The organism is Pseudomonas sp. 1152_12 (genome assembly GCF_052850675.1).
In genome coordinates this window covers 1-45551 of record NZ_VXCW01000023.1, presented here as the reverse complement: position 1 = coordinate 45551, position 45551 = coordinate 1, and the positions used below count along the sequence as shown (strand labels likewise).

General features: G+C 57.3%; 41 protein-coding genes, 2 tRNA genes and 3 pseudogenes. 26 read left to right on the top strand and 20 right to left on the bottom strand.

Annotation, left to right across the window (positions count from 1 at the left end; translation table 11 throughout):
- The 6 genes from FW764_RS26895 to leuC form a co-directional block, all read right to left on the bottom strand.
- A partial coding sequence (locus tag FW764_RS26895) for an MFS transporter (RefSeq protein WP_446436536.1) occupies nt 1-1252 on the bottom strand: 1252 nt, incomplete at its 3' end.
- Complete coding sequence (locus FW764_RS26890) at nt 1249-1974, bottom strand: 2OG-Fe dioxygenase family protein (protein WP_446436535.1); 726 nt, start codon at nt 1972-1974, stop codon at nt 1249-1251. The genes FW764_RS26890 and FW764_RS26895, both read right to left, overlap by 4 nt.
- Nucleotides 1975-1978: 4 nt before the next feature.
- Complete coding sequence (locus tag FW764_RS26885; RefSeq protein WP_446436534.1) at nt 1979-3340, bottom strand: ATP-grasp domain-containing protein; 1362 nt, start codon at nt 3338-3340, stop codon at nt 1979-1981.
- A 30-nt stretch (nt 3341-3370) separates the two neighbouring features.
- On the bottom strand, nt 3371-4525 hold the full coding sequence (locus FW764_RS26880) for a KamA family radical SAM protein (protein WP_446436533.1): 1155 nt from the start codon (nt 4523-4525) through the stop codon (nt 3371-3373).
- A 435-nt stretch (nt 4526-4960) separates the two neighbouring features.
- Nucleotides 4961-5575 (bottom strand): 3-isopropylmalate dehydratase small subunit, encoded by a 615-nt coding sequence (gene leuD / locus FW764_RS26875; protein ID WP_446436532.1) that lies wholly within the window; start codon nt 5573-5575, stop codon nt 4961-4963.
- Nucleotides 5572-6990 (bottom strand): 3-isopropylmalate dehydratase large subunit, encoded by a 1419-nt coding sequence (gene leuC, locus FW764_RS26870; protein ID WP_446436531.1) that lies wholly within the window; start codon nt 6988-6990, stop codon nt 5572-5574. The genes leuD and leuC overlap by 4 nt, the downstream gene beginning before the upstream one ends.
- A 272-nt stretch (nt 6991-7262) precedes the next feature.
- On the opposite strand from leuC, the gene FW764_RS26865 reads away from it, so the two are divergent.
- Genes FW764_RS26865 through FW764_RS26830 form a run of 8 tightly spaced genes read left to right on the top strand, consistent with a single transcriptional unit; the run spans nt 7263 to nt 13422 of the window.
- Nucleotides 7263-8465, top strand: coding sequence for a PepSY-associated TM helix domain-containing protein (locus tag FW764_RS26865; protein ID WP_446436530.1), 1203 nt, complete (start codon nt 7263-7265; stop codon nt 8463-8465).
- On the top strand, nt 8462-9001 hold the full coding sequence (locus FW764_RS26860) for a thiamine pyrophosphate-binding protein (RefSeq protein WP_446436529.1): 540 nt from the start codon (nt 8462-8464) through the stop codon (nt 8999-9001). The genes FW764_RS26865 and FW764_RS26860 overlap by 4 nt, the downstream gene beginning before the upstream one ends.
- Nucleotides 8998-9327, top strand: coding sequence for a hypothetical protein (locus FW764_RS26855; RefSeq protein ID WP_446436528.1), 330 nt, complete (start codon nt 8998-9000; stop codon nt 9325-9327). Before FW764_RS26860 ends, FW764_RS26855 begins: the two co-directional genes overlap by 4 nt.
- Nucleotides 9324-9884, top strand: a complete 561-nt coding sequence (locus FW764_RS26850) for a DUF6162 family protein (protein WP_446436527.1) — start codon at nt 9324-9326, stop codon at nt 9882-9884. Before FW764_RS26855 ends, FW764_RS26850 begins: the two co-directional genes overlap by 4 nt.
- Nucleotides 9885-9903: 19 nt before the next feature.
- Nucleotides 9904-10824, top strand: coding sequence for a metal ABC transporter substrate-binding protein (locus tag FW764_RS26845; protein ID WP_446436526.1), 921 nt, complete (start codon nt 9904-9906; stop codon nt 10822-10824).
- Complete coding sequence (locus FW764_RS26840) at nt 10821-11567, top strand: metal ABC transporter ATP-binding protein (RefSeq protein ID WP_446436525.1); 747 nt, start codon at nt 10821-10823, stop codon at nt 11565-11567. Before FW764_RS26845 ends, FW764_RS26840 begins: the two co-directional genes overlap by 4 nt.
- Nucleotides 11564-12463, top strand: coding sequence for a metal ABC transporter permease (locus FW764_RS26835; RefSeq protein ID WP_094952102.1), 900 nt, complete (start codon nt 11564-11566; stop codon nt 12461-12463). Before FW764_RS26840 ends, FW764_RS26835 begins: the two co-directional genes overlap by 4 nt.
- On the top strand, nt 12463-13422 hold the full coding sequence (locus FW764_RS26830; RefSeq protein ID WP_446436524.1) for a metal ABC transporter substrate-binding protein: 960 nt from the start codon (nt 12463-12465) through the stop codon (nt 13420-13422). The genes FW764_RS26835 and FW764_RS26830 overlap by 1 nt, the downstream gene beginning before the upstream one ends.
- Before the next feature lie 56 nt (nt 13423-13478).
- Here the strand turns inward: FW764_RS26830 and FW764_RS26825 are convergent, their stop codons facing one another.
- Nucleotides 13479-14192 (bottom strand): UTRA domain-containing protein, encoded by a 714-nt coding sequence (locus FW764_RS26825; protein WP_446436523.1) that lies wholly within the window; start codon nt 14190-14192, stop codon nt 13479-13481.
- Between the two features lie 342 nt (nt 14193-14534).
- Between FW764_RS26825 and FW764_RS26820 the strand changes: the two genes are divergently transcribed.
- The 6 genes from FW764_RS26820 (at nt 14535) to FW764_RS26795 (ending at nt 19848) form a co-directional block, all read left to right on the top strand.
- Nucleotides 14535-15602: an ABC transporter substrate-binding protein gene (locus tag FW764_RS26820; RefSeq protein ID WP_446436522.1), complete on the top strand. Its 1068-nt coding sequence runs from the start codon at nt 14535-14537 to the stop codon at nt 15600-15602.
- A gap of 141 nt (nt 15603-15743) precedes the next feature.
- On the top strand, nt 15744-16550 hold the full coding sequence (locus FW764_RS26815) for an alkaline phosphatase family protein (protein ID WP_446436521.1): 807 nt from the start codon (nt 15744-15746) through the stop codon (nt 16548-16550).
- Nucleotides 16547-17392 (top strand): ABC transporter permease, encoded by an 846-nt coding sequence (locus FW764_RS26810; RefSeq protein WP_446436520.1) that lies wholly within the window; start codon nt 16547-16549, stop codon nt 17390-17392. The genes FW764_RS26815 and FW764_RS26810 overlap by 4 nt, the downstream gene beginning before the upstream one ends.
- Nucleotides 17379-18179: an ABC transporter permease gene (locus tag FW764_RS26805; RefSeq protein ID WP_446436519.1), complete on the top strand. Its 801-nt coding sequence runs from the start codon at nt 17379-17381 to the stop codon at nt 18177-18179. Before FW764_RS26810 ends, FW764_RS26805 begins: the two co-directional genes overlap by 14 nt.
- A complete protein-coding gene (locus FW764_RS26800) occupies nt 18176-19165 on the top strand; it encodes an ABC transporter ATP-binding protein (RefSeq protein ID WP_446436518.1) in 990 nt (329 codons plus the stop codon). Before FW764_RS26805 ends, FW764_RS26800 begins: the two co-directional genes overlap by 4 nt.
- Before the next feature lie 29 nt (nt 19166-19194).
- Nucleotides 19195-19848, top strand: a complete 654-nt coding sequence (locus FW764_RS26795) for an HAD family hydrolase (protein ID WP_446436517.1) — start codon at nt 19195-19197, stop codon at nt 19846-19848.
- A 143-nt stretch (nt 19849-19991) separates the two neighbouring features.
- Here the strand turns inward: FW764_RS26795 and FW764_RS26790 are convergent, their stop codons facing one another.
- On the bottom strand, nt 19992-20954 hold the full coding sequence (locus tag FW764_RS26790) for a zinc-binding dehydrogenase (protein WP_446436516.1): 963 nt from the start codon (nt 20952-20954) through the stop codon (nt 19992-19994).
- 138 nt (nt 20955-21092) lie between these two features.
- Between FW764_RS26790 and FW764_RS26785 the strand changes: the two genes are divergently transcribed.
- The 4 genes from FW764_RS26785 to FW764_RS26770 all read left to right on the top strand — a co-directional run bounded on the left by FW764_RS26785 (nt 21093) and on the right by FW764_RS26770 (nt 29028).
- Nucleotides 21093-23174, top strand: coding sequence for a carboxy terminal-processing peptidase (locus FW764_RS26785; protein WP_446436515.1), 2082 nt, complete (start codon nt 21093-21095; stop codon nt 23172-23174).
- Between the two features lie 116 nt (nt 23175-23290).
- Nucleotides 23291-24790 carry a GGDEF domain-containing protein gene (locus tag FW764_RS26780; RefSeq protein ID WP_446436514.1) on the top strand — a complete coding sequence of 500 codons (1500 nt, stop codon included), beginning with the start codon at nt 23291-23293 and terminating at the stop codon, nt 24788-24790.
- A gap of 283 nt (nt 24791-25073) precedes the next feature.
- Nucleotides 25074-25889: a Hachiman antiphage defense system protein HamA gene (locus FW764_RS26775; protein WP_446436513.1), complete on the top strand. Its 816-nt coding sequence runs from the start codon at nt 25074-25076 to the stop codon at nt 25887-25889.
- The gene (locus tag FW764_RS26770; RefSeq protein ID WP_446436512.1) at nt 25879-29028 is read left to right on the top strand and encodes a DEAD/DEAH box helicase; all 3150 of its coding nucleotides are present in this window, start codon (nt 25879-25881) and stop codon (nt 29026-29028) included. The genes FW764_RS26775 and FW764_RS26770 overlap by 11 nt, the downstream gene beginning before the upstream one ends.
- Nucleotides 29029-29098: 70 nt before the next feature.
- Here the strand turns inward: FW764_RS26770 and FW764_RS26765 are convergent, their stop codons facing one another.
- Nucleotides 29099-29926 (bottom strand): hypothetical protein, encoded by an 828-nt coding sequence (locus FW764_RS26765; RefSeq protein ID WP_446436511.1) that lies wholly within the window; start codon nt 29924-29926, stop codon nt 29099-29101.
- A 94-nt stretch (nt 29927-30020) separates the two neighbouring features.
- Here FW764_RS26765 and FW764_RS26760 point away from each other — a divergent pair.
- Nucleotides 30021-30461: pseudogene (locus FW764_RS26760) on the top strand (diguanylate cyclase domain-containing protein); the annotation flags it as partial.
- Here FW764_RS26760 and FW764_RS26755 read toward each other — a convergent pair.
- The 4 genes from FW764_RS26755 to FW764_RS26740 form a co-directional block, all read right to left on the bottom strand.
- Entirely contained in the window at nt 30458-30829 is a 372-nt protein-coding gene (locus FW764_RS26755) for a hypothetical protein (protein ID WP_083359279.1), read from the bottom strand. The pseudogene FW764_RS26760 and the gene FW764_RS26755 sit on opposite strands and share 4 nt — an antisense overlap.
- Nucleotides 30826-31164: a helix-turn-helix domain-containing protein gene (locus FW764_RS26750; protein ID WP_446436510.1), complete on the bottom strand. Its 339-nt coding sequence runs from the start codon at nt 31162-31164 to the stop codon at nt 30826-30828. The genes FW764_RS26755 and FW764_RS26750 overlap by 4 nt, the downstream gene beginning before the upstream one ends.
- Nucleotides 31165-31256: 92 nt before the next feature.
- Nucleotides 31257-31715, bottom strand: coding sequence for a YkvA family protein (locus FW764_RS26745; protein ID WP_446436509.1), 459 nt, complete (start codon nt 31713-31715; stop codon nt 31257-31259).
- A gap of 448 nt (nt 31716-32163) precedes the next feature.
- A complete protein-coding gene (locus tag FW764_RS26740; RefSeq protein WP_446436508.1) occupies nt 32164-32904 on the bottom strand; it encodes an FKBP-type peptidyl-prolyl cis-trans isomerase in 741 nt (246 codons plus the stop codon).
- Nucleotides 32905-33151: 247 nt separating this feature from the next.
- Here FW764_RS26740 and FW764_RS26735 point away from each other — a divergent pair, with 247 nt between their 5' ends.
- The 3 genes from FW764_RS26735 (at nt 33152) to FW764_RS26725 (ending at nt 36421) form a co-directional block, all read left to right on the top strand.
- Complete coding sequence (locus FW764_RS26735) at nt 33152-34963, top strand: di-heme-cytochrome C peroxidase (RefSeq protein ID WP_446436507.1); 1812 nt, start codon at nt 33152-33154, stop codon at nt 34961-34963.
- A 29-nt stretch (nt 34964-34992) separates the two neighbouring features.
- The gene (locus tag FW764_RS26730; RefSeq protein WP_446436506.1) at nt 34993-36123 is read left to right on the top strand and encodes a catalase family protein; all 1131 of its coding nucleotides are present in this window, start codon (nt 34993-34995) and stop codon (nt 36121-36123) included.
- A 169-nt stretch (nt 36124-36292) separates the two neighbouring features.
- Nucleotides 36293-36421 (top strand): hypothetical protein, encoded by a 129-nt coding sequence (locus FW764_RS26725; RefSeq protein ID WP_446436505.1) that lies wholly within the window; start codon nt 36293-36295, stop codon nt 36419-36421.
- An 89-nt stretch (nt 36422-36510) separates the two neighbouring features.
- Here FW764_RS26725 and FW764_RS26720 read toward each other — a convergent pair.
- The 4 genes and pseudogenes from FW764_RS26720 to FW764_RS26705 form a co-directional block, all read right to left on the bottom strand.
- A pseudogene (locus FW764_RS26720) lies at nt 36511-36768 on the bottom strand (LysR substrate-binding domain-containing protein); the annotation flags it as partial.
- An 83-nt stretch (nt 36769-36851) separates the two neighbouring features.
- Nucleotides 36852-37067 (bottom strand): annotated as a pseudogene (locus FW764_RS26715) (IS4 family transposase); the annotation flags it as partial.
- 140 nt (nt 37068-37207) lie between these two features.
- Nucleotides 37208-37284, bottom strand: a tRNA-Asp gene (locus tag FW764_RS26710).
- A 19-nt stretch (nt 37285-37303) separates the two neighbouring features.
- A tRNA-Val gene (locus FW764_RS26705) sits at nt 37304-37379 on the bottom strand.
- 159 nt (nt 37380-37538) lie between these two features.
- On the opposite strand from FW764_RS26705, the gene rdgC reads away from it, so the two are divergent.
- From rdgC to sugE, 3 genes are all read left to right on the top strand, one after another.
- Entirely contained in the window at nt 37539-38459 is a 921-nt protein-coding gene (rdgC, locus tag FW764_RS26700) for a recombination-associated protein RdgC (RefSeq protein ID WP_446436504.1), read from the top strand.
- Nucleotides 38460-38612: 153 nt separating this feature from the next.
- On the top strand, nt 38613-39578 hold the full coding sequence (locus FW764_RS26695) for a bile acid:sodium symporter family protein (protein ID WP_446436503.1): 966 nt from the start codon (nt 38613-38615) through the stop codon (nt 39576-39578).
- Between the two features lie 105 nt (nt 39579-39683).
- Complete coding sequence (gene sugE, locus FW764_RS26690) at nt 39684-39998, top strand: quaternary ammonium compound efflux SMR transporter SugE (protein ID WP_207041528.1); 315 nt, start codon at nt 39684-39686, stop codon at nt 39996-39998.
- Between the two features lie 40 nt (nt 39999-40038).
- Here sugE and FW764_RS26685 read toward each other — a convergent pair whose 3' ends face one another.
- From FW764_RS26685 to FW764_RS26675, 3 genes are all read right to left on the bottom strand, one after another.
- A complete protein-coding gene (locus tag FW764_RS26685) occupies nt 40039-41913 on the bottom strand; it encodes an MFS transporter (RefSeq protein WP_446436502.1) in 1875 nt (624 codons plus the stop codon).
- Between the two features lie 67 nt (nt 41914-41980).
- On the bottom strand, nt 41981-43129 hold the full coding sequence (locus FW764_RS26680; protein WP_446436501.1) for a TDT family transporter: 1149 nt from the start codon (nt 43127-43129) through the stop codon (nt 41981-41983).
- A gap of 114 nt (nt 43130-43243) precedes the next feature.
- Complete coding sequence (locus FW764_RS26675) at nt 43244-44431, bottom strand: MFS transporter (RefSeq protein ID WP_446436500.1); 1188 nt, start codon at nt 44429-44431, stop codon at nt 43244-43246.
- Between the two features lie 91 nt (nt 44432-44522).
- Between FW764_RS26675 and FW764_RS26670 the strand changes: the two genes are divergently transcribed.
- Nucleotides 44523-45068 carry a TetR/AcrR family transcriptional regulator gene (locus FW764_RS26670; RefSeq protein WP_446436499.1) on the top strand — a complete coding sequence of 182 codons (546 nt, stop codon included), beginning with the start codon at nt 44523-44525 and terminating at the stop codon, nt 45066-45068.
- Nucleotides 45069-45551: the final 483 nt, after the last annotated feature.

Sequence of the window (45551 nt, the reverse complement as noted above, 5' to 3'; positions counted from 1 at the left end):
AACAACCCTTGTCCTCTCCCACCTCAGCGCAAACTGCACCGCGTCGATTAATGCTGAAACCCATCCACACAGTCATAACCAGCAAGGCAGTCAGCGGCAGCCCATGAAACAACACGATCACCTGGGCCGGCGTCCACGTCAGGTAGAACGGCCCGACCACCAGCATGCCCACGCCGAAGCCGGCCATCTGGATCAGGGTCAATAAGCTGAACAGCGGCAAACGCAGGCTGTCTGGCTCGCTTTGCGCACGGGAGATCAACGCCACTTCGGACACGCCGTCGCCCAACCCCGCCCACACCACCAACAGCAGTGCCAACCACAGTTCGGTTTGCTGGAAGGTCAGGATGAAGCCGCTGGACATCAGCGCCACGCCCAGCATGAACAGGCGCTCCATGGCTTGGGTACCACGGCCGTTCAACAGCGCACTGGCGATGCGCGCGCCGACGAACTTGCCACACGCCCAGACCGCCAGCAGATAGCCCATGACGGTTTTTGCCGTGTCCGGCGAAATGTACTGCGACAACACCGGCCAGCCGACGTTATGCGCCGCGCTGCCGAGGGTGTCGAGCATACTGATCAACAGCATTGCCGCCAGCACCGGCGCGCCGCGCAGGCCTTGGGTCAGCTCGCGCCATTCAGCCGAAAGGCCGCGATGCGCGGCGACGGCGACTGAGTACAACGCGCGCAACGGCAGGATCAGGCAGGCGGCCAGGACGTAGGTGCCGATGTTGACGGCAAACACCGCCTCGAAGCCTCCGGTGGCAATCAACAACCCGGACAGCAGACTGCCAAACACTGCGCCAGTGGCCGCCGCCGACGTGATCCATGCATTGGTGCTCACCCGCTGCTCAAGCGCGACCCACGTGGGCAACTGGCTGTTCAAGCCAATGGCAAACAGCGAATTGCACAGGCCGATACCAAACGCGATAAAGGGCAGCACGCTGAGCTGATGCGCGGGTATCAGCACCAGCAGCGGCAACAGCAGCAACGCTCTGGCCAGGTCCAGCCCTGCCAGGGTGCTACGCCCTGGAAAGCGCCGAAAAAACGGAATGCCGAACAAGCTGGCGACAATCCCGCCGGTGACGCGGCATGCCAGAAACACACTGACAAACACCACGCTTTGGCTGAGCCAGTAAACGTAGGTGGACAGCGCCACCATGTTGAGGAACGCACCAAAGTCCGAAACGCCACGGGCAAAGATGATCAGGCGGGCGTTGCGGGTCGACAGGGTCAACTGCGGATCTTGGCTCATGCAGGCTGCGCCTCTTCGTCAGTCGGCACGCCGCGCAGGCTCACCAGCAGCAGATCGCGCCAGGCCGGCGCGGAATCGGCCTGGGGCCGCACATCGCCAGCGCGGTGGTAGAGCCCTCGGTCGTTGATCACGATGGTTTCCAGAAACTGCTCCATCGCCAGGTTCAACACCCGGCTTTGCTCGGTTTGCGTGGTAAATACCTCCGAAACCACCGGCACCGTATTGCTCTGGCCAATGAAGTGCATGAACACCCAATCCAGGCCATCCTGGTGAATCCCCGAGGTCGTCGGGCTGCTCGATTGCGCATCTGCGCGAACGCGGAACTGGTGGATATCAATCGTGTAGGTCTGCTCGCCAAGATGCGGGGCAATCACCGCAAGGTCGGTGGCCAACAGTTTCTGCATCAGCGGGTGCTCGATAAAGCCATCCTCGCAATAGCTCAAGTGGTTCACTCCCTGTCGATACTTGACGGCATAGGTGACCGGCGACTTGAACGCCGCATTCCGGTCGATCTGTAACTGCCGCGATGGCAATAAACGATAGCGCAGGATGCGGCGTTCGCGGTGAGTGTATTCCTTGAACGCCTCGTCTCTGACCAGGTTTGCCCAGTAGGCGCGAAAGCTTTGCTCTTCGCCGGGCTCAACCGCGATCAACTCGCGAAAGTCGCGGCGGTGGCAGTAGTGATGGTCGCGCAAATGCGCGGAAATCTGTGGGATATCCATATCGCTAAACCCTATTCTCGATGATCACGTGCAGGTTTTGCCTGATCGCATCATGCAAGGCATGAGCATCGGCGGCATCGTCGACCTTGGCCCAGCACTTGAGCAGGTAGTGCTCTTCAATATCGGCGTCGATGTAGTGACCGGCGTCCTGTTGCGCGTATTCCAGCACCGACGCGTGATGCTCCAGGAACTGCAGGCCCTCAATGCCCTTGAAATGGCCACTGTGCTCCGGGTAAACCGCCAGCATCGCGTAATGTTGGTCGCCGTTGGCGACCTTGTGCGCGCCAGCCTCAAGTTGCGCATTGAGGCCCGGCTCGCCCAGCAGCAGCTGCATATACAGCTGATGCGGGTTGATCGCGGCAAGGTCACGCAACGCCGCGTTGACATACAGCCCGCCCACGCGCGGGTTGATCTCAATGACCACAGGCCCGGCATCGGTCATGCGGAATTCGAAATGCACCACCGCGTTGGTCAGCCCGACTGCGCGCAAGCATGCAGCGGCGTACTCGCGGATCTGCTCGCACTGCTGCGCCGTGAAAGAGGTCGGCGGAGAAATCAGCAGGTTCTCCAGGACGGTGCCGCTGCGCTCGGTCAGCAGCAGTTTTTCGTTGATCAGCAGCGCATGAACGCGCTCGCCGATCACCACGCATTCCACGCTGCCTTCAACACCGGGGATATAGCCTTCCAGCAGGATACTGCGCCCTGGAATGTATTCGCGCCGCTGTCCGTCTGCTTCGGGCAAGCTGTGCGCGTAGCCATAAAAATCAGCATAAGAGGCTGCGCCGTGGTCGCTCAGGAAATGTGCGTAATGGCTGCGCAGCTGCGCCCAGTTGGAACACTTCGTGATAAACGCCGAGGCACCACCAAAGGGCGGTTTGGCGATCAGCGGATAACCTACCCGGTCGGCGCCCGCCTGAAGTTCCTGCTCGTTATTGCACAGTGCGAACGGCACCGAACGCAGCCCCTGTTTTTGCAACATGCGGCGCATCAGGTACTTGTTATTGCACGCGGCAATCGCCTCCGGGCAGCTGAACACCAAGCCCAGGCGCTTACAGGTGTGTGCAACGATGCAGCCGACTTCGCCCTGTGCAGACGGATGCCCGGCATGGCAGAAAATCGCGCGAACCTGGTAGCGCCCATCCAGCCGGCCCACCAAGTCCAGAATCGACTGTTCAGTTAACGACTCGAGCAGGAACACTTCATCACTGTCGTCCCGCAGCCGCTGCAGGTGATGACGCCCCGCAACCCCTGCGGTCAAACAGACCAGGCCTTGTGCACGCGCGGCAGCAAAGTGGGGCTCGCGGTAGCTGTAACGCACCGAAACACTATCATCGACATCTATAAAAAGAATCGCATCTTGCTTCATAACAAACACTGCCTCTTGCCGTACGTTAATTCAGGCATCCTGCCAACTGCACCAGTGCCCTTCCCAGTTACGGAAACGGTAATGACGCAGCCCGTCACGCACTTCAAAATGCGGCAAGTCTTCAGGCTTTTCAAAATCCAGCAACGGCACGGTGAACTTACCTTGTGCATGCGGCAGTACATATTCGGGCATGGCAATGTTGGACACGCGCCGTTTGAGGCGATCCATAATAGCGATGGCTTGGCTGATCGAGGCTTTATACTCCGACGCACCCGGTGAGAACGGCATAAAGTGATACAAGTAATACGGCTTTACACCCAGGCGATAAAGATCAATAAACAGTTTATGCAAGGTCGCTTCGTCGTCATTCACGCCGCGCAACAGCGGCATGTTAGAAAATACAACTGGCACCACGCTCTGGATACGTTTTACCGCTGCTGCAAAATCAGCCGTCAGTTCAAGTGGATGGCAAACATGCACACCAAACGCATTAACGTGGTACTTCTCGAGCATCGCGACTAATTCATCGGTGACGCGAAACGGGTTGAAACTTAACGCCCGGGAATGAATACGAATCAGCAGGTCGTCACTGATTGAACGCAACGCCGCGAGGTTTTCTTCCAGCTTGCGGTCGGCCAGCATCAACGGGTCACCGCCGCTGAGGATCACTTCTTCAATCGCCGGGTTGTTGCGGATGTATTCCACCGAATCCTTGAAGGAGTCTGTGCTGGCGTTGGCTTTCTCGGTGCCAACCTGCAAGGTGCGCAGTGCCTCAAAGCAAAACTGGCAATAGGCATTGCAGGTGTTGGTCATGCGCAGGATGACGCGATTGTCGTACTTGTGCTGGCAAATGGGCGTTTTCATCTCATGGCCGAGTTCCCAGTTCTCCGACGTGCCGTCGTAATCGCCCGCGACCTGTTCGCTCCAGTACGGTACCACCTGGCGCCATAACGGATGGTCTGTGATCGGGCCGCCAGTGAGTGAGCGTTTGATTAAATCAATATAATAAGGCGTGATCTGCATCTTGCGGTCTTGCAAGTTGTGCTCGATATGCGCCGTTATTTCTTCACTCCAACCGCCGCACGCATTGCGCAGTGCAGGTTCGTCGCGCAGGGCATTCTTTTGCTGCCAGCGCCAGTCTTGCCATTGTACCGAGCGATACGTTGCTTGATCAAAAATCGACATGAGTAGGTACTCTCTGTGTTTGAACTTATATTAAGGACATAGGCATGCGTGCCGCTCATCGACCGGCAAGGCATTGATATCCACAACAAAGACAGCCGTTTACCGGCAAGCGCTGTTGATCAGGTTATTAACTTGATCACTGGCATCACAGAGACATAGAAACCAACTAATTCCACGGTCATAGCATCAACTTCCTTTTATTATAGGTACTGGCTTTCCAAGCCAGCACTCACTTAAGCCGATGGCCTGCAACGTGTCAACCCAATACACCTGTGGTTTTTCCGCGATTAACCCTTGTCGTCGCCAAGGCCCCAGCAATGATGGGCAAAACCTGCGTTTAAACCGGGCTATTTGAAAAGTAAATAACACAAAAAAAAGCGCCCTCTTATTAAAACAGGGCGTTGTTTTTCTGTACTAATATAACTACGTAGACTTTCAACTGAGCCAAGGGTTGGCAGCCAAATGCCCGCGCTCAAACGCTTGGATCTGCTCACGACGCTGCAAGGTACTGCCGATTGCGTCCAGACCCAATAACAGCGCAGTCTTGCGTAAGGTATCGATCTGGAATGGGATCACCTGGCCATCGGCCAGACGAATCTGCTGTGTTTCCAGGTCCACACTGATCTGCGCCTGATCCGGCTGGCTGACGGTCTGCCCGAGTTTCTGCAATATCGCCTCGTCCAGGGCAATCAACAACACCCCGTTGCGCTGGCAGTTGTCATAGAAAATCCCGGCAAAGCTGCTGCCGATCAGCGCGCGGATGCCCATTTGCTTCAAGCCCCACACCGCGTGCTCGCGGCTGGAGCCACAGCCGAAGTTCGGCCCGACCACCATGAAACTTGCACCCTGCCAGGCCGGCTGGTTCAGCACAAACTCAGGGTTGGGCTCGCCCAACGCCAAAAAGCGCAGGTCGAAGAACAGCCCACGGTCGAGGCCGCTGCGGTCGATGCCCTTGAGGAACTGCTTGGGCATGATCACGTCCGTGTCGATATTCGCCGCCAGCATCGGCGCGGCCTTGCCGGTGACCTGCGTAAACGGTTGCAGGCTCATGCGCGGTCTCCAAAGTGGCGAATATCGGTGAGGCGGCCGGTGATAGCAGCAGCGGCAACCATTGCCGGGCTCATCAGGTGCGTGCGTGCCCCTGCGCCCTGGCGGCCTTCGAAGTTGCGGTTGGTGCTGGACGCGCAGCGGTCGCCGGGGCCAAGCACATCGTCGTTCATCGCCAGGCACATTGAGCAGCCAGACTGGCGCCATTCGAAACCGGCGTCGATAAAAGTTTCTGCCAGACCTTCGGCCTCGGCTTGGTCGCGCACCTCCGTGGAGCCGGGCACGATCATCGCCCGCACGTGGTCGGCCACGTGCTTACCGCGCACCACGCTGGCGGCGTCGCGCAGGTCTTCGATACGCGCGTTGGTGCAGGAGCCGATAAACGCATGGCTGATGACGATATCGCTCAGCAACATGCCGGCTTCCAGGCCCATATAGTTGATGGCGCGGCGCATGTCCTGGCGCAGGATCAAGTCGCTGACGTCCTGCGGGTCGGGTACCCGAGCGCCAATCGGCGCGGCCTGATCAGGGCTGGTGCCCCAGGTGACCATAGGCTCCAAGGTATTGGCATCAAGCTGCACTTGTTGGTCAAACACCGCGCCTGCATCCGAGTGCAGTTGGCGCCAGCCCACCAGTGCCCGTTCCCACAGCTCGCCCTTCGGCGCGCGGGGCTTGCCTTTAAGGTAGGCGAAGACTTTTTCGTCCGGGGCCATGAAGGCGCCACGCGCACCGGCTTCCACCGCCATGTTGCAGATGGTCATGCGCGCTTCGACGCTCAACGCAGCGATGGTTGACCCGCAAAATTCGATGGCGTAACCCGTGGCACCCGACGCGCCGATCTTGCCGATCAGCGCCATGATCACATCTTTGGAGGTCAGGCCCGGTGCCAGCGCGCCGTCGACCGTCACGCGCAGGCTTTTCAGGCGTTTGTAGACCAGGGTCTGCGACGCCAGCAGGTGCTCGATTTCCGAGGTGCCAATGCCAAAACCGAACGCTCCGAGGGCGCCGTAAGTGGTGGTGTGGCTGTCACCGGCGGCGATCACCATGCCCGGCAGGATAAAGCCCTGCTCCGGGGCGATCACGTGCTCGATGCCCTGGCGCTTGTCGAGGATATCCAGCAGCTCAATGCCGAAATCCCGGCAGTTTTCTGCCAGGTACGACACTTGCCGCGCTCCGCCCGCGTCTGGCATGGCTGCGATGCGCTTAGGCGTGGTGGGGTTTACATGGTCGACCACCGCCAATGCCGTGCCGGGGCGCCACACAGTACGCCCAGCCTCACGCAGGCCACTGAAGGCCTGGGGGCTGGTGTATTCGTTGATCACTTGGCGGTCGATATAAAGCAGCACATGGCCCTGGTCATCCAGGGCGCACACCGTGTGGGAATCAATGTGTTTGTCGTAAAGGGTTCTGGCAGTCATTTTGCTTAAGGCTCACGTCTCAACGGCGTACGCCCATCCTACGCAGCCGCCCTGCCTCATCAATGGCGCTGGGGTGATGGCTTGGAACATGTTTCGTGTTCGATCCCCCGAAAGCACTGCGAATGTGAACCTGAAACATTTTCTTTCATATCCGCCTTAGGGATTTCTGTTTCTCATCCGTCTTAACTTAGATACAGCCCGTCGCGTCAGCAAAAGCTACGACCGGCCTTTTCCGGGCCTCTTTCGCCCCTCCGATCAAGATCATCATTCACATGTCGAAGAAGTCGCGCTCCAAACTCTGGTTTCTCGTGCATAGCTGGCTGGCACTGCCCATCTGGTTCTTTGTGCTGATCGTCTGCGTCACCGGCACCCTGGCGGTGGTCAGCCAGGAGATCGTCTGGCTGGCCAACCCGGACATCCGCGCCAGCAAGCCGTCGGATGACGCCCATATGCTGAGCTTTGACCAAGTGATCGCCGCCATCAAACGCGAAGAGCCCAAAGCGATCGTACAGTCGATCATCCGCCCGGACGAAACGCACTTTGCGCTGAGTGTCGACCTTAGCTATCCGGATGGGCGCTCCGTGGAGGTTTACGTCAATCCCTATACCGGCGCCATCCAGGGCATCAGCCCATCGTTCAACTTCAAACAATTTACCCGCGCCTTGCATGGCTGGTGGCTGGTGCCGTTCACCAATGGCTTCAGTTGGGGCTGGTACTTGGTTTCGGCGCTCAGCCTGCCGTTGCTGGCGTCGCTGGTCACCGGGCTGGTGGTCTACAAGCGTTTCTGGAAAGGGTTCTTGCGCCCTACCCTGCGTATCCGCCACGGCGCGCGGATCTTCTGGGGCGATTTCCACCGCCTGAGCGGTATCTGGTCGATCTGGTTTATTGCGGTGATTTCCATCACCGGCACCTGGTTCCTGATCCAGGCGATCCTTGGCGATAACCAGATTTCCATCTCCAGCGAACCGATCGTGCCGGTGATTGCCCGCGAGAAGGTGCCCACGTCTGCGCCCGGTGTGCCTGCACCGATGATCGCACTGGACGACGCCATCGAGATCGCCACCCAACGCATTCCCGGGCTGGACGCCACCTTCGTGTTCCTGCCGCTCAACGCTTACAGCCACCTGCAGATCGGCGGGCGCGGCTGGTACCCGCTGATGTTCCAGACCGCCCAGCTCAACCCATACAGCGGTGAAATTGCGGTGTCGCATTTGCTGTCCGATCGCTCGGCGCTGGAGTTCGTCACCGAATCCATGCGCCCCCTGCACACCGGCGACTTCGGCGGACTGTGGATCAAGCTGATCTGGGCGTTCTTCGGCCTGGTGCTGAGCATGATGGTGTTGAGCGGCCTGCTGATCTGGACCAAGCGCACCGCTCTGGCCACCCTCAACGCCCTCAAGCGCGAAGCCAAGACACAACGTGCGCCAACTGCCGCCTCCGCCATGCAAACTGAATCCTCGCAGGCCCACTCATGAGCAAGGTCGCTCGCGCTACGCCCCCTTCGCCGCTGCGCGCCTGTTGGCTGAAGTGGCGGTTCCATATCAATATCCTGCTGTTGCTGGTGCCGCTGGGGTTCATGCCCAAGTACTTCGCCGACGCCGCGCTGTTTCGCGGTGACACCGGCATTGGTGAGCGGGTGGCCGGAGACGTGCAGGTCGGGCCCTGGAGCCTGAAACTCGCCGAGTTCCGCAATGAAGGCCCAAGCCCGGACCCGGCCGGCCCGATGAAATTCTTCAACGCTGCCCTGTGCGACACCTGCGCCGAGCAGGTCAAGGCCACTTACCTGCGCATCGGCAAACCGCGCAGCCTGCGCGCCGCCGGGGTGATCTTCTTCGGCACGCCGTACCGCATGGGCGCCGCCTTGCCAGTGCCGGCACGCACCCCGGCGGACGCCCAACTGTGGGTCACCATGGAAGGCTGGGACGGCAGCATGCACCAGGGTTCCATCCCGCTGAGCCAGGCCTCGCCTGCCACTATCGCCTGGCTGAACAAGCAAGGAGTTAAACCATGACTTTCAAGCGCCTGACCCGCGCCTGCGCCGCACTGTTGCTCGGCGCCGGTTTCAGTACCGCGGCCCTGGCCCACAACCCGATGTGCGAGTGCAAAGAGATCCCCGGCGAGCAGATCCAGTGCACCGGCGGTTTCTCCGACGGCAGCGGCGCCCCGGGTGTAACCCTGGACGTGATCGGCTACGACGAAACCATCCTGCTACCCGGCAAACTCGGCCAGGACTCAACCCTGACCTTCAAAAAGCCCGCGACCGAGTTCTACGTGCTGTTTGATGCAGGCCCTGGCCACGTGGTGGAAATCGACCAAGCGGATATCCAACCTCAATGAGTACGACACAGGTTGTACGCCCCGCGGGTGCCGGCCACGAAACCCTCTACGTGCTGCTGCTGTGCCTGTTCATCCTCGCGGTGGCAAGCTCGGTGGTGGCCTTGCACGGTGAAACCCAGGAAGTTGTGGCGCTGCCCAGCCACCAGTTGGATGCGCGCCGCGACCTCAGCGCCGCCGAGCAAGGCATTTACGCCGACCTGCGGGTGACCCTGGATGAGATCCAACTGCTGCAACAGGAGCAAAGTGTTCTACCGACGCCCGAGCAACTGGCCGAAGAAGGGTTTGCACCGTTTGCCCAGGACGCCAGTTCGGTCAGCCGTGGCGACCATCGCTGGCAATTACTGGCGCCTGCGGCCTATGTAGGTCTAAGCCAGACGCCCAGTGCCAGCGGCTCGCTGCTGATGCGCGTGCACGGCGCCGAGCCGGATATCTGGCTCAACCGCCAAGCCAACCTCGCCGCCCCTTCCGACCTCACTGACCAGGCGCTGATCGCTGCCGGCTGGCAACAGGTGGTCGCGCAATTCGATGCCGGCGTCACGCGCCAGCACCGCCACTGACCGAGAAGACCGATTGCCCATGTCTATTTCATCTCCCCTGTTGCGCCTGTTGCTGGTCAGCCTGTTCAGTTTAATGCTGGCGCCTTGGGCGAACGCCGAGGCGGGCAAGCGCCTGCGCATCGGCATCACCCTGCACCCTTATTACAGCTACGTGACCAATATTGTCGGCGACAAGGCCGAGGTAGTGCCGCTGATTCCGGCCGGGTTCAACCCCCACGCCTACGAGCCGCGCGCTGACGACATCAAGCGCATCGGCACGCTGGACGTGATCGTGCTCAACGGCGTCGGCCATGACGATTTCGCCGACCGCATGATCGCCACCAGCGAGCGCCCAGACATCCCGGTGATCGAGGCCAATGCCAACGTGCCGCTGCTGGCCGCCACCGGCAATGCCGCGCGCGGTGCCGGCAAGGTGGTCAACCCGCACACCTTCCTGTCGATCAGCGCCTCGATCGCCCAGGTCAACAACATCGCCCGCGAGCTGGGCAAGCTCGACCCGGACAACGCCAAGGCCTACACCCAGAACGCCCGTGCCTACGGCAAGCGCCTGCGCCAGATGCGCGCCGACGCCTTGGCCAAGCTGACCAGTGCGCCCAACCCGGACCTGCGCGTTGCCACTGTGCACGCGGCCTATGACTACCTGCTGCGCGAATTCGGCCTGGAAGTCACCGCCGTGGTCGAACCGGCCCACGGTATCGAACCGAGCCCCAGTCAGTTGAAAAAGACCATCGACGAACTGCGCGCCCTGGACGTGAAGGTGATCTTCTCGGAGATGGATTTCCCATCCACTTATGTCGAAACCATCCAGCGTGAATCCGGGGTCAAGCTGTACCCGCTGTCGCACATCTCCTACGGCGAATACACACCTGAAAAGTACGAAGTGGAAATGGCCGGCAATCTAAACACCGTGGTGCGGGCGATTCAGGAGTCGGGGGCATGACGGCGGCGGAACACCTGAAGGTGGCCAGCATTGGCCCGACCCTTGAGTTCGACCAGGTGTCGCTGACCCTCGGTCGCACAGCGATCCTGGATAGCGTGAGCTTTAAGGTTCAGCCGGGCAGCATCCACGCGTTGGTCGGCCCGAATGGCGGCGGCAAAAGCTCGCTGATCAAGACCCTGCTGGGGCAAACGCCGCACCAGGGGCAATTGCGCCTGGAATGGCCGACCACGCTCGGCACCGTCGGCTATGTACCACAGGCGCTGGAGTTCGACCGGGGCTTGCCAATGACCGTCGACGACTTCATGGCTGCCATGTGTCAACGACGCCCGGCGTTTCTTGGCCTATCCAAGCATTACGCCGGAGCGATTGGCGAGGCGCTGGAGCGGGTGGGCATGCAGGACAAACGTAAACGCCGCATGGGCGCGCTGTCCGGCGGTGAGCGTCAGCGCGTGTTGCTGGCCCAGGGCCTGATCCCGGCACCGCACCTGCTGGTGCTGGATGAACCGATGTCGGCCCTCGATGAAGCCGGCATCCAGGTTTTCGAACGGCTGATCAATGACTGGCGCCTGGCCGGGATCACCGTGCTGTGGATCGAACACGACCTGGAAGCCGTAGGCCGCCTGGCCGACCGCGTCACCGGCCTCAACCGCCGCGTGCTGTTCGACGCCACGCCCAAAGAGGCGCTGACCCCGGACCGCCTGCTGACCCTGTTCTCCACTCACCCTCGGAGCCCGGCGCAATGAGTTATGAAGCGTTTCGTTTGATGGTCCAGGGCTGGGCCTCTTCCGGGTATCTGCCGGAAGCGCTGGCCTATGGGTTTGTGGTCAATGCCTTGCTCGCCGGTTTGCTGATCGGCCCGGTGCTGGGCGGCCTGGGCACGCTGGTGGTGGTCAAGCGCTTTGCGTTTTTCTCCGAAGCGGTCGGGCATGCCGCGCTGACCGGCGTGGCCGTGGGCATTCTGTTGGGTGAACCCTACACCGGCCCGTATGGTGCGCTGTTCGGCTACTGCCTGTTGTTCGGCATCCTCCTCAACTACCTGCGCAACCGCACCGGCCTGGCGCCGGACACTTTGATTGGCGTGTTCCTCTCGGTGTCCCTGGCGTTGGGCGCGAGCCTGCTGCTGATCCTGGCGGGCAAGATCAACGTGCATATTCTGGAGAACGTGCTGTTTGGTTCGGTGCTGACGGTCAACGGCAACGATTTGCTGGTGCTGGCCGTGGTTGGCTCGCTGGTGATGGCCCTGGCGCTGCCGCTGTACAACCGCATCATGCTCGCCAGCTTCAACCCGCAACTGGCCGCGGTGCGCGGTGTGGCGGTGAAGACCCTGGACTATTTGTTTGTGATCCTGGTGACGTTGATCACTGTGGCGGCGGTCAAGGTGATCGGCGCCATTCTGGTTGGCGCGCTGCTGGTGATTCCGGCCGCAGCAGCTCGCCTGCTGAGCCAGTCGCTCAAAGGCTTTTTCTGGATCTCGGTGGTGATCGCCACGGTGAGTACGCTGTGCGGCATCCTGCTACCGATCATCTTCGACCTGCCTATCCCGTCCGGTGCCGCGATCATTCTGGTTGCCGGTATCGCCTTCGCCTTCGCCGCCATCGCGCGCGGCACAGTGCCCAGCCTCAAAGGGAATCTCGGATAATGCGCCCTGTCTTTCGCCCACTGGCCTTGGCCGTCGCTTGTTTGATCAGCACCCAGGTGTTGGCCATCGAAGGCCTCGACCCCAAGGAATTCAAAGTCAACCAAGGCCTCGGCCATGCCGCCCTGACCAAGGTGAAAAAACCGGTCAAGGTGCTGGCGTCGCTGCCCATTACTTACGGGCTGGCCGAGGTGCTGCTCAAGGGCACCAACGTGCAGCTTGAGCGCGCGGCCCCGGCCAACCTGCCCGGTTCACGGCAGGTGTCCTACTTCACCGGCCGTGGCGCGCTGGCGTTGAATACCCTGGCCCAGGAGGCAGACGCCGCCATCGGCCTGCGCTCGCTGTGGGCGGACGACCCGCTGTACCCCGTGGCACGGCGCAGCAATATCCGCATCGTCGAAGTCGACGCCGCGCGCCCGGTGGACGGTGGCTTGCCGGGCATCGCCGTGCAACAGGGCAGCGCCGATGGCTTGAACAGCCAGCCGTGGCAGTCGAGCAACAATATGGGGCGCATGGCCGATGTGATGGCCGCCGACCTGAGCCGCCTTGCGCCCAGCGCCAAACCGACGATCGACGCCAACCTCGCCGCCCTCAAGCAGCGCCTGCTCAAACTCAACGCCGACAGCGAAGCGCGATTGGCTCAGGCGGACAACCTGAGCGTGGTCAGCCTGAGCGATCACTTTGCGTATCTGGTCAGCAGTTTGAACCTGGAAGTGGTCAGCACCGATGCAAGGCCCGATGCGGATTGGACGCCTGAGGCGTTGCAGCAATTAAGTGCCCGTTTGAAACACAGCGAGGTGGCCGTCGTGCTGCATCACCGTCAGCCGAGCAAAGCAGTGAAAGCGGCGGTGACGGCAGGTGGGGCGCAGCTGTTGGTGTTGAATGTCGACGGTGCAGACCCGGTGGCGGAGTTGGAGAGCAATGTGGATCAGGTCATTAAAACCCTCACACCTGATACCTGACCGACAGAGTTTTTGAGGCGACCGCGCTTGTTGTAGCGAGCGGTCTTGCCACAGGGTTAAACCACATCCACGCCCACATGAATCGCATCGTGCCGCCAGAACTCCAGGTCGCAGTCGATCAAACGCTGATGCTGGTCATAATTTACCCGGGCAATGCGCAAGCCCGGGCTGCCCACCGACACGCGCAACCCTGCGGCGGCCTCCACCGGCAGTGACGTCGGCACAATCTCAAAGCGCACGCGGCCGTAATGCAGGTCGTACTTGCGCGCATACAGCTCGGTCATCGACAGGTTCAGGTCACACGCCAGAATCCCCGGAAAATACTGCGGGTTCAGGTAGTGCTCCACATACAACACCAGCCGCCCATCAATGCGCCGCCTCCGGCAGATCTGGATCACACTCGACAACGCCGGCAACTGCAACCACGCACACACCGCCGCCGACGCCGGTTGCAGCCGCGCAGAAATTACTTCGGTAGACGCCACCCGCCCCTGGTCGCCGACCATCGCGTGAAAGTGGCTGCGCTGCATCAGGTTATAGGCCAGGCGTGGCGGCGAGACGAACCAGCCACGGCGCTCCTCGCGATAGATCTGCCCTTGGGCTTCCAGCTGTAACAAGGCTTCCCGCACGGTAATGCGCGTGGTACCAAACAACTCGCTGAGCTTGCGCTCGGCGGGTAACTTACTGGCAGGCGGCAACAGGCCGTGGTCGATCTGCTCTTGCAGCGCCAGGCCGATGGATGTAACCGCCTTGATTGCCTCATCACGCATCAACGTTACCTATCTGGACTAGACCAGCACCGTTCAGGTGCATAAACCGCGCTGTATTCGGGCGTCTGCTGCTGCGTGACAGCCTAGGCATTACAGATGACCGACAGATGACAGTCCCTGTCCGCGCCCTGCACCGCACACTGCAATACATCGGCCAAGTCCAGTACCTGCGGGCACTTGAGCATGGTCTACGCTGAGACTGGAATGAGCGACACAAGCGATTTAAAAACGACACCGACATGAAACTGTCATCCATCGAGCCTAGATTGGCTCAGGTATTGCTCTGACCTAGACCAAACGTTCATAAAAACGCCGCGTTGAAAACGCCCAAAGGAGCTTCGGATGAAAAAGCTTTTCCTGGCATCACTGTTAGGCTCGACCATTGCCATGTGCACCACCGCCATGGCTGCTGATAACGATCTAAAGACTCTGGAAGCCGCCGCGAAAGCGGAAGGCACCGTCAACAGCGTCGGCATGCCCGATGACTGGGCCAACTGGAAAGGCACCTGGGAAGACCTGGCCAAGACCTACGGCCTCAAACACATCGACACCGACATGAGCTCGGCCCAGGAAATCGCCAAGTTCGCCGCCGAGAAAGACAACGCCAGCGCCGATATCGGCGACGTCGGCGCCGCCTTCGGCCCGATTGCGGTGAAACAGGGTGTGGCGCAACCGTACAAGCCGACCACTTGGGCACAAGTGCCGGACTGGGCGAAAGACAAAGATGGCAACTGGGCGTTGGCCTACACCGGCACCATCGCCTTTATCGTCAACAAAAAGCTGCTGCACGGTTCCGAAGCACCGAAAAGCTGGGCTGACCTTAAAACCGGCAAATACAAAGTCTCCATCGGTGACGTAAGCACCGCCGCCCAAGCCGCCAACGGCGTGCTTGCAGCAGCACTGGCCAACGGTGGCAACGAGAAGAACATCCAGCCTGCACTGCTGATGTTTGCTGAAATCGCTAAACAAGGCCGACTGTCGCTCGCCAACCCGACCATCGCCACCATGGAAAAAGGCGAAGTGGAAGTCGGCGTGGTCTGGGACTTCAACGGCCTGAGCTACAAAGCCAAGATGGCCAACCCGGATGACTACGTGGTGCTGATCCCCTCGGACGGCTCGGTGATTTCCGGCTACACCACCATCATCAACAAGTACGCCAAGCACCCGAACGCTGCCAAGCTGACGCGCGAATACATCTTCAGCGACGCCGGCCAGACCAACCTGGCGCGCGGCAACGCACGTCCGATTCGTGCCGAGCACCTGACCTTACCGGCTGACGTACAGGCCAAGCTGCTGCCGAACGAGCAGTACAAGAACGTCACGCCGATCAAAGATGCCGACGCTTGGGAGAAGACCTCCAAGGCACTGCCGCAGAAGTGGCAGGAAGAAGTCATCATCAATATGCAGTAAGGCCTCAGCCACATTGGACCTCCACTGGAGATCCAATGTGGAGCGGGCTTGTGTGGGAGCGGGCTTGCTCGCTCCCACACTTTTGATCCCGTCCATCCAGGAAAATTGAGTCAAACCTATCGTTGCGGAGCCCCAGCCCCTATGAAGCACAACGTCATCCTTGTGGTGCTCGACGGCCTGAACTACGAGGTTGCCCGCCATGCCATGGGGCATCTGCAGGCCTATATCGGCGCAGGACGCGCAGCGCTTTACAAACTGGACTGTGAACTGCCGGCCCTGTCCCGGCCGTTGTATGAATGCATCCTCACCGGCGTGCCGCCGATCGACAGCGGCATCGTCCACAACCATGTCTCGCGCCTGTCCAACCAGCGCAGCATTTTCCATTACGCCACCGACGCCGGCCTCACCACAGCGGCGGCGGCTTACCACTGGGTCAGCGAGTTGTATAACCGCACACCCTTTATCGCCGCGCGAGATCGTCATACCGACGACAAGGCGCTGGCGATCCAGCACGGACATTTCTATTGGAATGACCACTACCCGGATTCGCACCTGTTCGCCGACGCTGAAAGCCTGCGCCGCAAACATGCGCCGAACGTCCTCGTAGTGCACCCGATGAACATTGACGACGCCGGCCACAAGCACGGCCTCGATACGCCGCAATACCGCAACAGCGCTCGTTCGGCCGACATCATACTCGCCGACTACCTGCAAGGCTGGCTCGACGCTGGCTACCAGGTGCTGGTGACCGCCGACCATGGCATGAACAACGACCGCTCGCACAACGGCCTGTTGCCGGAAGAACGTGAAGTGCCACTGTTCGTACTCGGCTCGGCTTTCAACTTCGACCCCTCTGCCAGACCTAAGCAAACCGAACTGTGCGGCACCGTCTGCGAACTGCTCGGTGTGCCTCACGATAAACCTGTATGCCGGGAGCTGTTGAAGTGAACGCCATCACCCGTGGCAAATGGCTGGCGATTTTGTGCCTGGTACCGTTTGCGCTGTTCTTTATCGTGTTCGAAATCGCCCCGTTGGTGTGGGTGCTGATCAATAGCCTGCAATCGGAGGAGTTCGGCTGGGGCGTGGCTAACTTCAGCAAGATCTTCAGCTCGAAGTTCTACCTGCAGGCCATTCAGTACAGCCTGGAGATCAGCTTCTATTCCAGCGTATTCGGCATCATCATTTCGGTGCTTGGCAGCTACTCCTTGCGCCGCGTGGATGGGCCACTGCGCAACTTCGTCACCGCCTTCGCCAACATGACCAGCAACTTTGCCGGTGTGCCGCTGGCCTTTGCCTTCATCATCCTGCTGGGTTTCAACGGCAGCATCACCCTCATGCTCAAGCAGGCCGGAATCATTCAGGACTTCAACCTGTACTCCAAGACCGGCCTGATCATTCTGTATACCTACTTCCAGATCCCACTGGGTGTGCTGCTGCTCTACCCGGCCTTCGATGCGTTGCGCGAAGACTGGCGTGAATCGGCCTCGTTACTCGGCGCCAGCGGCTGGCAGTTCTGGCGGCACATCGGCTTGCCGGTGCTCACCCCGGCGCTGCTCGGCACCTTCGTAATCCTGTTGGCCAATGCCCTCGGCGCCTATGCCACGGTGTACGCGCTGACCACCGGCAACTTCAACGTACTGCCGATTCGCATCGCGGCGATGGTCTCCGGCGACATCTCCCTGGACCCGAACATGGCCAGTGCCCTGGCCGTGGTGCTGGTGGCGCTGATGACCGTGGTCACCGTGGTTCATCAACTGCTGCTCAAGAGGAGCTACCATGTCTCGCGCTGAAACCAGCTCGGCCTCCCTCTACCATCGGGTAGTGGTTTGCCTGTTATTTGCGATTCTGGTGTTGCCGCTGGTGGGCACCTTTGTCTATTCCATTGCCAGCAGTTGGTCGGCGACCATCCTGCCCGCCGGCTTCACGGTGAAATGGTATGTGCAACTGTGGGGCGACCCACGCTTCCTGGCTGCCTTTGGCCAGTCTCTGCTGGTGTGCGTGGGGGCGCTGATCCTGTCGGTGGTGCTGATTTTACCGCTGCTGTTCGTGGTGCATTACCACTTCCCCAAACTCGACGCGCTGATGAACATTCTTATCCTGCTGCCCTTCGCGGTGCCGCCGGTGGTGTCGTCGGTGGGCTTGCTGCAACTCTACGGGTCCGGGCCCTTTGCGATGGTAGGCACGCCGTGGATCCTGATCGGCTGCTATTTCACCGTGGCCTTGCCGTTTATGTACCGCGCGATCACCAACAACCTGCAAGCGATCAACCTGCGTGACCTGATGGACGCCTCGCAGCTACTCGGCGCCAGCACCTGGCAGGCGGCGATTCTGGTGGTGCTGCCGAACCTGCGCAAAGGCCTGATGGTGGCGCTGCTGCTGTCGTTCTCGTTCCTGTTCGGTGAGTTCGTGTTTGCCAATATCCTGGTGGGCACCCGCTACGAAACCCTGCAGGTGTACCTCAACAACATGCGCAACACGAGCGGCCACTTCACCAGTGCGATCGTCATTTCCTACTTCTTCTTTGTGCTGGTGCTGACCTGGGCCGCCAATATCTTGAACAAGGACAAAAGCCAATGAGCTTCGTCAGCGTCCAACACCTGCAAAAAGGCTACGCCGGCACCCCGGTGTTCAGTGATATCAACTGCGAGATCGCCAAGGGTGAATTCGTCACCCTGCTCGGCCCGTCCGGTTGCGGCAAATCGACCTTGCTGCGTTGCATTGCCGGGCTGACCTCGGTGGACAGCGGCAAGATTCTGCTCGACGGCCAGGACATCGTGCCGCTGAGCCCGCAGAAACGCCATATCGGCATGGTGTTCCAGAGCTATGCGCTGTTCCCCAACATGACCGTGGAACAGAACGTCGCCTTCGGCCTGCGCATGCAAAAGGTCAACGCCGACGACAGCCACAAGCGCGTGCAGGACGTGCTGCAACTGGTCGAACTCAAGGAGCTTGCGGGCCGCTATCCGCACCAGATGTCCGGCGGCCAGTGCCAGCGCGTGGCCCTCGCCCGCTCCCTGGTGACCCGACCGCGCCTGTTGCTGCTCGATGAGCCGCTGTCGGCGCTGGATGCGCGGATTCGCAAGCACTTGCGCGAACAGATCCGCCAGATCCAGCGCGAACTGGGGCTGACCACGATTTTCGTGACCCATGACCAGGAAGAAGCGCTGACCATGTCCGACCGCATCTTCTTGATGAATCAGGGCAAGATCGTACAAAGCGGCGATGCCGAGACCCTTTACACTGCGCCCGTGGATGTATTTGCCGCCGGTTTTATCGGCAACTACAACCTGCTCGACGCCGACAAGGCCAGCCAGTTGCTGCAACGCCCGATCAGTGGGCGCATTGCGATTCGCCCGGAAGCCATCGAGCTGAGCCGCAGCGGCGAGCTGGACGCACTGGTGCGCAGCCACAGCCTGCTGGGCAACGTGATTCGCTACCGCATCGAAGCGCGCGGCGTGGAGTTGGTGGTGGATGTACTCAACCGTTCGGCCGACGACCTGCACCCGGATGGCCAGCGTTTGGCACTTTCCATCGACCCCAGTGCGCTGTGTGAAGTAGCCTGACGCCACGATTTAATGAGAGAGCATGACGGATGGCATTGGTAATTTTTGATTTGGACGACACCCTGATCCACGGCGACTGCGCCACCCTGTGGAGCGAGCAGATGGGCCGCCTGGGCTGGGTCGACCCTGAGTCGTTCATGCGTAAGAACCACGAATTGATGGACGCCTACAGCCAGGGCAAGCTGTTGATGGAAGACTTCATGGACTTCAGCCTGGAGCCCTTGATCGGGCGCACGCAGGAGGAAATCGACCACCTGGTAGAGCCATGGGTCGAGGATGTGATTGAGCCACTGATCTACAGCGATGCCACCAAAACCATCGCCCGGCACCGCGCAAATGGCGATCGGGTTCTGGTGATTTCCGCCTCGGGTACGCACTTGGTCACACCGATTGCCGCACGTATCGGTATTGATGAAGTGCTGGGGATTGATCTGGAAGTCAGCCATGGCGCTTACAGCGGCCGGACCGTGGGCGTACTGACTTACCGTGAAGGCAAGATCACCCGGTTGCTGGAATGGCTGGAGCAGGAAGGTGAATCACTGGAAGGGGCGTACTTTTACTCGGATTCGCGCAATGATTTGCCATTGCTGCTGAAGGTCGATCACCCGCAGGTGGTGAACCCCGACCCGGTGTTGCGCGAGCATGCTGAAAAAGCCGGCTGGCCAATCCACCACTGGGTCTGACCCCAACCTCTTTGAATTGAATCCAATCAAAATGTGGGAGGGGGCTTGCTCCCGATAGCGGTAGACAGTGAAGAGTTCTTCATCTGACACACTGCGATCGGGAGCAAGCCCCCTCCCACACCGGATTACATTTCAACTTGAGATCAGACCAAGCGCTCGTCAATCACCAACACCAATTTCCCGGAAATCTGGTTGCTCGCCAATTCGGCAAAGGCCGCCTCGGCATCCTTGATCGGGAAGGTCTTGGCCAGTTGCGGGCTCAAGCGCCCCTCAGCAAACAGCGGCCATACATGCTGGTTTAAGTCACTGAACAAGTCCGCCTTGAACTGATCACTGCGGCTGCGCAGGGTTGAGCCGAGCAACTGAATGCGCTTGCCCAGCACCTGCGCCAGGTCGAGCTGCGCGTCGCGCCCGCCCATCAAGCCGATCAACACCCAACGGCCGTCCAGGGCCAGCAGCTTGAGGTCCAGCGCGGCATAGTTGCCACCCACGGGGTCGAGGATCACGTCAAACGGCCCGAAATCGCGCAGCCCTTCAATCCCGTCAGTACGTACAACGCCGCCCTGGGCGCCGAGTGCTTGGCAGTATTCCAGGCGCTCCGGCGAGCCGACGCTGACCCAGCACGGGCTGCCAAACGCCTTGCATAACTGGATAGCCGCCGAGCCCACGCCACTGGCACCGGCATGCAGCAAGACTTTTTCACCGGGCTGGAGGCCCGCCAACTGGAACAGATTCAGCCACGCCGTGCTGTACACCTCAGGCAACGCCGCCGCTTCGCTCAGCGACAAGCCTTCCGGCACCGATAGCACATGGCGCGCGTCCACCACCACTTCTTCGGCCATGCCGCCACCGGCCAGCAACGCGCAAACGCGATCACCGACATGCCAGGACGACCCCGGCCCCACTTCGCTAATCACCCCGGCACACTCCAGGCCCAGCACGTGGCTGGCACCCGGAGGCGGTGGATAAAGCCCCGCACGCTGCAACAAATCGGCGCGATTAAGGCCCGCAGCCGCCACACGAATGCGAACTTGGCCTACATCGCAGGTAGGACTGGGTTCTTCCAACCACTCCACATGACCTTCAACGCCTTGCAATGCTTTCACAGTGCCTCCATAGTGAGTCTGGACTGAGCCCGTAGCTGTAGCGCCGGGCTTTTTGCATTATGCGACCGGATCATATGGAACCGGCTCCCTCAAAGACGGCCTAATATGCGTTATCAATTGCCCCCGCGTCGAATCAGCATGAAGCATCTGTTCCCCAGCACCGCCCTCGCTTTTTTCATTGGTCTCGGCTTCGCGTCGATGTCGACCAATACGTTCGCAGCCAATAGCTGGGACAGCCTTCAGCCTGATCGCGATGAGGTGATTGCCAGCCTTAACGTCGTCGAGTTGCTCAAACGCCATCACTACAGCAAGCCGCCGCTGGACGACGCTCGCTCGGTGATCATTTACGACAGCTACCTCAAGCTGCTGGACCCGTCGCGCAGCTACTTCCTGGCCAGCGATATCGCTGAGTTCGACAAGTGGAAGACCCAGTTCGACGATTTCCTCAAAAGCGGCGACCTGCAGCCTGGCTTCACCATTTATAAGCGTTACCTGGACCGCGTCAAAGCGCGTCTTGACTTCGCCTTGGGTGAGTTGAACAAGGGCGTCGACAAGCTCGACTTCACCCAGAAGGAAACCCTTCTGGTGGATCGTAAGAACGCGCCTTGGCTAACCAGCACCGCCGCCCTTGACGACCTGTGGCGCAAACGCGTCAAGGACGAAGTGCTGCGTTTGAAGATCGCTGGCAAAGAGCCCAAGGCCATTCAAGAGCTGTTGACCAAGCGCTACAAGAATCAGCTGGCACGTCTGGACCAGACCCGCGCCGAAGATATCTTCCAGGCCTACATCAACACCTTCGCGATGTCCTACGATCCGCACACCAATTATCTGTCGCCAGATAACGCGGAAAATTTTGATATCAACATGAGTCTGTCGCTGGAAGGCATCGGTGCCGTCCTGCAAAGCGACAACGACCAGGTCAAGATCGTACGTCTGGTGCCGGCAGGTCCGGCCGACAAAACCAAGCAAGTTGCCCCGGCCGACAAGATCATCGGCGTGGCTCAGGCCGACAAAGAGATGGTCGATGTGGTCGGCTGGCGCCTGGACGAAGTGGTCAAGTTGATCCGTGGACCGAAAGGCAGCGTGGTGCGCCTGGAAGTGATTCCGCACACCAATGCCCCGAACGACCAGACCAGCAAGATCGTGTCCATCACCCGTGAAGCGGTGAAGCTCGAAGACCAGGCCGTGCAGAAGAAAGTCCTCCACCTCAAACAGGATGGTAAGGACTACAAGCTGGGCGTGATTGAAATCCCGGCCTTCTACCTGGACTTCAAGGCGTTCCGCGCTGGCGATCCGGACTACAAGTCCACCACCCGCGACGTGAAGAAAATCCTGACTGAGCTGCAGAAGGAAAAAGTCGACGGCGTAGTCATCGACCTGCGCAATAACGGCGGCGGCTCCCTGCAGGAAGCCACCGAGCTGACCAGCCTGTTTATCGACAAAGGCCCGACCGTGTTGGTACGCAACGCTGACGGTCGTGTCGATGTGCTGGAAGACGAGAACCCAGGTGCCTTCTACAAAGGGCCGATGGCGTTGCTGGTCAACCGTCTCTCGGCCTCGGCTTCGGAGATTTTCGCCGGCGCCATGCAGGACTACCACCGTGCACTGATCATCGGCGGCCAGACCTTCGGTAAAGGCACCGTGCAGACCATTCAGCCGCTTAACCATGGCGAACTCAAGCTGACCCTGGCCAAGTTCTACCGCGTTTCTGGGCAGAGCACCCAGCATCAGGGCGTGCTGCCGGATGTCGACTTTCCGTCAATCATCGACACCAAAGAAATCGGCGAAAGCGCCCTGCCTGAAGCCATGCCGTGGGACACTATCCGTCCTGCGATCAAGCCGGCGTCGGACCCGTTCAAACCGTTCCTGACACAGTTGAAAGCTGACCATGACGCTCGCTCCGCGAAGGATGCCGAGTTCGTGTTTATCCGCGACAAACTGGCCCTGGCCAAGAAGCTGATGGAAGAGAAAACCGTCAGCCTCAACGAAGCGGATCGCCGTGCGCAGCACACCAGTATCGAAAATCAGCAGCTTGTGCTGGAAAACGCCCGCCGCAAGGCCAAAGGCGAAGACCCGCTCAAAGAGCTGAAGAAAGAAGATGAAGATGCACTGCCGGCCGAGCCTGAAAAAACCAAACCGGAAGACGACGCCTACTTGGCCGAAACAGGCCGGATCCTGCTGGATTACCTGAAAATCAGCAAGCAGGTGGCCAAGCAGTAAATGATGGCAATTTAATGCGATCACTCCTCGGAGTGTCATCATATAGACATCATTCTGTCGTGAAATGAAGGACCGCAGGCTTATAGCCTGCGGTCCTTTTTTTGATCGAGATCGCCATGACCATGACCGAACAGCTGAATGCATTGGGCTCTATTCTGGCTCAAGGCAGTTTACACAGCCTGTTCCAACCGATCATTTGCCTGTCAGAGCGGCGTATTCTCGGCTACGAAGCCCTCAGCCGCGGCCCCTCCAACAGCCCACTGCACTCCCCCGTCGCCCTGTTCGCGGTCGCCAGCCAGGCTGGGCGCCTCAGCGAATTGGAAATGGCCTGCCGCGAAAGTGCCTGTCGGCGCTTCAGCGAACAAAAACTGCCGGGCAAGCTGTTCCTGAACATCTCGCCGGAATCCTTGATGGAAACGGCACACCAACCGGGGCGCACCCTGCAACTGCTGTGCGACTTAGGCATTCCACCCAGCCAAGTAGTAATAGAACTCACCGAGCAAACCCCTACCGACGACTTCTACTTGCTGCAAACCGCACTGCATCATTACCGCAACATGGGCTTTGCCATCGCCTTGGATGACTTAGGCGCCGGGTATTCCAGCCTGCGCTTGTGGTCGGAGCTGCGCCCGGATTACGTGAAAATCGATCGGCACTTTATCGACGGCATCCATCAGGACGCGCTCAAGCGCGAATTCGTCGGCTCTATCCTGCAGATCGCCAAGGCATCGCGCGCTCAGGTGATTGCCGAGGGCATCGAGCTGGTGGAAGAACTGGCGGTGCTGACGGAGATGGGCGTTGACCTGGTCCAAGGTTATCTGCTTTGCCGCCCGCAGGAGCAGCCGCCTCAGGAAGCGCGCCTGATGCTGCCCAAGCAAGACCACGCCAACCTTACCCTCAGTGATGAAGGCAGCGACCTCAGCGCCCTGCTCAACGAACAACCGGCGGTGGATCAGGACACCGCCACCGCTCAAGTGCTGGAGTCTTTCCGCCGCCAGGCCAACCTCAACTCCTTGGCAGTGCTTGACGGGCGTGGCCACCCGGTTGGTATCGTGCACCGGCATTCGCTATCGGACGCGCTGCTCAAGCCGTTTGCCACCGACCTGTTCGCACGCAAGCCCATCAGCCGCCTTATGAGCGATGACTTTTTGGCGGTGGAATTGAGCCAGTCCCTGCAACAAGTCAGCCGCCTGCTAACCAGTCGTGCACGGCAACGGATCGAGGAAGATTTCATCATCACGCTCAATGGCGACTACCTGGGGCTGGGCCGGGTGATTGATGTGCTCAAGCTGATCACGGAGGTTAAAATCCAGCAGGCACGCTATGCCAACCCGCTGACGTTACTTCCGGGTAACGTGCCGATCCAACAATGCCTGACGAGGCTGCTGCAGCAACAACGAGAGTCAGTGATCTGCTACGTGGATATCGACAGCTTCAAGCCGTTCAATGACCTAAAGGGATTTCACTGTTTAAAATTTATCGACGTGCCTAGCCCTACGTCTACCCAAGACCGTGAGCAAGGGGCCATCGCGGATAGATCAACACAATTAAGGATCACGATAGATTTTCCTCCCACCTCATATACTGATGGTGATCCCTCTCCTGAAAAGAGGTAGATGACCGCGAGATAGTGCTTGCAGGCATATAGACATCACCACCCTCCCCTGAAAGCTGCCTTCCAAAATTTCTACGCTTCACCATGATCAAAAAGCAACAATACAAGTGGCTAATCGACATCAGACAAAATTTAATATAGGGTGAGCTTAGATAAAATCTTAGGCTAGTAATGGAGTACTACATGCTTAAAAACACATCAAACATACCAGACCCTTTGTATTTTAAGCCGCATACCAATAATAAACATCGGCATCCATCAAAAAATTACAAGGCCAAATAAATATGGCCTTCCCATTGGGCTACCTTAATTGGCTCCAAGATACTGGTGCCGCACTAACAACTAAAGATGGAGTCCCTGTCCAAGTATTCGAACTATTACATACGACGGATAATGGCATACTCTCTGAATGGGCCAAGCACTTTAGAAATCAGTACTGTAGTGATTCAGATATCGACTTCCTAAGAGAAGCCACTGGGAAAAGCAGAACAGAATACTTAGATGACTTAAAGTTTCCAACTGAAAAAGGAGGATTCGGCCCCGGAACCAGATCCGGTGATTTTGCCGAAATACTTGTATCAGATTACCTAGAATACGTTTCAAACTATTGGGTTCCTCGAACAAGGTACGATAGAAAAACAATTAGGAACGAGTCGACTAAAGGCTCCGATGTACTAGCATTCAAAATGTTGTCCCAGACAGACTCCCCTAACGACTGCTTAGCAATGTATGAAGTCAAAGCTAAACTTTCCGGTAAAAAAGCGAATGCGAGACTTCAGGAAGCTATAAACCACTCAGGTAAAGATAATCTTAGAAAAGCGGAGTCGCTCAATGCCATAAGGCAGCGATTCTATGAAGCGAAAAATATTCAAGATGCACAAAAAATTGGCCGCTTCCAAAATCCAGCTGACAGGCCATATAAAGATATTTATGGAGCAGTAGCTCTCTACGAAAGTGTTATATACGACCCATTAGAAGCTTCTGTATCAGATACGTCTGAGCATCCTAATAAGAGTTCAGTTTCGCTAATAATCATAAAAAGCAAAGACTTTATGACCCTAGTAAATAGCCTCTATAAGCGAGCAGCTGATGAAGCCTGAAAAAGCATCGCGTGTTTTACTGGGTGTAACTCGCTCAAAAGCCAAAATGTACGAATACAACATACCGCCTGAGCACCACATTGAAACAAGTAGTGATCCTTCTCAATTACTAATACTCTCCATCGCAACACTTGGGGAAATCTGTTTAGCAATCAACTCGACAGATACACCTTCAGAAAGGCTGACCGAATTAAAAACGGATCTCCAGTTTTCGGCACAATTCTTTGACTCATACCTTCAATCCAAGCTTGACGAAGAAATAGACCCCTATTTAATTTTACTTGCATCTGCATCATATTATTTATGCGACCTACCCGGTAGTTCATCTGTTCTTATTAAAAAACTGCCTCCAACATGCCCATATCTAGACGCATCTCACTTAGAAGATCTATTGCACTGGCTGCTAGTAGGCGATTTTTCCATATATTTTACGGACGCGAGAGAAAAATACAAATCTAATATTATCGCACTGTCCTACTCAATCCTGACCTACTACAGTACCGGAGAAGGCCTCTCTAAAATCGAAACCGAACTGTCCAAGCTTAAAGCTAAAGCTTATGACATAGGTTCAGATAGAGAGCTACTATTTGCAGACGTAATTTGTGCAATCACTAATTTTAGACTAAAAAACTCCTCTTGGAGCTTACTCCCTCGTTACTCCGGCTTAGCAAAAGAAATCTGGATGAGCTATCTTAAAAAGGATGGCTCAATAAAAGAACTCTGGCCATCCCAACGCCTACTAGGGGAGAAAGGGATACTTAAAGAGTCATCAGCAATCATTCAAATGCCTACAAGTGCAGGAAAAACCAAGTCAATCGAACTTATTATCCGTAGTGCATTTCTATCGGCGAGAGCAAATCTGGTAGTTGTTGTAGCCCCATTCAAAGCCCTTTGCCAAGAAATAAGAAGTGAACTCTCAAGAAGCTTCGACGGCGAGGTAGTCAGCATTGATGGCGTCTCCGACGTACCGCAAATGGACTTTGCTGAATTTGATCTAGATGGTTTTCTAGACCTTGATTTTAACTCATTAGAAACGGACAGCATATTAGTCCTTACGCCCGAAAAATTGATGTATATACTGCGTCAATCTCCAGAACTAGCAGAAAGTATTGGAGTTGTAATCTATGATGAGGGTCATCAATTCGACAGCGGCCCTAGAGGCGTTACTTATGAGCTTTTACTTTCCTCCCTGAAATCTTTGATACCAAAAGAAGCTCAGACTATACTTATATCAGCAGTCATTAATAACTCACAAGCTATAGGCAGTTGGCTCAATGGCGAAGACGGAATAAACATCAACGGTACAGACATACTTTCAACTTACAGAACAGTAGCGTTTGCAAGTTGGAAAGATTCACTAGGCAGGCTTGAGTTCGTAGAACAAAACAACACTGATGAAAAAACTTTTTTCGTCCCACGAGTGATAGAAAAATATAAGCTTTCACGCAAACCGAGGGAGAGAACCGATAGATTTTTTCCTGACAAAGCAGATGGGAAAAGTATTGCGATGTTCCTAGGTTTAAAATTGGCATCTAATGGCAGCGTGGCTATATTTTGCGGTGTAAAAGCAGCCGTCTCAACCATTGCTAAAGTGGCAGTGGATATTTACTCGAGAAACCTATCTATCCCCAAACCAAGCGAATATTCAGATGAGGCCGAAGTCAAAAACTTACTAAACCTGCACACAATTCATTTGGGCATAGAGAGCGAAACGACGAAGTGCTCGAGTTTAGGCATTTACTCCCACAGTAGTAACACACCACAAGGTTTGAGAGTCGCAATAGAATATGCGATGCAGAAAAGCCTGATAAAATTTATTATTTGCACTTCTACACTCGCACAAGGAGTGAATCTGCCGATAAGGTATCTGCTCATAACGAGCATTTATCAAGCTGGAAAACCGATTAAAGTAAGAGATTTTCATAATTTAATCGGTAGGGCTGGTCGTTCAGGGATGTATACAGAAGGCAGCATAATTTTTGCCGACCCTGATATTTTTGATATGAAATCCTCTGACAAGGGACGCTGGAAATGGTCTGAGTTCAAAAAAATCCTTAACTTTGAAAATTCAGAACCTTGTACCAGCAGCATTTTGAACATATTAGAGCCTATTAGAAGCGTAGATGGAAAGCATCACTTCACCATCAGCCCCATAGATTATCTGAAAAACTATCTTAACTCTCCAAAAGTCTTCCTAGAACAATTAGCAGAAGCCGCTAAATTAAGGCCCGATTTAAAATTTACTATTGAAAGCGTCCTCGACCAAGCCGAACAGAAAGCGAATATCATAGCCTCGATAGAGGGATACTTACTGGCCCACTGGGATGATACAAAAGAAGTCTTTGGCGAAAACGGTGCTGTACATTTAGCTCAGCAAACATTGGCCTACAACCTGAGCAGCGAAGACGACAAAGAAACCATTCTGTCTATATTTGACATTATTGCGAAAAACATCGAAAACAATTGCCCTTTAGAAGTTGAAAGACGTGCATTTGGAAGAACACTCTTCGGTCTAACACAAGCTCAAGAAATAAAAGAATGGACAACATTTAATATTGTAGCACTCGAACAGTGCACTAGCGAGTCCGACGCATTAGACGTACTATGGCCGTTTATTTACTCTCAATCGAACAGCAAAGGAATCCATAAAATTGAGTCTCGCGACGACTTAAGGTCATTAGTGTCCGAATGGATAAAAGGGATTCCATACTACGCATTAAGGACTCATTTAGAAAAAGCAAACTCGAAGTTGATTTGGGGAACTCAGAGACGTGACATTACAAATGAGCACGTCATTGACGCTTGCGAATCTGGAATTGCGTATGATGGAACCTTACTAATAGGCTCTATAATCGAACTATTAAAACTCATAAAACCAGAAATCGATCAACAACTATTAGATAACTTATCGACATTACAGAAAAAACTTCGATACGGCTTACCCTCTATTGACGCGATTTTATTATACGAAATGGGCATCTCGGATCGTCACATTGCTCAGGTTTTATCGAGCGTTCTGGTCCAGTCCAATGATTCAATTAGCATTCGAATTAAAAACTCTGGAAAAGCTTTAACCAACTGCGTGAGCGACTTCCCATCATACTATCAAGATTTTATAAAAAGGACTCTTTCCAGCTGACTTGCCCAATACATCACCTAATGAGTAAATAGTGTCAGGCACTTTAGTGCCTGACGCCAGTATCACTACTTTATTTTTTACAATACTCAGTCCTAAATGAATACCCCTCCACACCTTCCTTTATAATTAAATAACGCCCATCCTCTCCCTTTATACCTCGTTCCTTCTCATCCAACGTACAGCTTGTAAATTTCTTACCCTCTAACAAGAACAATGAAAACGGCAATTGTTTATCCAAAAAACTATCATAGCCGCGAGCCCACTCCTGCCCCTCAGCCTTTACAAACCCAAAAAGCAATAAAAATGCAATGAAACGAGCAGCCAAAGTTGTCTTAGCAAGATAATTGCTAAAGATACTTCCGACAAAACTAAAGCATGGATTTTGAGCCAAATCCTTACCCATTACCAAAAACATAAAAATTATCGGAAGAAACACAAAACTCATAGTCATTAAAAAAACTGAAATACCCCACGCGAACAATGGAATCATTATCACCGTGAGTATCGCCTTCGTATATACAACTGATATGAAGTCTGCCTTCGTCACTATATTTATAGCATTCTCCGACAGTCCAAGGGCGATATTAGAAAGCAGGAAGTAGGCTATTAGCAAAAACGCCTTCCCTAAAGTAGCCTCCCAAATTCTCTTATAAACCATGATAAGATCAGAAGTAACTCCGAGCCCCAACATCAGCATTATAAAATACAAAATGTTAAGACCACTATCAAACCCGGCAAGCCGCATTACAATCACACTAAGTGCGATAGAGTAACCAAAAGCATATAGTTTTTGGCTCCTAGATGCTGTTGAGCAAAATACAGAGTTTTTATCCAGAAGCCACTTGGCGAAACGCTGAAGGCGAGTCAGTTTGAGATTGCAATCCTGCGTACTATTCAATTTTCAGTTCCATCCAAATTTTCATTGCCGCATTATCTTGAGCAGCGTCATAGAGACCTAAGGTCACAAGCTATTTTTTCACAAAACAGCATCCTTCAATGATATCTACGGCTACGGGCGCGGGGATGAGGTGTTGCTGTGCCTGGCGCAATGCCTGAACGACCGGGTAGACCCCAGCCGCGACTTTGTCGGGCACATCGGCGGTGATGACTTTTTACTGGTGCTCGGTCCGCAGGATTGGCGCAAGCGGCTCAACCAGTTGCTGGATGACTTCCATACCCAATGCCGACGCTTCTACCGCGCAGAACACCTCGATGCAGGGTGCTTCGTGGCATTGAACCGCCAGGGCGTTCGTCAGGAGTTTGCCTTGCTGTCACTGTCGATCGGCGTGGTGCATTTACATCCACAAGCCTGTTCACAACTGGATGCCAGCCAGTTGGCGGAGCTGGCCTCGCAGGCCAAGCACCACGCCAAGGACATCGCCGGCTATAGCATTCATGTGATCGACAGTCTCCAGGTACTGGCGCAGGCTTAGGCCTCGGCAGACTCCGGGTACTCGTACTCGAACACCCGCACCACTTCCGAGGCATGCCAGGATGCAGCGGCCACGCCATCGGATGGCCCGCTGAAACGCCCCAGGCGCTCTACACACTCGAAAAAACCGGTACGTGGCAGGCGACTGGCGCCCTGGCTGATCACCAGCGAGCTGCGCAACGGCTGCGAGGCTTTGGCGTCGATCGCGGCCAGATGCTCGAGGGCGGCGGCCAGGGTTTGCATGGCTGGCGTGGGAAACTGCAAGCGCTCCAGCAGCGCACGGTAGGTCAGCAAATGGCGCTGGCGGCGCGCCTGGTCCAGTTCGTTGAGTAACCCATCCCAGTGTTGACGACTGATACGTAGGCTCAAGATTCATCCCTCCAACCTGCCACACCCAATTCCCAGGCCAGGCTGCGACGTATGGCGGCATCCGGCTGGCGTTCACCACTCTCAATCAATCCCAGATACGAGGGGCTGATACCTACGGTGCGCGCCAGTGTTTCAATGGCCAAGCCCTTAGCTTCACGCAGCGCGCTCAGGTCCGCGAGCGGGCGCACTGCCTGATCGGGGGCGGGCTGAGAAGTAGAAGAAGGCGTTAGCGTAGGCTGTTGCTGACCGGCTGCTTTTAGTAGCGCCTGGTACTGTTCCCATGGCAAAACCGCATATTCGGGTTCGCCATCGCGTGAAATTATCTGAATATCCATGACTGCCCCGTAGGATAACAACACTCACTAAGTAAGCTCTTTCCTTAGGATTGTAATCCTAACAGCCACAAAGGTCGCAGGGGATAGCCGCGTCATGCGTTTTTTTGCGAGTTCTCCTGGGCCAGCAGCGCAGGCGTCGCAGGTAAGCGCTCAACCACCGCGAGCTTCTCCGGGCGCAGGGCGTCGCGCCACGCGCGAAAAGCGCTCAATTCGCCATCCAGGGTCTTCATGACCCATGCCAGCACCGCGATGTCGTCGAGCATACCGAACACCGGGATGAAGTCCGGGATCGCGTCAATCGGGCTAAGAAAGTACATCAGCCCCGCTACTACCGAGATCAACGCCTTGGGGCTGATTGCTCGGTACTCACCGCGCCAGTACGCCAAGCACAGAGCCTGGAGCAACTTGAGATCATCCTTGAGCTTACCCAGGCGGTTGCCTTGGCTTGAGCCTTTGGCGGCGACCGCAAACAGTAGGGTCGGCAAACGCCCACGGCCCAGCAAGCGAGCGGCCATGGGCAGGAATCGGGTGAAATTGAAGGGTGGTTTCATTCGTCACTCCAGTTCCAGGCGACTTAAAAGGTTATCCACACAAATTGTGGATAACCTTGTGAACAGAGCCTGTTTTATCAGCTGAAAGCCAGGGATTACAAGGCTTGCAGTCAGATCGGGCGTTTTTTGCGCACATAAAAAAAACCCAAGATTTCATTGACTTGGCGTTGATCTGCGGATACCCGTGCTCGAGTCTCATATCAGACTGTTTCAGCTTGCTGGGGTTCGTTTGAATTTGCAGAGGTTTCTACGAGCATCACCACGCTCTGCGTTGGAGTGCCGCCCCGGACGCTCCGCGTTTTGATGTCGGCACAAGGCTTAAATCCAGCAATGTATGACGCGAAGCGTCACAGGATGTATCCCACGCAAAGCGTGGGAACAATCATTTACCTTATGCCAGATACGACAACGCCCCGTCGAAACGGGGCGTTGTCAGTTCAGTTGCCGATTACTTCTTGGCAGCTGGAACCGCAGGTGCAGCAGGGGCGTCAGCTTTGGCTGGATCCTTGATACCCAGCAGTTCCAAGTCGAATACCAGCACGGAGTTGGCTGGAATCGCCGGGCTCGGGCTCTGAGCGCCGTAGGCCAGGTCGGACGGGATGTACAACTCGACCTTCTCGCCAACGTGCATCAGTTGCAGACCTTCGACCCAACCTGGGATCACGCCGCTGACCGGCAGGTCAATCGGGCTACCACGATCCACGGAGCTGTCAAAGGTAGTGCCGTTGGTGAGTTTGCCGGTGTAGTGAACAGTCACCACGTCGGTCGGCTTAGGCTGAGCGCCATCGGCTTTCTTCACGATCTTGTACTGCAGACCGGAAGGAGTAGTAACTACGCCGTCTTTCTTGGCGTTTTCTTCGAGGAATTTCTTGCCGGCGGCTGCCGACTCTTCACTCATTTTGGTCATACGTTCTTCTGCACGCTTCTGCAGTGCGGCAAACGCTTCAACCAGTTCGTCGTCTTTCAGCTTCTGTTCTTTCTTGCCAACGGCATCTTCGATGCCTTGGGCTACCGCTTTGGAGTCCAGGTCATCCATGCCTTCTTGGGCAAGACTTTTGCCCATGTTCAGGCCAATACCGTAGGAAGCTTTCTGCGCCGGGGTTTTCAGCTCTACGCTGGTCTGCGAATCACAACCCGCAAGTACCAGGCTAACCAGGGCCACCGCCGCCGCCAACCGATGCTGTTTCATGCTATTTCCTTGTTCATGCGCCAAAAGGGCAATCGAATAAAGTCGCGAGCTTATCAGGCGGCCACGACCAATGGCTACCGGCATGTGAGCAGGAAACTTCTGATAAGTTCACGTGTTTAAAAGCATTTTCATTCATTATGGAGGCCCGCGACGGATCGCGGGACTGCCTGCAACCAGGCTAATGGCCACTTGCTGCGACTATGGCGTAGTGGCATAACAACGCCACAACTCGACAAGGATAGTTATCTTGCGCATTTTTTCCCGTGTTTTGCTTCTGACACTGATAGCACTCGGCCTGCTCCTCGCCGTGGTGCTCTATTACACCGCCAACCCCAAGCTGCCGGACTACGTGCCCGTAGAGCAGGTGCACTACCAGGACCAATGGAGTGCCGCCGACCGCCAGACCTACTACTTCACGCCACAAGGCACTCAAGTAAAAGGCCTGCATTACGACTGGTTCACTGCGTTGGAACTGCCCTTCTCGGACCAGCGCTTTGCCACCCCCGACTACCTGGCGCGCTTCGGTTTTCTGGTCGACCCCAAACAACTCCCCAGCGTGCAAAACCCCGGCAACCTACCAGTAGGTTTCGCCCGGCACCAGAACGCTGGCAGCACGGTTGAATACCTGGATATCACCTGCGCCGCTTGCCACACCGGTGAGTTGCATTTCAAGGGTCAGGCTCTGCGCATCGACGGCGGTTCGGCCCAGCATGTGCTGCCTTCCAGCGTGCCCACCTTACGCGGGGGCAGCTTCGGCCAGGCGCTGGTGGCCAGTCTCGCCGCCACTTATTACACACCATGGAAGTTCGACCGCTTCGCCCATAATGTACTCGGCCACGACTATGATGATCACACCAAACAGCAACTGCGTCAGGACTTAAAACAGTCGCTGAACCAGTTCCTCAAAGTCGCCTGGAACGACACCCATCGAGGCCTCTACCCCACCGAAGAAGGCCCGGGCCGCACCGATGCGTTTGGCCGCATCGCCAATGCCAGTTTCGGCGACGCCATCTCCGCAGAGAATTATCGCGTTGCCAATGCGCCGGTGGACTACCCGCATTTGTGGGACATTTGGACCTTCGACTGGGTGCAGTGGAACGGTTCGGCCCAACAACCGATGGCGCGCAACATCGGCGAAGCCCTCGGCGTCGGTGCCACGCTGGACTTCTTCGACAGTGCCGGTCAGCCTCTTCAAGGCGAGGCGCGCTACCCTTCCAGCGTACGTGCGCGCGACCTCAACCTGATCGAAGAAACCCTGCAACGCCTCAAGCCGCCGACCTGGCCGGAACACTTGTTCGGCGCTGTCGACAAACCCCTCGCCGCTCAAGGCCGCGCATTGTTCGCCGAGAACTGCGCCGGTTGCCATGTGCCCGCCGTCAGCCAGGTCAATGGCCGCCCAGTACAACAACTTAAAATGCTCCCTGTGGAGTACATCGGCACCGACCCCGGCACCGCCAGCAACATCGCCGACCAGCGCTATGACCTCAGCGCGCTGCAATGGGACCCGGCGGAATTGGCCAAACTCAACGTCGAATTGCACCCCACGCCCACCGTTCCGTTGGACCTGCACAAAATGTCGGTGGCGCAAGGCTTGGCGTATGTCACCGCCTTCGTCGAAGACCACGCCTACCGCGCTGCCAACGTGACCCCGGCCGAGCGCCCAAGCCTGGACGGTTTCGGGCTGCCCATCGGGGTGCGCGAGTTGCGCGCGTATAAGGCGAGGCCACTGGCCGGTATCTGGGCCACGCCGCCGTTTCTGCACAACGGCTCGGTGCCAACGATCTACCAATTACTCTCGCCCCAGGACGAGCGCAGCACCTCCTTCTATAAAGGCACGCTCAACTACAACCCGCGCCACCTGGGCTTCGAGACGGGCGCATTCAAGAATGCCTTTTTGTTCAACACCACCCTCACCGGCAACCACAACAGCGGCCACGAATTCCGTGCTGGCAAGCGTGGCAACGGCGTGATCGGCCGCAGCCTGCTGCCGCAGGAACGCTGGGCGCTGCTGGAATACCTCAAAGTGCTGGGCGGCCCGCTGGAGCAACAGTTGCCATGATTATCCGATCGCAATACAAGGAACCTTCGATGCTCGTGCGTCTGTGGCTGCGCCTCGGCGCGTTTCTGGGTAAAACCCTATTGTGGCTGGTAGGCCTCGGACTGCTGGGCTGGCTGGCAGCCACTGCGTGGTTTGCCTGGCAACACAGCGGCGCGGTGTCGCCGGACGAACAGATCCCACCGGGTGAAGCGGCCATGACCCAGGGCATCATCCAGACGGCGGTGCGCATCGTCGATCAGCACCGCGAAGGCACGCGCTACCTGCGCGATGCGCATGCCAAGGCTCACGGCTGCGTGAAGGCCGAAGTCAGCGTGGTGGCGGGGCTCGACCCGGCATTGCGCCAAGGTGTGTTCGCCGAACCTGGCAAAACCTGGGAGGCCGTCATGCGTTTGTCCAACGGCAACGCCTACCCGCAGTTCGACAGCATCCGCGATGCGCGTGGCATGGCGATCAAGCTGCTGGATGTGCCAGGCAAACAGTTGATGGCCGACCAACAAACGCGCACCGAACAAGACTTTGTGATGTTCAGCCACCCGAACTTTTTTGTCAGCGATGTGGCCGAATACGCGCAGAACATCGGCGCCCAGGCTGACGGTAAAAAAGTGCTGGCGTTCTTCCCCACAGCCGACCCACGCAGTTGGCAAGTTCGCCACCTGTTTATCGCCCTGGCCACCCTGGCGCCCGCTCCGGCGAGCCCGACGCAGACGACGTACTTTTCGGTTTCGCCCTACAAATTTGGCGCGGCAAATGCCAAGTTTCGTGTGGCACCCGACCCACAGAGTTGCCCTGAATATGTGCTGCCCAAGCAGAATCAGGACCTGCCGAATTTTCTGCGCAGTGCACTGATCCAGCAACTGTCCACCGACCGCGTGCCGGCGTGTTTTGTGTTGCAGATTCAGCGGCAGAATCCTCAGAAATTCATGCCGATTGAAGACACCAGCATTGAGTGGAAAGAAAGTGATGCGCCTTATGAAACGGTGGCCAAGGTGCGGATTCCCGCGCAGGATTTTGATACGCCGGCGTTGAATCTCGCTTGCGATAACCAGTCGTTTAATCCTTGGTTCGGGGTGCAGGCGCATCGGCCGATCGGGGGGATTAATCGGTTGCGCAAGGCGGTGTATGAGGCTGTTAGTGACTATCGGCATAGCCGTAACTTATGAGGTTTGGACTGAATAAATATCCCTTACCTAAATAATGGATATGCCCGACCGCTCGCAAAAGACGCGTATAGATTCCAGGTTCCCCATAACGATTACGTCGTCCCTATTGAGCAACTAAACCACACACTTTACCGTCACTGCCTACCCCAAAAACCCGTAGGAAGTCATCGTGGAAAGTTCAACGTTAGGCATGCTCGTCCTGTCAATGATTGCGCTCTTCGGCACCACCGCGTTTTGCTTCGAGCACCTCGCCACCCGCGGCGAAAAGAAAAAGAAAACCAAAAAAGCTGATCACTGAAATCAGCAGAACCCAGTTTTTCAAGGGATACCCTACCCCGGGATGTCCCTTCTTTTCGTTCGTCTGGCCAATACCTATCCGCTGCCGATTCAGGGATGTGCAAAAAGACGTTCGGCAGCAACGTCCACAAACACACGGTTTTTTGGCGAGAGCTGCCGACTGGAGGGTCACAGCGCCCAGATCTGGCCCTGATCGTCGGAGTGCCCGTCCAACACGGCTTCCAGCTATGCTTGGGCCAACGCGTCGCTGGCCAGAAAGTCCAGCACGTAGGCAATACCATGGCCATCAATCGCAGCCCTGAGCATGGCTTCCATAGTGTTCAAGGTCAGCGCCGTGGGCAGGCGCAATTAATAGCGTTACCGAGCGATCCGGGATCTGTTGCAAAAACTCATCGGCCAAGCGCATTTCACTGCGCCGGTAAGGCCCTAATGTCGGCCCCTAGTCGCTTGCGAGCTTCAATGACGCCGCTTCGGGCCAACAACTGATCGGTGGGCAAACGACGCCGACGAATAGTGGCCTGACTGGATAGATCCCGCGCAGACGCAACCCACTCAATGGGGGTATTTTGAGTAAAGGTACTTAGGTCGCAGAAGTTGAAAAGGTCGCCGAGGTCGCCGAGGTCGAGCAGGTCCTGTTGAACAGGCATAAAAAATCCGATGCCAGAGGTCTGGCATCGGATTTTCGGATGAAGCCCGTTTTGGCTAAAATGCTTAAGTTAACAGCATTACGCTCAATGAACGGGCTTCTTGTGGCGACCTGGTGTTCAGTGGTCCAGGTAACCGAATATGGCGCAGCGGACGGGACTCGAACCCGCGACCCCCGGCGTGACAGGCCGGTATTCTAACCGACTGAACTACCGCTGCGCGTAACACATAAAACGAATGGTGGGTGATGACGGGATCGAACCGCCGACATTCTGCTTGTAAGGCAGACGCTCTCCCAGCTGAGCTAATCACCCTTCGCTTCGGTGTGGCGCGCATTCTACGGAGCGACCTTAAGTCTGGCAAGCACTTTCTTAAATCTTTTTTTTCAGCGCTTCCAATGGCTTAGGCAGGGTTGGCCTCAGCCCGGATCAAGAGAATAATGCCCTCCTTTGTATAAAGGAGAGACTCACCCCATGTGGTTCAAGAACCTGCTTATCTATCGCCTGACCCAAGATCTGCCTGTTGATGCCGAGGCGTTGGAAGCGGCCATGGCCACCAAACTCGCACGCCCGTGTGCCAGCCAGGAGTTGACCACTTACGGTTTCGTCGCCCCTTTCGGCAAAGGTGAAGACGCTCCCCTTGTGCACGTCAGCGGCGACTTCCTGCTGATCGCCGCGCGCAAGGAAGAACGTATCCTGCCGGGTAGCGTGGTGCGTGACGCACTCAAAGAAAAAGTCGAAGAGATCGAGGCCGAGCAAATGCGCAAGGTCTATAAAAAGGAACGCGATCAGATCAAGGATGAAATCATCCAGGCGTTCCTGCCGCGCGCCTTTATTCGTCGTTCGTCGACCTTCGCCGCCATCGCGCCGAAACAGGGCCTGATCCTGGTCAACTCGGCAAGCCCGAAGCGCGCCGAAGACCTGCTGTCGACCTTGCGTGAAGTGATCGGCACTCTGCCGGTTCGCCCGCTCACGGTGAAAACTGCGCCAACCGCGATCATGACCGACTGGGTTACCACCCAGAAGCCGGCCGATGAATTCTTCGTCCTCGACGAATGCGAACTGCGCGACACCCATGAAGACGGCGGCATTGTGCGTTGCAAGCGCCAGGACCTGACCGGCGAAGAAATCCAGCTGCACCTGACCACCGGCAAAGTCGTGACCCAATTGTCCTTGGCCTGGCAGGACAAATTGTCCTTCATGCTCGACGACAAGATGACCGTCAAGCGCCTGAAGTTCGAAGACCTGCTGCAGGATCAGGCCGAACAGGACGGCGGCGACGAGGCTCTGGGCCAACTGGACGCCAGTTTTACCCTGATGATGCTGACGTTTGGCGAATTCCTGCCAGCGCTGGTTGAAGCGCTGGGCGGTGAAGAGACGCCGCAGGGTATCTAAAGCCATGTGAAGATCAAAATGTGGGAGCCGGGCTTGCCCGCGATGCAGGCACCTCGGTCTTCAGTTAGATCGAGTTGACGCCATCGCAGGCAAGCCAGCTCCCACATTTGATTGCATTTGCACTTACGAAATCTAATAACAAGGACATCCCCCATGCGCGCACTCACCGCCTTGAGCCGCTTCGTCGGCAATACCTTCGCCTACTGGGTGTTGATTTTCGCGGTGCTCGCCTTCCTTGAGCCCGGCTGGTTCCTCGGCCTCAAAGGTGCCATCGTGCCGCTGCTGGGCCTGGTGATGTTCGGCATGGGGCTGACCCTCAAACTTGAAGACTTCGCCGAGGTCGCTCGCCACCCGTGGCGTGTGGCCCTGGGCGTGGTCGCACACTTTGTAATCATGCCCGGCGTGGCCTGGTTGCTCTGCCAGGCCTTTCGCCTGCCGCCTGAAATTGCCGTCGGCGTGATCCTCGTCGGTTGCTGCCCAAGCGGCACCTCGTCCAACGTGATGACCTGGCTGGCCCGTGGCGACCTGGCGCTGTCGGTAGCGATTGCCGCCGTCACCACCCTACTCGCCCCACTGCTGACGCCGGCGCTGATTTGGCTACTGGCCTCGGCCTGGCTGCCGGTGTCGTTCATGGAGTTGTTCTGGTCGATCCTGCAAGTGGTGCTGCTGCCGATCGTGCTCGGCGTGGTCGCGCAACGCGTGCTTGGCGGGCGGGTCCGTCATGCGGTGGAGGTGCTGCCATTGGTGTCGGTGGTGAGCATCGTGATCATCGTCGCGGCAGTGGTTGCCGCCAGCCAGGCGAAGATCGCCGAGTCGGGCCTGCTGATCATGGCCGTGGTGATGTTGCACAACAGCTTCGGCTACTTGTTGGGCTACTTCACCGGCCGACTGTTCAAGCTGCCGTTGGCGCAACGCAAGTCGCTGGCGTTGGAAGTGGGCATGCAGAACTCCGGGCTGGGCGCCGCGTTGGCCAGTGCACACTTTTCGCCGTTGGCGGCGGTGCCAAGCGCGCTGTTCAGCGTCTGGCACAATATTTCGGGGGCGTTGCTGTCGACTTATTTGCGCCGCATGAGCGAAAAGGATGATCACCGCGCACTGCAGAACACGCCAGAAACTTGATCGCCTGATCAATTTTCGGCACTCTACCGAGCGTCGCGGGGACGACCCCGCGACGCTGTACAGCGCTTATCAGGGGACGACCCCACTTTTAGAAGAGAGGTCATCATGTCCTGGATCATTCTGTTTTTTGCCGGGCTGTTTGAAGTCGGCTGGGCGGTCGGTTTGAAGTACACCGACGGTTTCAGCAAGCCGCTGCCGACCGCCCTGACGATTGCCGCCATGGCCGTCAGCCTCGGCCTGCTGGGCCTGGCCATGAAGGAACTGCCGCTGGGCACCGCCTACGCCATCTGGACGGGTGTGGGCGCAGTGGGCACGGTGATCGCCGGGATTATCCTGTTTGGCGAATCCATGGCGTTGTTTCGGTTGGCCAGTGTGGCGTTGATTATTTGCGGGCTGGTCGGCCTCAAGATCAGCGCTTAGGCACCCGATCTTTCCCACGCTCTGCGTGGGAAAGATCAAACTACCGAATACTCCCCCGCAACCCACCTACCCGCTCCTGCAACTGCGCAGGCGTCGCGGCCTCCACCGCAACAGGCTCACCGGCCACCAAGGTCACATGCGACCAGATGCGGTGAAAGAACCCCTTGTTCGGATCGCGACTGAAAAAGCTCCCCCACAACCCCTGCAAGGCCATCGGAATCACCGGCACCGGGGTCTCCTCCAGAATGCGCGTGAGCCCGCCACGAAACTCGTTCATCTCACCATCGGCGGTCAGCTTGCCTTCCGGGAAGATGCACACCAACTCCCCTTCCTTCAGGTACTGGGCAATCCGTATGAAGGCCTTCTCGTAGATCTGAATATCCTCGTGACGCCCGGCAATCGGAATCGCTCCGGCGGTGCGGAAGATAAAGTTGAGCACCGGCAACCGGTAGATCTTGTAATACATCACAAAGCGAATCGGCCGACGCACCGCGCCACCAATCAGCAACGCATCGACAAACGACACGTGGTTGCACACCAGCAATGCCGCGCCTTCCTCCGGAATCAGCTCAAGGTTGCGGTGCTCCACACGGTACATGGAATGGCTGAGCAGCCAGATCATGAAACGCATGGTGAACTCGGGGACGATCTTGAAGATGTAGGTGTTGACCGCGATGTTGAGCAGCGACACCACCAGGAACAATTCGGGGATCGACAGCTTGGCCACGCTCAGCAGCAGGATCGATACGATGGCCGAGACCACCATGAACAGCGCATTGAGAATGTTGTTAGCCGCGATCACCCGCGCGCGCTCATTCTCGGCGGTACGCGACTGGATCAGCGCGTACAGCGGCACAATATAGAAACCGCCGAACACGCCCAAACCAAGGATATCGAACAACACCCACCAGGCCTGGCCGTAACTGAGCACAGCCAGCCAGTCGTTGGCCTGGACGTTCTGCGGGAACCCGCCGGAGTGCCACCACAGCAGCAAACCGAAGACCGTCAGGCCAAATGAACCGAACGGCACCAAGCCGATTTCCACCTTACGCCCAGAGAGCTTTTCGCAGAGCATCGAGCCCAGCGCGATACCCACCGAAAACACGGTGAGGATCAGTGTTACCACGGTTTCGTCGCCGTACAGCCATGCCTTGGCGTAGGCCGGGATTTGGGTCAGGTAGATCGCGCCGACAAACCAGAACCACGAGTTGCCGACAATCGAGCGCGACACCGCCGGCGTCTGCCCCAGGCCCAGGCGCAAGGTGGCCCAGGACTCGCTGAAAATGTTCCAGTTCAGGCGTAGCCCTGGCGTAGATGCCGCCGCGCGCGGAATGCTGCGGCTGGCGAGGTAGCCCAGCAGCGCCACACCGACAATGGCCGTCGCGACTATCGGTGCGTAATGGGTAGACGACATCATGACCCCGGCACCAATGGTGCCAGCCAGGATCGCCAGGAACGTGCCCATCTCTACCAGGCCATTGCCACCCACCAATTCATCGTCGTGCAACGCCTGAGGCATGATCGAGTACTTCACCGGGCCGAACAGTGCCGAGTGCGTGCCCATCGCAAACAGCGCCAGCAGCATCAGTTCCAGGTGATTGAACAAAAAACCCGTGGCGCCGACGGCCATGATCACGATCTCGCCGACCTTAATCGCGCGGATCAGCGCGTCCTTATTGAATTTCTCGCCAAACTGCCCGGCCAGCGCCGAGAACAGGAAGAACGGCAGGATAAACAGCAAAGCGCACAGGTTGACCCAGATGGAGCGGTCTCCGTCGATGGTGAGCTTATAGAGAATGGCCAGGATCAGCGATTGCTTGAAGAGGTTGTCGTTGAAAGCGCCCAGTAGCTGGGTAATGAAAAACGGCAGGAAGCGCCGTGTGCGCAGCAAGGTGAATTGTGAGGGGTGGCTCATCGTCCGTGTTCCTGCGTGGCCTGTAGGCTGTTGTTGGTCTTCAGGCCACGACTTTACCTAATCCCGCTTACTTATTCCCTAGTCCAGCAATACAGGGTGATACAAAAAGCTCACCTTTATAGGCGCCCAGCACCGTGCGCGTGGCGACGATCAGCCACATCAGCGCCAAGGCCATCACCAATACGCAGCCAAACAAGCTGAAGAAAACCAGGTGCAGCACGCTCGCAAGCTTAAGCGTGGCCAAGGCATAGACGCCCAACGGGAAGGTAAAGCCCCACCAGCCAAGGTTGAACGGGATACCCGCGCGCAGGTAACGCAGGGTGATCAACACGGCGATCAGCATCCACCATAGGCCAAAACCCCACAGGGTGATGCCGGCCACCAGGCCAAGGCCATTGGCCATCTCGCCCACGCCTGGCAAGCCATTGGCCGCGAAGATCAACGGCGCGTCGCCACCCAGCAACAGCATGCCGAGGGCACCGGTACCGATAGGCCCGAGGGCCAGCCAGCTCGACGCGGCCATGTTGGCGTGAGGCAGTTTATGCAAGGCCATGCGCAGCATCAGGATGGTGAGGATGCTGAACGCCACCGGCAGCGAAAATGCCCACAGCACGTAGCTGGTCACCAACATCACCAGTTGCGAGTGCGCGTCGGCCAGGTGCGGCGCCAGCAGGCCACCGCTGGCGGCGGCGACTTCCGCAGCGACTACCGGCAACAGCCACACAGCGGTCATCTGGTCGATGCTGTGCTCTTGACGAGTAAACATCATGAACGGAATCAACACGCCGCACGCCAGGGCCATCGCCACGTCCAGCCACCACAAGGCCTCGGCCAACGGCACCACATCGGCGCCCCAGCGCGGCAGACCAAACAGCAGCAAGCCATTGATGATCGTCGCCAGCCCCATGGGAATAGTGCCGAAGAACATCGATACCGTGGAGTGCCCGAAGATTCGCCGCGCCTCGTGGAAAAACATCAGCCAGCGAGCCGCGTACAACACGCTGAACAGCACAAACAGGCCGATGGTGAACAGCCACAGCCCTTCGGCAATCGCTGGCAGACCGGGCAGATTGATCGGCAATTGGGCCAGGGCAAGAGCCAGCACGCCGGTGCCCATGGTCGCGGCAAACCAGTTGGGGGTGAACTGGCGAATCACTTCCCGTGGGCGGGTCAGATGACTGAAGGGTTTATAGGTAACGGTATTCGAGCACGGCATGTTGGTAATCCTCTTCCTCGCATGAGGTTGAGACCATCATAGAACCTGACCGAATATCTATATAACGGGTAATATCTCTAACTGTTATCTACTTTACCAATATATAGACGCTGGCTACGTCGCAACTTTGGCCCTTGCCGAATCCTGTAGCAGCAAACCGGCCAAGGCACTCAGGGCCAGCACGATGAGCACGGCGCCGTAGCCATCGCTGGTGGCGATCAGGCCAAACACCCGGCTCAGGTTACCCGCCAGCAGCGCGGGCACGCAGAACGCCAAATAGCTCAAGACATAAAACGCCGACATCAACCCCGCCCGCTCATGGGGCAATGCCAAGCTCACGATACTGCGCACACTGCCCATGAAACCGCCGCCGAAGCCCAAACCTGCTATCACACTGGCCGCGAAGAACAGCCACAGGCTGGCGCTCTGCACTGCTACCAGCAGCAACGCCACGCCCATCGCCAACAGCACCGCCGACAGGCGCATGACCTTGTCTGCCGCGCGCTCGCGCAGGCTGTAAATCATAACCGCACCGCTCAAGGTCACGACCGCAACCAGGCCGCCTCCGATCAAGTGCGACGTCGAGCCGGTTGCAGACCGCACCAGCGAGGGAGCCAAAGAGGAAAAGAACCCACCCAGTGCCCACACGGCCACATTCAGCGGCATCGCCAGCCACAAGGCCCGACGCGCTTGCGCGGGCACATGCAGGGTGGGCGCCAGCGACTTCAGAGCACCTGGAGCGCGGCTAACGGTTTCCGGCAAACGCCACACATAGAGCGCCTGCAGCAGCATCAAGCCCAGCAACGTGAAGTAAATCAATTGGGTCGGGCGTGGGGCGTATTCCACCAGTAAGCCGCTGCCCAAGGCGCCGCTGGCCATACCCAGTAGCGGCGCAAGGCTATTGAGCATCGGACCACGCAGGCGATCGGTGTCCAGCAGCGTTGCCGCCAGCACCGCCGTTGCCGTGCCAGTGGCGAAACCTTGCAGCGCTCGGGCGCCAATCAGGTAGGCGGTGCTGTCAGCGTTGATAAACAACAGCATCGACACACTATTGAGGATAAGTGCGACGAAAATCACCGGCTTGCGCCCCACGTGGTCCGACAGCGAACCCACGGTTAGCAGCGCCGCCAGCAAACTCACGGCATACACACCGAAGATTACCGTCAGCATCGCTGCGGAGAAATGCAGGTTATCCTGGTAAACCTGATACAGCGGCGTCGGCGCGCTGGACGCCGCGAGGAAGGTCAACATGGTGATGACCAGGAACACCAGGCTGGAACGTTGAGAAATGACGCTAGGCATGTGCACACTCCACTAAAGCTAATTTTTCGCTTTTGCAGAGTGTGCTACCGGTAGGCGCTTAAAGCAAATTCTTTGTGTTAAGGTTTTACGCATGGCGATTAAAGAAGGCCTTCGCCCGGGGGGCCGCAGTGCCCGGGTTCAAGAGTCAGTGCACAACGCCGCGCGCGAACTGTTGGAAGCCCATGAGCGCTCCAGCGTTACCGTGCCGATGATTGCTGCGCGCGCGGGTGTTACGCCCTCGACCATCTACCGCCGCTGGGGCGACTTGTCCGCCCTGCTCGCCGACGTGGCCTTGGAGCGCCTGCGCCCGGACACCGAGCCCGCCAACACCGGCACCCTGCGCGGTGATTTGCGCGCGTGGGGCGAGCAATACCTGGATGAAATGAGCTCTGAGCTGGGGCGCAACATGATGCGCGACGTGCAGTGCAGCCATCCCAAGGATTATTGCAGCAACATTCTGATGGGCCAGTTGCAGATTATTCTCGACCGCTACCAGAGCAGCATTAATGTGCTGCCGACGCTGGATCGGTTGCTGAATTTGATCGCCGCGCCCACGGTGTATCGCAGCCTGTTTGCCAGTGCGCCGTTGCCGGTTGAAGAACTGCATGAATTGATTGAGCTGGCACTGAAAGGCTAAGAGCCCAACACCGATAAAACTGTGGGAACTGGCTTGCCTGCGATAGCGGTGGGCCAGGTAACATTTCATCGCTGACATACCGCTATTCCAGCATAGGTATCTACGCAACTTTTTGTGTTGCTTTTAGCCTGTGATGGTTTAGGTAGATTGAGTACATATCCGTTGCTGCGGTAACGGCTTCGCAGGGTTCCGCTCTTACAGCGGCTCACTTTTGGAAAGACCCAAAAGTAAGCAAAAAGTCTTTGCCCCACCACTCGGTGCCTCGCCTAGGCTCGGCATGCCCTCACTCCGGCCATCGTGGTTTAACGGGGCGCCTAAGATCAAAAGCAAGAGCACGGCGGCCTAGTAGCCGACCTGAGTGGTTGAAGCAAAAGCAGGGCAACAGCACAGCAGCACACTCTCTGTCTGATGTACCGAGATCCAACTGTGGGAGCGGGCTTGCTCGCGAATGCGGTGGGTCAGTCCTGTCTCTTATACACATCT

Coding starts and splice junctions, on each gene's coding strand:
- FW764_RS26890 (WP_446436535.1), bottom strand. CDS start 1,974: ATGGATATCCCACAGATTTCCGCGCATTTGCGCGACCATCACTACTGC.
- FW764_RS26885 (WP_446436534.1), bottom strand. CDS start 3,340: ATGAAGCAAGATGCGATTCTTTTTATAGATGTCGATGATAGTGTTTCG.
- FW764_RS26880 (WP_446436533.1), bottom strand. CDS start 4,525: ATGTCGATTTTTGATCAAGCAACGTATCGCTCGGTACAATGGCAAGAC.
- leuD (WP_446436532.1), bottom strand. CDS start 5,575: ATGAGCCTGCAACCGTTTACGCAGGTCACCGGCAAGGCCGCGCCGATG.
- leuC (WP_446436531.1), bottom strand. CDS start 6,990: ATGACTGCCAGAACCCTTTACGACAAACACATTGATTCCCACACGGTG.
- FW764_RS26865 (WP_446436530.1), top strand. CDS start 7,263: ATGTCGAAGAAGTCGCGCTCCAAACTCTGGTTTCTCGTGCATAGCTGG.
- FW764_RS26860 (WP_446436529.1), top strand. CDS start 8,462: ATGAGCAAGGTCGCTCGCGCTACGCCCCCTTCGCCGCTGCGCGCCTGT.
- FW764_RS26855 (WP_446436528.1), top strand. CDS start 8,998: ATGACTTTCAAGCGCCTGACCCGCGCCTGCGCCGCACTGTTGCTCGGC.
- FW764_RS26850 (WP_446436527.1), top strand. CDS start 9,324: ATGAGTACGACACAGGTTGTACGCCCCGCGGGTGCCGGCCACGAAACC.
- FW764_RS26845 (WP_446436526.1), top strand. CDS start 9,904: ATGTCTATTTCATCTCCCCTGTTGCGCCTGTTGCTGGTCAGCCTGTTC.
- FW764_RS26840 (WP_446436525.1), top strand. CDS start 10,821: ATGACGGCGGCGGAACACCTGAAGGTGGCCAGCATTGGCCCGACCCTT.
- FW764_RS26835 (WP_094952102.1), top strand. CDS start 11,564: ATGAGTTATGAAGCGTTTCGTTTGATGGTCCAGGGCTGGGCCTCTTCC.
- FW764_RS26830 (WP_446436524.1), top strand. CDS start 12,463: ATGCGCCCTGTCTTTCGCCCACTGGCCTTGGCCGTCGCTTGTTTGATC.
- FW764_RS26825 (WP_446436523.1), bottom strand. CDS start 14,192: ATGCGTGATGAGGCAATCAAGGCGGTTACATCCATCGGCCTGGCGCTG.
- FW764_RS26820 (WP_446436522.1), top strand. CDS start 14,535: ATGAAAAAGCTTTTCCTGGCATCACTGTTAGGCTCGACCATTGCCATG.
- FW764_RS26815 (WP_446436521.1), top strand. CDS start 15,744: ATGAAGCACAACGTCATCCTTGTGGTGCTCGACGGCCTGAACTACGAG.
- FW764_RS26805 (WP_446436519.1), top strand. CDS start 17,379: ATGTCTCGCGCTGAAACCAGCTCGGCCTCCCTCTACCATCGGGTAGTG.
- FW764_RS26800 (WP_446436518.1), top strand. CDS start 18,176: ATGAGCTTCGTCAGCGTCCAACACCTGCAAAAAGGCTACGCCGGCACC.
- FW764_RS26795 (WP_446436517.1), top strand. CDS start 19,195: ATGGCATTGGTAATTTTTGATTTGGACGACACCCTGATCCACGGCGAC.
- FW764_RS26785 (WP_446436515.1), top strand. CDS start 21,093: ATGAAGCATCTGTTCCCCAGCACCGCCCTCGCTTTTTTCATTGGTCTC.
- FW764_RS26780 (WP_446436514.1), top strand. CDS start 23,291: ATGACCATGACCGAACAGCTGAATGCATTGGGCTCTATTCTGGCTCAA.
- FW764_RS26775 (WP_446436513.1), top strand. CDS start 25,074: ATGGCCTTCCCATTGGGCTACCTTAATTGGCTCCAAGATACTGGTGCC.
- FW764_RS26770 (WP_446436512.1), top strand. CDS start 25,879: ATGAAGCCTGAAAAAGCATCGCGTGTTTTACTGGGTGTAACTCGCTCA.
- FW764_RS26750 (WP_446436510.1), bottom strand. CDS start 31,164: ATGGATATTCAGATAATTTCACGCGATGGCGAACCCGAATATGCGGTT.
- FW764_RS26745 (WP_446436509.1), bottom strand. CDS start 31,715: ATGAAACCACCCTTCAATTTCACCCGATTCCTGCCCATGGCCGCTCGC.
- FW764_RS26740 (WP_446436508.1), bottom strand. CDS start 32,904: ATGAAACAGCATCGGTTGGCGGCGGCGGTGGCCCTGGTTAGCCTGGTA.
- FW764_RS26730 (WP_446436506.1), top strand. CDS start 34,993: ATGCTCGTGCGTCTGTGGCTGCGCCTCGGCGCGTTTCTGGGTAAAACC.
- rdgC (WP_446436504.1), top strand. CDS start 37,539: ATGTGGTTCAAGAACCTGCTTATCTATCGCCTGACCCAAGATCTGCCT.
- FW764_RS26695 (WP_446436503.1), top strand. CDS start 38,613: ATGCGCGCACTCACCGCCTTGAGCCGCTTCGTCGGCAATACCTTCGCC.
- sugE (WP_207041528.1), top strand. CDS start 39,684: ATGTCCTGGATCATTCTGTTTTTTGCCGGGCTGTTTGAAGTCGGCTGG.
- FW764_RS26685 (WP_446436502.1), bottom strand. CDS start 41,913: ATGAGCCACCCCTCACAATTCACCTTGCTGCGCACACGGCGCTTCCTG.
- FW764_RS26680 (WP_446436501.1), bottom strand. CDS start 43,129: ATGCCGTGCTCGAATACCGTTACCTATAAACCCTTCAGTCATCTGACC.
- FW764_RS26675 (WP_446436500.1), bottom strand. CDS start 44,431: ATGCCTAGCGTCATTTCTCAACGTTCCAGCCTGGTGTTCCTGGTCATC.
- FW764_RS26670 (WP_446436499.1), top strand. CDS start 44,523: ATGGCGATTAAAGAAGGCCTTCGCCCGGGGGGCCGCAGTGCCCGGGTT.